Below are 57,671 nucleotides of genomic sequence, written 5' to 3' on the forward strand. Positions count from 1 at the left end.
GACGCGCGATCCGGTGCCGCCAGTGGTGCTGCTGGCGGGGCCGGGCGCGCGGGTGCAGGATCTGACCACCGCGCTCGACCGGCTGCGGGCGGCGGGGCTGACCGAGGTCCGGCTCGGCCTTGGCGGGGAGGGCTGAGCCTATGCGGGGAAGGACGATCCTGCCGGTGCGGCGACGCCGGAGCGGGCCCGATACGGCGATTGCCATCGTCAATCTGGTGCTGCTGCTGATCCTGTTCTTTCTGGTCAGCGGCGGGCTCTGGAACCGCGATGCGCCGACCGGGGTGCGGCTGGCCGAGACCCGCGCCTTCGACCCGGCGCGGCTGCCCCGGCCGCTGCTGGAGCTGACGCCCGATGGCCGGCTGGCGCTGGACGGGCAGGCGGTGACGCTGGCCGGGCTGCCCGGGGCGCTGGCGGGGGCCTCGCGGGTGCATCTGCTGATCGATCGCAGCGCTCCGGCGCGGCAATTGCTGCATCTGCTGGGTTCGGCCGGGCTTGAGGGGCGCGACGTGGTGCTGGTGACGGTGCGCGCGGGCGGGGCGGGGCAATGAGCTATCTGCCCTATGGACCCGAGCCCCGGCGGGGCTGGGCTCTGGCCGGGCTTGCCGCGCTGGCCGCGCATGGCGTTCTGGGGGCGGCGCTTGCGGTCTGGCTGGGGCGCGAGCCGGTGGCGCCGGTCCGGCCCGCGCCGCGGTTTCAGGTGACGCTGGAGCGGCTGGACAGCGACACGCTGGCCGGGTTGCGGCTGAGCAAGGGCCGCGCCAATGCCGCCGATCCGGCGCTGGGGCCGGGCGAGGAGAACCCTGAAAGCGGGGAAGGCCCGAGCCCCGCGACCGGACCCGACGACCGTCCCGAGCCCCGCGCCGCGCGCAGGCCGCCCGCTTCCTCGCAGGCCGACCCGCCGCCTGCCGCATCCTCAGCGGAGGCCCCGCTTGCGGGCCGCCTGCCGCAACCGGTGGCGTCGAATCGTCTCTCGCCGGTGATGGCGCGCGCGGGAGCGGCGGCGGTCACGGTCGCGCCCGAGCGACTCACCCCGGTCGGGACCGGCGATGGCACCGGTGGCGGTGTCGAGACGGGCGCCGGATCCGCGACGGGGATCGCGCAGCGTCCGGCCGCCGGTCCGTCCGAGCCGCGCGCCCGCGATCTGGCGGCGGCGGCGCTGATTCGCCGTATCCGTGAGACCCCGGCCCCGGACTGCCTGCTGGCCTTGCCCCGGCGCGATGCCGAGGGCGGGGCCGGGGTCGATCTGATCGCGGCCTCCGAGGCGGGCATGGCCGACTATGTCGGGCGGCTTCTGACGGGCGATCTGGCCGGAACCGCCGAACGGCGGCGCCTGATCGATCCGCGGCAATGCCCGGTTCTGGAGCTGCTGCGCGACAGTCCCGATTATCCCGCGACGCGGCTGGGGCTGGGGCTCGACCGGGCCGAGATCGTGTCGGGCGGGCGGCTGACCGGCAGCCTGCGCGGGGTCGGCGGGCGCTATGTCTTGTTGCTTCTGATCGACAATAACGGCGTTGTGCAGGACCTGCAGCGCTTCCTGTCCTTTGCCGGGAACCGGGCGAAATTCGAGGTGCCGGTGACGCTGGCCGGGCCCGCGCGCGACACCTCGCAATTGCTGCTGGCGGTGGCGAGCGACGGGCCGGTGCCGGGGCTGCGCGCCCAGATCGGGCGGCGCGCCGATCAGGTCTTTCCGCCGGGGCGCCGGGCCGCGCTGGGGGCTGCCGCGCTGGCGCTGGTGGGATTCGACCTGCGTTGAAAGCCCGGGCCGAGGGGCCGGGAGAGGGGGGATTAACTGCGTTGAGTTTGACGCAGTTGGCTCGCGCAAAAGTATATTGTAGGCAAATAAGGTCATAAAAAAGATGAAATTCGGGCGATGGGTTGTCCCCGCCGCCTTAACGATTAAGACCAGACCGGAGCAAAATGTCGCGGTGGTCCACAGGGTCCAGGGATTTGTAATTCGGTCGGTTCACCAAGGGGTTGTTATGGTATTTGTAACGAAGGCCGGCTTGAGCCGGGTCGAGGGCGATAGTCAGCCGTTTCAGCCGCAATTTCGGCGTTTTCTGAGGCAGGCCCTGCGCAGCACCACCGCATTGGCGGCCGTGCTGTCGCTGGGGGCGGCGGCGGCCGGGGCTGGCACGCTTTACTGGAGCGGCCAGGGCGACGAGGGGATCTGGGCCGATCCCGAGAACTGGGCCGATGCGGAGGACAACCCGATCGAGGGCGATGCGCCGGGCCTTGACGGCGTGCCGGTCGGGGTCGTCCTGAAGGAGGCCGCGACGGGGCCGCTCGATCTCGAGACCGGGCGCGCCACGCTGAGCGCGCTTGAGCTGACCGGGAATTCCGATGCGGTTCTGACCAATGGCACGCTGGCCTTTGCCCTGCCCGACGGTGCGTCCGAGACGGCGGCGCGCCTGACCGTCGCGGGCAGCGGCGGTTTCATGGACGAGACGCTGGCCTTCGTTCTGGAGGACGATCTGCTGGTCGAGGCCGATGTCGATACCGGGCTGGCGGGCGATATCTCGGGCGCCGGGGCGCTGCGGCTGCGGGCGGCCGGGGACAGCGAGATCACGCTGTCGGGCACCAACAGCCAGACCGGCGGTACCGTGATCGAGGCGGGAACGGTGGTCGCGACCGGCGGCGCGGCGCTGTCGGATGGCGGCAGCGTGACCCTTGCCGGCGGGATCGACGGCCGCGCGGCCTCGGTGCTGCGGATCGAGCAGGACGAGACCGTGGGCGGGCTGGCTTCGGCCGAGGGCGCGCGCGGCGGGCTCGAGCTTGCGGGCGGCAGCCTGACGGTGTCGGGCGGCCCGGCCTTTAGCTTCGGGCTTGCGATCTCGGGCTCGGGCGGGCTGACGGTCGGGGACGGCGCCGATCTGACGCTGGGCGTGGCGAACAGCTATGCGGGCGGCACGCGCGTCTCGGGCGGGGCGCTTACGGTGGCGGCGGGCGGCAGCCTCGGTTTTGGCGATGTCTCGGTTGACCGGGGCAGCCTCATGACCAGTGGCGCGGCGCTGAGCGCGGGACAGAACGTGACCCTGGGCAGCGGCGGGCTCTGGACGCTGGCGGGCGACGAGACCGTGGGCGGGCTTGGCGGCACGGGCACGGCCGATCTGGGCGGAAACAGGCTCGATATCGCCCTGCCCGAGGCCGAGACCCTGGCTTTCGGGGGCAGCCTTCAGGGAAGCTCCGACAGCCTGCTGGCCCTGACCGGCGGCGGCGACTTCACGCTGTCGGGGCCGCTTTCGGATTATCGGGGCGGGTTCCGGATCGAGGCCGGACGGCTGGGCCTGTCCGATGCCGGGGGGGCGCTGAACGACAATGCGCTCACGCTGGCGGGCGGCACGCTGGTCGCCGATCTGTCCCATGGCTTCGGCGGCAGTGTCACGACCGAGGCGGGCAGCGAAAGCGCGATCAGTGCGGCTGCGGGCTCGACCCTCAGCCTGACCGGTGCGATGGCGCTGGCGGGCGATCTGAGCTTCTCGGCCGAGGGCGAGGATGCCGTGATCGGGCTCGACATGGCCTCGGTAACGCTGGAAGAGGGCGTCTCGCTCGGCTTCGATCTGGCCCGGTTCGAGATCGGCTCGGAGGCCGCGGCGGGGATGTTCGCCGCAGCGCAGGGCACCCGGCTCGGCGCCGGGGCGGCACTGGATCTCGCCGGGTACGATGTCGGGATCCGGGCCTTGACCGGGTCGGGCAGGATCGTGACCGACAGCGGCGATGCGCTCCTCTCCCTGGGCGAGGGCACCGATTTCGGCGGCGTGCTGGCCGATGGCGCGGCGGGCCGCCTGTCGCTCGAGACCGATGGCACGGTGCGGCTGACCGGCGACAACAGCCTGACCGGCGGCACCTCGGTCACCGGCGGCAGCCTGACCCTGGCCGGAGGCGGCAGGCTGGGTGATATCGAGATCGCCTCGGCCGGGCGCTTCGTGCTGGAGGAGGGCGAGGCCGGGGCGGTGGTCAATTCGGGGACCGGCAGCTCGAATGCGGGCACTATCGCCGCGCTGACCCAGAAAGAGGGCAGCTTCGGCAACAGCGGGACCATTGGCGGTGCGGTTTCCGTCGAGGGCGGGTCGCTTTCGAACGAGGGGCGGCTTTCGGGGGATGTCTCGGTCGGGGGCGGTCGGCTCGACAATACGGGCAGCATCGGCGGCGCGCTCGACGTCACCGGGGGCACGGCGACCAACAGCGGCTCGGTCGAGGGCAAGAGCCGGGTCGGCAGCGGCGGGGTGCTGGTCTCGGAGGGCGGGCGCTTCGGCGACGATCTGACCATCGAGGGCGACACGGGCCGCGGCGCGGGGACCTTGCGGCTGTCGGGCACGACCACGGTTGCGGGGGATGTGACCAATGATGGCAGCATCGAGACCCGGGGCGGATCGGAGACCGCGCTGACCCTGACCGAAGGCGGCGGCTTCACCAATAATGGCCGGATCGCGGCCGAGGACGGGGCGCTGACGGTGACGGCCGGGACCATCACGATCAGCGACGGGGCCTCGATGTCGGGCGATATCGACTTCGTCGGGACGGTGGTGAACAAGGGCGAGCTCGACCTTCAGAACGATCTGAACGACACGCTCCGGACCGACACTGGCGGGCGGACGCGGATCGTGGCCTCGCTCGACGGGGCGGGCCATGATGTCGAGAATGCCGGCAGCCTGGAGCTTGGCGAAGGCCTGTCCTTCACCGGGATCGGCGAGGTGTCGAACAGCGGCACGGTCGAGATCGGCGCGGGCGGCCGGCTCGAGGCCGGGCGGATCGGGAATGCCGGCACGCTGAGGCTGGGCGCGGGGGCGGCGCTGGAAGGCACCGGCAACACGCTCGACAACAGCGGGACGATCACCGTGGGCGATGGCGCCAGCGTGACCGATGCCGGCGCGATCGAGAACCGCGAGGGCGGGCTGATCGAGTTCACCGGCAGCGGCTCGATTGCCGCGGACAGCGACCAGAGCGGCGACGAGCCGATCCGGAATGCCGGTCGGATCGTCACCGATGATGGCGGCGATGATGTGATCACGCTGGGCGGCGCGACCCCGAACGTGCTGGAGAATACCGCGACCGGCAGCCTCGGGATCGGCGCGAGCGACAGCATGATCGGCGCCGCGACCACGCTCGAGAATGCCGGATCGGTGACGATCGGCGTGGGCTCGACGCTGAAGCTGGCCGCGCTCGACAATTCGGCCAGCGGCAGCGTGACCAATGACGGCCGGCTGGAGGCCGATACCGTGACCTCGGCGGGCCGCCTGACCAACAATGCGGGCGCCGAGATCGCGGCCGATGTCAGCAGCTCGGGTACGCTCGAGAATGCCGGGACGATCTCGGGCGATCTGAGCGTGAGCGGCGGGACGGCGCGCAGCAGCGGCAGCCTGCAGGATGTGACGGTGTCGGACGGGACGCTGACGGTGACGGCGGGCAGCCTGACCGGCCTGACGGTCTCGGGCGGCAGTGCCAGCCTGGAAGGCGGGGCGCTTTCGGGCGATCTCGCGGTCTCTGGCGGCGCGGCGGATGTCGATGTCGCGGTCGGCGGCAGCGCGGATGTGACCGGCGGCCGGCTCGGGATCGGGGCGGATGGCTCGGTCGCGGGGCAGACCACGGTCGGCAGCGCGGGGCGGCTCGAGACGGCGGGGCGGCTGGCCTCGCTGAGCAGCGCGGGCCAGGCCGACAACAGCGGCACGATCACCGGCGATGTGACGGTGACGGGCGGCCGGACCGACAACAGCGGCACGATCGGCGGCTCGGTGGCGGCCTCGGGCGGGAGCTTCCTGTCCTCGGGCACGGTCTCGGGCGATGTGGCGGCGACGGGCGGGGCGCTGGCCTCGGTCTCGGGCCGGATCGACGGGGCGCTGACCGCGGGCAGCGGCTCGGAGGCGCGGGTGACGGGCGATCTGGCGCTCGGCGGCGGTCTCGGGATCGCGGATGGCGGCAGGTTCGACCTGCAATCGGGCCGGCTGACGCTGGCCGATGGCACCGCGGCGGTGAATGACGGCAGCGCCACCATCGGCGCCGGCACGCTTCAGGGCGGAACCTTCCGGAACCGCGACGGCGGCCAGCTGAACGTGAGCGCGGAGGGTCGTCTGGAAGCGGATCTGGTCAATGCCGAAGGCGCGCAGGCCGATATCGACGGCACCGTCACCGGAGCGGTGGATGTCACGGGCGGGCGGCTCGAGGCGGGAGAGGGCAGCACGCTTTCGGGCGGGCTTGCGGTCTCCGGCGGCAGCGCCGGGACGGCCGGGACGGTCTCGGGCGGGGTCTCGGTCACCGGCGGGCGCTATGACAACAGCGGCAGCGTCAGCGGCGGGTTGCAGCTTGCCGATGGCGCGGTCGGCAATAGCGGGACCATTGGCGGCGCTGTTTCTGTCGAGGGCGGGTCGCTCTCGAATGAGGGGCGGCTTTCGGGGAATGTCTCGGTCGGGGGCGGTCGGCTCGACAATACGGGCAGCATCGGCGGTTCGCTCGATGTCAGCGGGGGCACGGCGAGCAACAGCGGCTCGGTCGAGGGCAAGAGCACCGTCGGCAGCGGCGGGGTCCTGGTCTCGGAGGGCGGGCAGTTCGGCGACGATCTGACCATCGAGGGCGATACGGGCAGCGGCGAGGGGACCTTGCGGCTGTCGGGCACGACCACGGTTGCGGGGGATGTGACCAATGATGGCCGCATCGAGACCCGGGGCGGGTCGGAGACCGCGCTGACCCTGACCGATGGCGGCGGCTTCACCAATAATGGCCGGATCGCGGCCGAGGACGGGGCGCTGACGGTGACGGCCGGGACCATCACGATCAGCGACGGGGCCTCGATGTCGGGCGATATCGACTTCGTCGGGACGGTGGTGAACAAGGGCGAACTCGACCTTCAGAACGATCTGAACGACACGCTCCGGACCGACACTGGCGGGCGGACGCGGATCGTGGCCTCGCTCGACGGGGCGGGCCATGATGTCGAGAATGCCGGCAGCCTGGAGCTTGGCGCGGGCCTGTCCTTCACCGGGATCGGTGAGGTGTCGAACAGCGGCACGGTCGAGATCGGTGCGGGCGGCCGGCTCGAGGCCGGGCGGATCGGGAATGCCGGCACGCTGAGGCTGGGCGCGGGGGCGGCGCTGGAAGGCACCGGCAACACGCTCGACAATAGCGGGACGATCACCGTGGGCGATGGCGCCAGCGTGACCGATGCCGGCGCGATCGAGAACCGCGAGGGCGGGCTGATCGAGTTCACCGGCAGCGGCTCGATTGCCGCGGACAGCGATCAGAGCGGCGACGAGCCGATCCGGAATGCCGGTCGGATCGTCACCGATGATGGCGGCGATGATGTGATCACGCTGGGCGGCGCGACCCCGAACGTGCTGGAGAATACCGCGACCGGCAGCCTCGGGATCGGCGCGAGCGACAGCATGATCGGCGCCGCGACCACGCTCGAGAATGCCGGATCGGTGACGATCGGTGTGGGCTCGACGCTGAAGCTGGCCGCGCTCGACAATTCGGCCAGCGGCAGCGTGACCAATGACGGCCGGCTCGAGGCCGATACCGTGACCTCGGCGGGCCGCCTGACCAACAATGCGGGCGCCGAGATCGCGGCCGATGTCAGCAGCTCGGGTACGCTCGAGAATGCCGGGACGATCTCGGGCGATCTGAGCGTGAGCGGCGGGACGGCGCGCAGCAGCGGCAGCCTGCAGGATGTGACGGTGTCGGACGGGACGCTGACGGTGACGGCGGGCAGCCTGACCGGCCTAACGGTCTCGGGCGGCAGTGCCAGCCTGGAAGGCGGGGCGCTTTCGGGCGATCTCGCGGTCTCTGGCGGCGCGGCGGATGTCGATGTCGCGGTCGGCGGCCGGGCGGATGTGACCGGCGGCCGGCTCGGGATCGGGGCGGATGGCTCGGTCGCGGGGCAGACCACGGTCGGCAGCGCGGGGCGGCTCGAGACGGCGGGGCGGCTGGCCTCGCTGAGCAGCGCGGGCCAGGCCGACAACCGCGGCACGATCACCGGCGATGTGACGGTGACGGGCGGCCGGACCGACAACAGCGGCACGATCGGCGGCTCGGTGGCGGCCTCGGGCGGGAGCTTCCTGTCCTCGGGCACGGTCTCGGGCGATGTGGCGGCGACGGGCGGGGCGCTGGCCTCGGTTTCGGGCCGGATCGACGGGGCGCTGACCGCGGGCAGCGGCTCGGAGGCGCGGGTGACGGGCGATCTGGCGCTCGGCGGCGGTCTCGGGATCGCGGATGGCGGCAGGTTCGACCTGCAATCGGGCCGGCTGACGCTGGCCGATGGCACCGCGGCGGTGAATGACGGCAGCGCCACCATCGGCGCCGGCACGCTTCAGGGCGGAACCTTCCGGAACCGCGACGGCGGCCAGCTGAACGTGAGCGCGGAGGGCCGTCTGGAAGCGGATCTGGTCAATGCCGAAGGCGCGCAGGCCGATATCGACGGCACCGTCACCGGAGCGGTGGACAATGACGGCGAGATCGCGCTTGGCGGCACCATCGACGGCACGCTCGCAAATGACGGCACCCTCACGGTGGCGGCAGACGATACCGCCGCGATCACCGGCGCCATCTCGGGGCTCGGGTCCTATCTGGTGGCGGGCAGTCTCGATTTCGGCGGCAGCTTCGATTTGGGCAGCCCGGGCCGCGCGAGCGCGACCGGCGCCCAGCTGAGCCTTGGCGAGAATGCCACCGTCACCGGCGATCTGCTGACGAGCTATGGCAGCGTCACGCTGGCCGATGGCAGCCGGCTGGCAAGCGATCTGGTCTCGTATGGCCAGCTGCGGGCCTCGGGCAGCGCGACCATCGACGGCGATCTGACCCTGTCGGATGGCGCGGTGCTGAGCCTTGCCGACGGCACGACCGGCGACCGTCTCGACGTGACGGGCGACGCCGAGCTGAACGGCACCATCGCGATGGATATCGACCTGACCGATGGTGCCCAGAGCGCCGATGCGATCTATATCGCCGGGGTCGCAAGCGGCAGCGTGGTGCTGGCCTTCAACGACCTGACCGCGGGCGATTACGGTCAGATCCGGGACCGGCTCGACCTGCTGTCTTACGGCTCGGATGGCGGGCTGTCGGTCCGCTCCACCGGGTTGCCCGGCAGCGGCAGCATCCTCTACCGGCTCGACCGCAATGACGCGGGCGACGGCTGGGGGCTGATCTCGGGGGCGAACCCGGCACTTGGCGGCCTGTCCAGCGGGCTGGCCCTGACCCAGTCGCTGATCGGCTCGGTGGTGAACCGGCCGACCAGCCCCTATGTCTCGGGGCTGGCCTCGACCGAAGGCTCGCCCTGCGGCTGGGGCAGCTGGGGCCGGGCGATGGGCGGGAAGGCCACCGCCAGCGGCAATTCGCATACCGCTCTGGGCAGTTTCTCGACCGAGATCGATGCCAGCTATGGCGGGGTGCAGGCCGGGCTCGACTACAGCTGTTTCGACGGCGGCGAGGATGGCTGGAACCTCAGCTTCGGCACCATTTTCGGGCTCAATGACGGGTCGATCAAGCAGCCGGTCTATCTGTTCGATCCCGATACCGGCACCGTCAACCAGGGCATCCAGACCAGCCGCAACCATACCGACTTCCAGCAGCTCTATGGCGGGGCCTATGTCGGGGCCTCGAAGGGCCGGTTCTTCGCCGATCTGCAGGTCACCGTGAACCAGACCGATTTCGATCTGGAGAACCGGGTGGCCTCGGGCGCCTATGGCGAGCGGCTGGGGGTCGACGACCAGAGCTATGAAAGCACCGGGCACACGGTTTCGGGCACGATGGGCTATGCCTTCCCGCTGGGCGAGGACAGCGGCTTCAGCCTGATCCCGTCGCTTGGCTTCTCGATCAGCCGCACCCGGTCGGACGATCTCTATTTCAGCAACGACCCGGCCGATGACAGCGATGACGGGGTGCTGAAATTCGACCCGATCACCAACGAGATCGGCTTCGCCTCGCTGACGCTGTCGCGCAGCCGGGTTCTGCCCTCGGGGGTGGCGGTGCTGAACGGGTTCGCCACCGCCACCGCCTATCACGACTTTTCCGACCGCTCGGTGGCGAAGTATTACGAGCTCGATGCAAGCGGCGCGCCGCTCGGGGCTCCGCTCTTGTCTGAGAATGACGGGCTCGGTAACTATGGCGAGCTCAGCGCGGGCTTCAACTATACCCGCGTCTTCGGCAAGGGTCAGGCCGGGGCGGCCCGGCAGATGGACGCCTCGGTGCGGGTCGACAGCCGGTTCGGCGATGATCTGGAAGGCTGGGGCGTGACCGCGCAGATGCGGTTCCAGTTCTAGCACGCGCGCCCGCGCCCCGGGCCGGGGCGCGGGCCTTCGCGGGCGCCTGCCCGAGACACACGACAAAGAGATAGGAAGCTTTTCGAGCCATGTCCCGTTTCAGCAAGGTCGCCTGGAAAGAGGGTCTGTTCCTGCAGCCGCATCACCTGCAGCAGGCCGACCGTCATCTCGAACATCTGATCCGCGCGCAGGTGGCCGCGCTGTCGCCCTATCCTTGGGGCCTGGCCGAGCTGCGCTTCGACCGCGACATGTTGCAGCAGGGCCGGATCGGGCTGTTGGCGGCGGTGGGGACGATGCCCGACGGCACCGCCTTCGAGGCGCCCGGCGCCTCGCCCCTTCCGGTCGCGGTCGATGTGCCCGAGGACGGGGCCGGGCTCGATCTCTGGCTGACCCTGCCCGATGCGCCGGTCGACGGCCAGGAGGTCGCGCCCGCGGCCGCCGATGCCGCCACGCGCTATGTGCTGGGCCGCGAGACGGTGGCCGACAATGCCGCTGCCGCGCGCTCGGAACAGGTGCTGGAAGTGGCCCATCCGCGGCTCGAGCTGGCGCTGCGCAAGACCCCCCGCCCGGGCTATCAGTGCCTCAGGCTCGGCCGGGTGCTCGATCTGCGCGACGGCATCGTCACGCTCGACGACCGGGTGCCGCCGACCGCGCTGCGGCTTGCGGTGCATCCGGCCTATGACGGCTATCTGGGCCGGGTGATCGGCTGGATCGAATCGAAGCTCGACACGCTGGCGCGCTATGCGGCCGATCCGTCCTCGGGTGGCGGCATGCAGGCGGGCGACTATCTGATGCTGATGCTTCTGAACCGCGAGCTGCCGGTGCTCCGGCACCTGAAATCCATGGCCAGCGTCCATCCCGAACGGCTGTATGAAAAGCTGGTCTCGCTGGCGGGCGAGCTTGCGACCTTCGATCAGGGCGAGCGCCGCGCCCCGGCCTACGAGGCCTATCGCCACGACGATCCCAAGGCGAGCTTTCCGCCGGTGGTGGCCGATATCCAGCGGCTGCTGGCGCGCGACGTGGGCCGGGCGGTGCGGCTGCCCCTGCAGGAGGTGCGCGCCAATTCCTATGCCGCGCTGATCAACGACCGGAACCTCTTCGCCCAGGCGACCTTCGTGCTGGAGGTCAGCTCGGGCCTGCCTCTGGCCGAGGTCCAGCAGCAGTTCCCGCAGCTCTGCAAGGTCGGGCCCTCGACCCAGATGAAGACCATCATCAACAACAACCTTCCCGGCATCGGGCTGGTGCATCTGCCCAACCCGCCGCGGCAGATCCGGGTGGTCTCGACCAATGTCTATTTCCTGCTCGACCGCTCGACGCCACTCTGGAGCGAGTTTTCCAGCGCGCCCGCGATCGGGATGCATTTCGCGGGCAACTGGCCCGATCTCAAGCTTGAACTCTGGGCGGTGCCTGAGGGGGCGTGATGGCAGACAGCGACGACGATGACGACAAGACCGTGTTCGGGCAGCCGCTGCCGCCGCCGCCGCTGCCGCCCCATCCACTGACCTATCCGCCGGGCTCGGGCTGGAATGTCTATCCGCAGACCCCGCCCGGGGCCGAGCGCACCGCCTTCGGTTCGCCGCCCGGGACCGGTGTGCCGCCCGCCTCGGGGGGGCCGGGGCCGCATCCCTTCTACCAGCCGGGCACCGGCCAGCGCAGCGCGGCGGCCGGGATCTTCCCCGAGATCCGCCGCCCCGAGGCCGCGCCGCGCCCGGTCCAGGCGCGGATCGCGCTCGACGATGCGCTGCGGGCGGCCGATGCCGGCCGCGGGGCCGCCTCGAACCCGCTTCTGGCCGAGGCGACCCAGCTTCTGATCCTGCTGGGACGGCTCCGGACCGGGCTGGTCGAGATGCAGGCCGAACCGCTGATCGACCATGTCACCCGCGAGATCGACGATATCGAGCGGCGCTGCCTGGCCGCGGGGCTGGCCGCCTCGGAGGTGCGGGACGCCAAATATGCGCTCTCGGCCACCGCCGACGACATCGTGCAGAACCTGCCCGGCGCTGACCGGGCGATGTGGCTGCAATATTCGATGGTGGCGCGGTTCTTCGGCGAGCGCTCGTCGGGGATCGGCTTCTTCCGCAAGATGGACGAGGCGATGAAGGCGCCCGGGCAGCGCTATCACCTGCTCGAACTGATGCTGGTCTGCCTGTCGCTGGGCTTCGAGGGCCAGTACCGGGCGATGCCCTCGGGCGCGGCCGAGCTGGCGCGCATCCGCAGCGCCATCTACGAGACCCTGCGCCGGATCTCGCCGCGGCCCGATGACGATGTCTCGCCGCACTGGACGCCGGTGCCGCTGGATGCGCGCAGGCGCGGCGGGCAGACCCCGCTCTGGGTGATCGCGGCCATTGCCGTGGCGATGCTGGTGGCGCTGTTCGCGACGCTTTCGACGCTTCTGACCCGGCAGGGGGCGACGGTGCGCGACGACATCCTGGCGCTGCATGCCGGACAGCCCGAGATCGCGATCGAGCGGACCGAGCCGGTGATCGCGCCCTATCGGGCGCCCGAGACGACGCAGATGGACCGGATCCGCACCGCGCTGGCCGAACCGCTCGAGGCGGGCCGGGTCGAGGTCGATCAGGTCAATGACTGGGTGCTGGTGCGGCTGCGCGAGGCGCTGCGCTTCGCCACCGGCTCGGCCGAGCTCGAGGACGGGTCCGGGCCGCTGCTGGCCGAGATCGCGGCGATGCTCGATGGCGAGGACGGCCCGGTGCGGGTGGTCGGTCATACCGACAGCGTGCCGATGTCGGGCCGCGGCCGGTTCCGCAGCAACCAGGATCTGTCGCTGGCCCGGGCCGAGACGGTGGCCGAACGGCTGGGCGGTCTGGTCGCCGATCCGGCACGGCTGAGTGCCGAGGGCAAGGGCGCGACCGATCCGGTTGCCGGAAACGACACGCCTGGCGGCCGGGCGATGAACCGGCGCGTCGAGATCATGATACCGCGGGAGGACTGAGCGGGATGCGAAGAGCTCTTCGGGCGGTGGGCGCCGCCTTCGCCGCCATGTGGCGGGCGCGCTGGATGCGCGTCCTTCTGATCGTTCTGGGGCTGGTGGCGCTTGGCGCCGCGATCTGGTTCGGGCTGCCGATGACCGGATCGGCGCTCCTGGCCTCGGTCTGGTTCCGCGCCGGGCTGATCGCGCTGATCGCGGGCACGCTGGGGCTGGTCTATGGGCTGGGCTGGCTGCGCCGCCGCCGACGCGCCGAGGCGCTGGAGGACAGCCTGATGGCCGAGCCCGCGGGCGATGGCCGGGTGCTGGCCGAGCGGATGCAGGAGGCGCTGGCCAAGCTGCGCCGCTCGGGCGGCAAGAGCGCGCTCTACGATCTGCCCTGGTATGTGATCATCGGCCCGCCGGGCGCGGGCAAGACCACCGCGCTTGCGAATTCGGGCATCGGCTTTCCGGGCCGGGACGGGCCCAGTTCGGGCGTCGAGGGCTTCGGCGGCACCCGCAACTGCGACTGGTGGTTCGCCGAGGAGGCGGTGCTGATCGACACCGCCGGGCGCTATACCACCCAGGACAGCGATGCCGAGGCCGACCGCGCGAGCTGGACCTCGTTCCTGCAGCTTCTCAAGAAGGGCCGTCCCGACCAGCCCGTGAATGGCGTGATCCTGGCCTTCTCGGTGGCCGACATGATGGCCGCCTCCGAGGCCGATCTGGCGCGCCATGCCGAGACCGTGCGCAGCCGGCTGGCCGAGCTGCACGAGACGCTCAAGATCGACGTGCCGGTCTATGTGCTGTTCACCAAGGCCGACCTGATCTCGGGCTTCAGGGAATATTTCGGCTCTTTCAGCCAGTCGCGGCGGCGGCTGGTCTGGGGCACCACCTTCCAGACCCGCGATCGCGGCGCGCGCACCTGCGAGCTGGTGCCGGCCGAATTCGACGCGCTGGTGGCGCGGCTTTCGGACGAGGTCAGCGACCGCATGACCGAAGAGCCCGACGGTGCGGCCCGGATCGCGATCTTCGGGCTGCCCGGGCAGATGGCGATGCTGCGCGACACCGTCTCGGACTTCCTGCGCCGGGTCTTCGCGCCGACGCGCTACCAGTCGAACGCGATCCTGAGGGGCTTTTATTTCACCTCGGGCACCCAGGAGGGCACGCCCATCGACCAGGTGCTGGGGGCGATGGCAAAGGGCGGCGACGAGGCCGCCTTCCAGCCCGCCTTCCTGTCGGGCAAGGGGCGCAGCTATTTCCTGCATGACCTGCTCAAGAAGGTGATCTTCGAGGAGCGCGACTGGGTCGGCTTCGACCGCCGCGCGGTGCGCCGCCGCCAGATCCTGCGCAGTGCCGCGATGGGCCTGATCGCGGCGGTCACGCTGGGCGGCATGGCGGGGTTCGGCTACAGCTTCTGGCAGAATGCCAGCCTTCTGGCCGCCGCCGATGCCGATGCCGCCGCCTATCGCGACGCGGCGCGCAACGAACTGGCGCGCACCGTCATCGACGATCCCGATGCCTCGGTGGTGCTGCCCGAGCTGCAACGGCTTCGGCAGATGACCGCGGGCTATGTCGATCCGCGCCGTCCGGGCCTGTTTGAGGGGCTGGGCCTGTCGCGCCATGACGAGCTTCACGCCGCCGCCGACCGCGCCTATTCCGACGGGCTCGAGCGGATGCTGCGGCCGCGGCTGATCCTGGCGCTGGAAAACAGCCTGCCGCAGCTGATTGCAAAGGACGATACCGCCGCGATCTACCGGGCGCTCAAGGTCTATCTGCTCCTGGGCGGGCAGGGCGGAGCGCGCGGCGCCGAGGACGATGCCGTCGTCGCGGCCTATTTCGACGAGATCTGGCGGGCGCGCTTCTCGGCTCCGGGCGAGTATCGGCTGCGCGAGGAGCTGAGCCAGCATCTCGAGGCCATGCTCGATCTGGACGGCGACCGCCGGATCACCATCGGCATCGACCCCGAGATCGTGCGCAAGGCCCGCGACGCCATCGTCACCCTGCCGTTGGCCGATCAGGCCTATGCCTCGATCAGCGACCGGGCGCTGACCTCGGGCCTGCCGGCCTTTGCCCCGGCCGAGGCCATCGGCGGGCAGGTCGGGCGGGTGCTGGCCACCACCGACGGAACGCCGCTCGAGGATCTGTCGCTGCCCGGGCTCTATACCTTCGAGGGCTATTGGGGCTTCTTCCTCGACGAGCTTGCCAATGCCCGGTCGCGGCTGAAGGATGACCGCTGGGTGCTGGGCGAGGCCGCCGACCGGGTCGATTACGACCGCCAGCTGGGCAGCCTCGAACGCGACCTGCACCGCCGTTACCGGCAGGAATTCGATGCCGCCTGGACCGGACTGCTGTCGCGGCTGACGATGGCGCCGATGTCGGCCGATCCGCCGCGCTATGACGCGCTCGCCGCCGCTGCCTCGCCGGTCGATTCGCCGCTGGCCCGGCTGGTCGAGGAAGTCGGCCGCCAGACCCGGCTGAGCCGCCTTTACGACCAGATCGACGCGATGTCGCCCGAGGATGCGGCCAGGGCCGCGGCGGGCGGCGATCTGGCGGGGAACATGGGCGACGCGGTCTTCTCGCGGATCTATTCGCGCTCGGGCGTGTTCCAGCGCGTGGTTCTGGATGCGGTTCAGGTCCGGGGCAAGAGCCAGGCCCGGGCGGGTGCGGTGTCCGAGGACTCGCAGCGGGCCCAGGTGCAGCGGATCTCGGATGATTTCGCCGACTGGCACCGGCTTCTGACCGGCAAGCGCGGCGCCCGGCCCATCGATGCGGTGCTGGCCAATCTCGCCGCGCTGCGCGAGAACCGGCGCAATGCCGCGCTGGCCCCCAGCCCCGCCGACGAGACCCTGCTGCGCCAGACGCTGTCGGCGCTGACCATGAACAACAGCGCCCTGCCGCCCGATCTCGGCCGGATGCTGAACGCGGTCGAGGCCGAGTTCCGCTCGGAGGCGCAGGATGCCAGCCTCGGCCAGATCGAGCGGGCGATGAATGACGAGGTGGGCGCCTTCTGCCGCGAGTTCATCGAGCCCTATTTCCCCTTCACCGAGGGCGGACGCCATGTCTCGCCCGCCATTTTCGGACAGTTCTTCGCGCCGGGGGGACGGGCCGACCGCTTCTTCACCACCTATCTGCAGCCGCATGTGACGCGCGGCCCCGACGGGCTGGAACCGATCCCGGGCAGCGCCATCGGCGAACGCCTCTCGCCCGATCTGCTGAAGGCCTTCGACCGGATCGAGGCGATCCGGATGGCCTTCTTCGCCTCGGGCGCCTCCGAGCCGCGGGTCGACATGGCGGTGACCCATATCTCGTCCTCGCCCTCGGTCAATCTGGCGGTGCTGGGGATCAATGGCTCTGAGCTGCGGACCCAGCCCGGCTCGACCCCGGGCGAACTCAGCTGGCCGGGCCCCGGATCGGGGGTGTCGCTGGCGCTGTTCCCGCAGCAATCGGGGCGGCCCAACGGCATCCGCTTCGATGCCGGCCGCTGGGACATCGTGACCTTCCTGCGCACGGGCCGGAGCCGGGTGAACGGCACCTCGGTCGAGGTCACCCAGGATGTCGGCGGGCGCTCGATCACCTATCGCTTCTCCTTCGATTCGACGACGGTGCCCTTCCTGATGCCCGAGCTGTCGCAATTCAGCTGTCCGGTCTCGGTCGAGGCGCGGCAATGACCGGGGCGGGACGGGCAAGCATCGGGCTTCTGGGCAAGCATCCGGGCTATGGCGATTTCCTGCGCGCGGGGCTGTCGGACCGCGTGGCCGACGGGCTGACCGGCTGGATCGATGCCACGCTGGCCGAGCTGCGCGACGAGCTTGGCCGGGACTGGGAGCCGTTCTGGGACGCGGCGCAGGAGCTGCGCTTCCGGGTCGGGCGTGCGGTTCTGGGCCGGACGCTGGCGGGGGTGCTGCGGCCCTCGCGCGACCGGGTCGGGCGGCGCTATCCGCTGCTTCTGCTGACCGAGGGTGCCGAGGTGGCGCCGCCGACCGCCGGCGAGGGCGGGCAGGATCTCTGGGAGGCGCTGTCGGCGCATCTGGACCGGGCAGAGCCGGGGCACGGGGCGCGCGCGCTTCTGCGCGGGCTCGAGCTTGCCATCGAGGCCGAGCCGGCCGAGCGCGCATCCGAAGGCCCCGTGGTCTGGGCGCATCGGCCCGATGGCGATCTCGGCGCGCTGTTGCGTGCGGCGCGCCCGGTCGAGGCCGAGCGGGCCGCCCTTGTGCGGGCGCAGTTCTGGACCCCGGGCAATGAGCGCTCTGCCGCGCAATGGCTGGCCGGAACCGGGCTGCCCGAGGCCCGGGCGCTGGCCTGGATGCTGGCGGGGGTGGCCGCCGATGGCTGCGACACGGGAGAACGGCAATGAGGCCCGAGGCGCATTGGAACGGCTGGTTCCTGCTCGAGACCGGGATGGCGACCGATGTCGGCTGCCGCCGCGAGATCAACGAGGATGACATGATCGCCCGGCCCGATCTGGGGCTCTGGGCGGTGGCGGACGGCATGGGCGGGCATGCGGCGGGCGAGTTCGCCAGCCAGGCCATCGTCGCCGAACTGTCCGGGGCCGGGCTGCCCGTCTCGGCGGTCGATCTGCAGGCCCGCTTCATGGAGCGGCTGATCCGCGCCAATGAGCGCATCCGCGCCTATTCGGCCGAGCTGGCGGCGGGGCCGATCGGCTCGACCGTGGCGGCGCTGCTGGTCCATGAGGACGGCTATGCCGTGGTCTGGTGCGGCGACAGCCGGGGCTATCTGCTGCGCGATGGCCATCTGGTGCAGCAAAGCCGCGACCATACCGAGCTGCGCGCGGCGCTGGAGGCGGGGCGGATCACGCCGGAAGAGGCGAAGACCTGGCCCCGGCGCAATGTCATCACCCGGGCGATCGGGGTCGGGGCGGAACCCGAATGCGACATCGTCTCGGGCAAGATCGCGCCGGGCGATCAGTTCCTGCTTTGCTCGGACGGGCTGACCGAGCATCTGGACGATGCCGAGATCGCCGATATCCTGCTGGATCTGCCGCCGCAGGCCGCCTGCGACGCGCTGATCGCCGAGACCGTGGCGCGCGGCGCGCGCGACAATGTCACCGCCGTGGTGCTGGCCTGCCGCAGCGGCGATGACGATGACGAGAAGACGGCACCGCCGCTATGAGCGACCCCGAGGCGCCGCGGAAGGAGGGGCAGGACGATGCCGGCCCCGGGCCAGACCTCACGCGGGTCTCTTGCCCGCCTGCGGCGGCCGGGGAGGATGCGCCCGAGCGGACGCGCCTGTCCGTCCCGCCGGACGCGGCCGGAGACGCAGGCGCGGACGACGAGCGCACCGCCTTCGTGGCGCCGGGCGGGGGCGGCGCGCATGGCGGGGAGGATGTGACCCGCATCTCGGCCTCCCCTGCGCCGTCCGAAGCAGGTGCAGGCGCCGCGCAAGCCGCGCCCCGCGTGCCGATGCTCTCGGCCGGAACCGTCATCAACAACAATTACCGGATCGTGGGGGTGCTCAGCTCGGGCGGCATGGGCTCGGTCTATCGCGGGGTCGAGATCGGCACCGGCGATCCGGTCGCGATCAAGGCGATCCTGCCGGATCTGGCCGCCGATCCGCGCGCGGGCGCGCTGTTCCGCAGCGAGGCGCGGATGCTGCGCCAGCTCGCCGACGATGCCATCGTGCGCTATTACAACTACGTCCACGACCATGCGCTCGACCGCTATTTCCTGGTGATGGAATTCATCGAGGGCATCACGCTTTCGGATCATATGGCGCGCTCGGGGCCGCTGCCGCCGGCCGCAGCCGAGGCGCTGATCCGCCGGCTTGCCGGGGCGCTGGCCCGGGCCCATGCCTATGGCGTGATCCATCGCGACCTGTCGCCCGACAACGTGATGCTGCCCGGCGGCGCGGTGGCCGAGGCCCGGCTGATCGATTTCGGCATCGCCCGCTCGGCACGGCTGTCCGAGGACGAGGCGCCCGGCACCTTCGCGGGCAAGCTGAAATATGTCGCGCCCGAGCAGCTTGGCCATTTCGGCGGCCATGTCGGCCCCGAGACCGATATCTACGGGCTGGCGCTGTTGCTGGGGGCGGCGCTGTCCGGCCGTGCGCTGCCGATGGGCAACAGCATCGAGGAGGCGGCCGAGCGCCGCCAGAGGGTGCCCGACCTGTCCGGCGTCTCGCCCGCGCTCCGGCCGCTCCTGACCCATATGCTCGAGCCCGACCCGGCCGCGCGCCCGGCCTCGATGGACGAGGTGCTGCGGCTGATCGAGCATCCGCATCTGCTGCCGCCGCGCTATGGCGGCCCCAGCGCGGCGGTGCCCGGCGGGCTGACCCTGCCGCCGGGGCTGGGCCGGCCGGGGGCCGCGCGCGCGACCCGGGCGGAGCCGGAACCGGAGCCGGCGCCCGAGCCGCCCCGCGACCGGGCCGCGCTGCGGCTGATCGGCGGGCTCGGGGCGGTGTTCCTGGCGCTTCTGGGCGCGGCTGGCTGGTATGGCTGGAGCGCCGGGCTGATCGGACCCGGCCAGGGCCCCGAGGCCGGGATCGAGGCCCGGCTGCCGCCGCGCCAGGAGGCCGGCCGGACCGGGTTCCTGGCCGCCTGGGACGGCGGGCCCTGCAGCTATCTGACCAGGGTCGAGACCGGGCCGCGCGCCGGTGTGGTCGAGCGCTACGGGCGCGGCGGGGCGGCCGAAGGCAAGGGAAAAGACAATGCAGCGCTGGCCGCGGCCTATGAGGCCCGTTTCGGCAGCCGCCCGGCGGTGCTCGAGCGGCCGGTGAGCGAGGCGCAATGCGCCGTGCTCGATTTCGCCCGCAGCCTTCAGGCCCGGCCCGGCCCGCTGCCGGTCCTGTCGGCCACGCCCGAGCAGGTGGCGAGCGGCGCGGAGGTGCGTGCCGCGGTCGCGGCGCCGGGTCCGGCGCGGGTCTGGGTGGCGCTGGTCGCGCCCGACGGGGCGGTCTACGACCTGACCGACCGGATCGGGCCGGATGGCAGCCTGCGCTTCGGCCTGAGCCTGCCCGAGGGCGCCCCCGCCGCGCCGCAGCTCTTGCTGGCGGTGGCCGCGACCCGGCCGCTGGCGGCGGCCGCGACCGCCGCCGACGGCACCCCCGCCGCGCAGCTTCTGCCGGCCCTGCTGGAGGAAATCGCCGGGCGGGGCGGCGGCGCCGGGGCCGCGCTGGCGCATCTGCAACTGCTGCCGCCGGGTTCGGCGGAAGACGGGTAGTTTCCGGATCGCACCGGCAGGATCTCGCCGAGAATCCGGGCCGTGGCGATTGCTGCTGCTTGGAATGCCTCTATGTTGCCGTTGCGCCGTACTGGCCCGACTGTAACGAGTGAGAACCATGCTGTTCGTTTCAAACGAAAACCGGCGGTCCGATGCTGCGGTCTGCCGGTCGGGGGTGGAGCTGTGACACGTCTGTCCGCCCCGCTTCTGCTGGCCCGCTATACCGCCCGCGACCGGCTTGCCGCCGAGGTCGGCGGACAGGTCGCGATGCGCGCGCCGGACCATCCCGAATTCAGGGCGCATGTCGCCGAGGCGCTGCTGGGGCAGGGCTACCGGATGACAAGTTTCGAGCCGCTCGATCCGCAGAGCCTTCCGCTCGATCCGGCCCTGAGCCTCCGGCTCGGGCGCGGGCGTCCGGTCTTTCTCGACAGCCCGGCCCCGAGCCGCGAGCGGCCGCAGGCGGTCGGGCTGAGGGCGCTCGATCTCGCGGAATGCGGCTGGCCTGCGCTGTTCGAGGGGCCGAGCCCGGCCTGGGCGCTGATCGACCCGGTCTGCTGGCCCGATGCGCTGGAACTTGTGCGCGACAGCTCGCAGGGCGCGCTTTGCCTTTATGCCACGCCCGATGCCGAGCGGCAGGCCGCCGCGCCCTGGCTGGTGCCGCTGTCGGGCCGCGATCCGGTCAGCCGCGCGCTGATGGCGCTGGCGCCCGACAGCCATGCCGGGATCTGCTTCCAGAGCCAGGCCGGGGCGATGGCGCTGCGGGCGCATTTCCGGCGCTACACCATGGCCTGGCTGCCCGGGCGCGAGGCGGCGCCGCTGTATTTCCGCTTTCACGACCCGCGGGTGATGTCGGACATGGCCCAGGCGCTGGAGCCCGCGCGTTTCGCGGGCTTCGCGGCGCCTGTGCAGCGCTTCTTCCTGCCGCTCTCGGCCGAGCTGTCGCTGGCCGCGCATCTGCCGGGCGCCAGGGTCGGGCCGCTCGACGACCCGGCGACGCTGCAGGGACGGCTGTTGCGGCTGGCGCCGCGCGGGCGGGCGGTGGCGCCGGGCAATCTGCATGTGACCGAGGCCGAATTCGCCCGCTTCGACCGGCTCAAGCGGCAGCGCACCGCGCAGTCGGTGGCGCGCGGGCTTTACCGCTCGCTCGGGCAGGACAAGGGCCCAGAGGCCTGCCTCGAAGCCGCCAGCCAGGCAATGCGGCTGGGCGAACTCCACGACATGCCGTCGCGGGCGCAGGTCGGCGCGCTGGCCCGTGCGGTGCTGTTCTTCGGCGTCGATTTCGCCGAGAGGGACCGCCGGGCCGCAGAGATCCTCGAAGATCGCCGCGCGCTGCCGTTCCAGCGCAAGGACCGGCTGCTGCGCTGGCTGGCGCTGGCGCTTGGCGAACGCGGGGGCGCGGGCCTGGCCGCGCCGGCACTCAGGACAGGACAGGGATGATGGCGGGAACGACGATGAATGCCGAAGAGGCGCTGCTTTGGGCTTTGGGCTCCGACATGCCGCAGCCGCCCTTTATGCTGAACACGCTGACCATGAACCCGCCGATGATCGCGGCCGAGACCTCGCCCGGGCATCGCCAGATGCTGCAGGAGCAGCTCGACCAGGCGGTTGAACAGGCCAACGCGCTGCGCGCGCAGGAAGAGGCCGAGGCCTTCGATCTGGCCAATGGCGGCGCGGCCTGCGACTGCGCCCCGGGCGAGCCCTGCTGTCTCAAGGAATTCGTGATCGAGGATGCCGCGGATGCCAGCCGCAAGGTGACCTGGCCGGTGCAGAAGGACGGCCCGCGCACGCTGTTCCTGACCTGCAAGGACCCTTATGGCGGCCAGCCCTCGGCCAAGGCCAAGCTCAAGATCACCCGGAAGGAAGAGTGCAAGCAGGGCAAGGCGGGCGTGCCCTCGCTGCGGCCCTCGAACTTCGCCGACGACAATTCCGTCATTCCCGACAGCGACGAGCGGATCGTCACCACGCCGTTCCAGATGCCCGCGCTGTCGGGCAAGATCCTGCCGCCAGAGGTGATCACGGCGGTCTATATCATGGGGCTCGCGATCCAGAGCTCGACCTACCGGTCGCAGCGCAACCCGGTGGCCGCGGCCAATCAATGCGTCGGGGCGGGCTTCGGCGGGCTGACGGTCTGCCCGCTGCCCCATGCCAAGCTCGAGGCCGAGATCGAGGGCAGCGTCGGCATCAAGATCTTCACGAGCCGCCTGCCGACGCTGTCGGCCAAGCTGACCGGGAAGATCACCGGCGAGGTCGGCAACCAGACCCTGGAATTCGAGAAGACCGGTCAGGCCGAGGAGAAGCAGGCGCCCCCGACCCGGGCGCAGGAGCGGCAGCAGCAGGGCGAAAGCACTCCGCTGATCTCCTTCATCGAGGACATTCAGGACGCGATGAACGGTCTGGCCGGCGAATCGGGTTCGCCGGATGCGCTGCGGGCGCCGCAATCGGATGCCTTCGGCTCGTCGATCGGGATCGAGCTCAGGCTGGGGCTGAAGATCGGCAATCTCGAGCTGAAGGGCAAGGAGGCCTCGCCCGATCTGGCGCTGGCCCTGTCGGGCTGCGAGGTGACCTACGGGCTGTCGGTGACCGGCAGGATGGACCTGTTGGATCTGTTCCTGTCGCGCTTCCCCAGGGGCCCCGAGATCCGGCGGCGTCTGGCCAATCCGGGCAATGCGGTTTCGGCCAGCGCCGAGTGCTTCATAAAGGTCGCCGGCGAAGGCGATTTGATCTATGGCATGGGCGATATCGCCAGCCTCACCATCGGCAATGCCGATGACTGGGAGGCCCGCCTGGAAGAGATCGAGCATACCTTCACCGCGAAGGCCAAGATCACCGGCAAGATCAAGGCTGCCGCCCGTCTCGACGCGGATCTGTGGTTTTTCAAGGCCGAGGCCTCCGCCGGAGCAGAAGTCAGCACCGGCTGGCATTTCGGCGGCCGCGTCATTCGCAGCGCCGATGGCGGCCGCAAGACCGAGCGGCTCTACTATTTCGAGGGGGTCATACTCAGGGCCTATGCCAAGTTCGAAATGTCGGTGACGGAGGAATCCGAGGACAGCCTTGATCATTTCGGGCAAAGCACCGTCTCTTCGACATCGACCAAGGACAGTGTGACGGCGACGACGAATGCTGCCGAACCAGATGTCGTCGTGGAGCTTATGGAGCCGGAGGGAGAGGAAGATGGATGGAAATGACACCGGGCCGAACCGGCGACGCTTTCTGGCATCCGCTCTGGGTGCCGCCGCAACGTCTGGCACTCCCGTAATCCTGATGGCGAAGGACAACATGACTTCTGCACCGCAAAACAATTACACGCTTTCCTGTTTCGCCCGGAACGCGACGGTCGAGCTTTACGTAAACGGCGCTCCGACGGCGCTTCACACCTCGCTCAAGGACATGGCCTGGACGTTCTTCGTGCCGGATTTCCTGCGCGATGGCGCGAACCGGATCGACATCGCCTATGAGCCGCTCAATCCCGAGGAGCGCAACTACACCCCCAACCCGGATGTCGCGATCCAGGCCGAACTGGCGCAGGGACGGCAGGAGCCTGCCATCCTTTTCAATGCCAGCTACGATATGGACGAGGGCCGGCTCGCGCCGCGCGAGACGGAGATCTTCAGCGGGATTCCGGTGCGCCGCGATGCGGGCACCATTTCTCGGATCCGTGCCGGGGCCGAAGAGCCCTTCGTGATCCGGTCCGGCAAGGGCAACGCCACGCGTCCCGAATACACGCGGATCCTCGCCATCGAGTTTCAGGTCGACGATCCGTCGCTGGGCGATGTCGCCTGGGCCGGAACCGAGCCGCTGACCGATACGCCCGGGATGCGCGATGCGCTCTGGCAGGCTATGGCGCGGCTGCATCGGGCAGTGGAACGAAAGGATCGCGTGGCCTTGGTAGAGATCGCCCGGCCGTATCTTTCGCGGTTGGCCTACATGCTTGGTAAGGCCGATGCGGACGCGGCGGCGGCAATGATCCTCGACTCCGCGCCATGGGCGTCGGATAAGGTTGCCAGCCTGCGTCCGCTCCTGTCGCGAGAAGAGGCCAGGGGCGCGGCGCTGCTTTTCGGATCGGACCGGCGGCTTGCCTGTTTTGCCGATCACCGGGTCACGGCGCTGGATGCCGAGGGCGATTTCCTTGCGGCGCTTCCGCTTTATTTCGCCCGTCAACCAGGCGGCCCGTTCCTCGTCAGTTTCTCGCGGCACATGAAGTGAAGCCTGCCGCTCCGGCCTTTGCCGCCCCGCCTGGGCCGACCGCACCGGGACGCGGCCCGTCAGAGGCCGGACGTCGCCATTTCCTCGCCACTGCGATTGGCCTCGCGGCGTTTCCGGGGAGCGCGTCGCGGCTTCTTGCGGGCCCCGCGCCCGCGGAGAATGCCTATTCCCTGATCTGCATGGGGCATCATGCGGTTCTGGAGGTCTATCTGAACGGCGCGCCGACGATCCTGCATGCCAGCCCCGGGGATCTGGTCTTTTCCTTCCCGGCGACCGAGCTGCTGCGCGACGGGGCGAACCGGCTGGATGTGGTCTATGAACCCCTCGATGTCGAGAAGCGCAGCTATACGCCCACGCCCGAGGTCTCGGTGCAGATCCAGCTGTCGCAGGGGCGCCTGGGCGAGGCCACGCTCCTGAACGCGCGCTACGGCATGGAGGAGGAACGGCTGGTATCCGAGCCCCTGACCGTGTTCAGCGGGCGGCCGGTGCAGCCCGATCTGGGCAATATCTCGCGGCCCAGACCCGAGGCCGAGCGGCCCTTCACGATCTGGTTCGGCGACGGCAAGCCCTCGCGGGAGTTCACGCGGATCGTTCCGGTCGAGTTCCGGATCGACGATGCGCCGCTGGGCGACGTGGCCTGGGCCGGGACCGAGCCGCTCGAGGATGACGGCGAAACCCGCGACGCGCTGTGGCAGGCGATGGCGCGGTTGCATCAGGCCGTCGAGCGGCGCGACCGCGAGGGCTTCGTCGAGATCGCGGGGCCCTATCTGGCGCGGATGGCGCATATCTGGGGCAAACCCGATGCGGGGGCGGCGGCCGACACGATCCTGGCCCGGGCGCCCTGGGCGTCGGAGCGTGCCGCGGGAATGGTGCCGCTCTTGTCGCGCCAGGAAGCGCGGAGCGCCACGCTGGCCTTCGGCTCGGACCGGCGGCTCGTGGAATTCTCGGACCGCCGGGTTGCCGCGACCGATGCGGGCGGCGAGGTGCTGTCGGCCCTGCCGCTCTATTTCGCGCGCCGTCCCGGCAGCCCGTTCCTGGCCTGCTTCTCGCGGGACATGAATATCGATCTCTAGCTGTGAAATCCGGAAGGCGCGTTCCTTCCTGTGAGGCTCGGGTTCGAGCCCGGCGATTGGGTCCGGTCCCGAACAGGGAGCAACCTTCCAAGATCTCAAACCGGGATGAGCTGGAAGGACAGGTTTTCCGGTCCCAGCCCATCCGGGGGCAGATCCTTCGGGCGCGACCCCGGGGGGCTCTGCCTATCGGCGCCGGGAAGGGGACGGGCACGCCTGCGCCGATCAGGTCTCGCCCCGGAGGATCGACCGCTCCGGGATGGCCGCCGGCGCCATGAAGGCCGGGCTGGAACAGAAGCCCGGGATATCGAGCCGCCAGCCCGGCAATGCGTGGCAGGCCAGTCGCGCCGATGACGGCCCCTGCCGGAAACCCTGCCCCGGCTGCCGATGTGGAAGGCCCTGCGCAAGGCCCCGCACGCGCCCGGGCCGGGAGGCTTGAATTTCCCCGTCCGGGGCTCCATTGTCTGCCCCGATATCCAGCCACAAGCCCGCCCGTCAGGCTTTCAGCCAGCACAAGCAGATCGACGGCAAGGCAGGCATATGGCGATGGATGGACAGGCCCTCGGGGCGCGGCAGGACAGGTTCCGGCACGAGATTTCCCCACAGGACGCGCCGCCCGCAAGGCGCAGGCGGGTCTCCCCATGGGCTATCCTGAAACCGGTGCGCTTCCGGATCTGGCTGGCGATGGCGATCTCGGCCGGCTCGGCGCTGTTCACGCTGGCGGTGATGGTCCTTCTGATGACGGCGGTCGGGCAATTGGTCGCGGCGCCGGGCAGCGTGCCCTGGGGGACCTTCGCGGGCGTCGCGATCTGCACCATCGGGGCCTATGTGGCGCGGCTCGGGGCCTTCAACCAGGCCCATTACGCCGCCTTCCGGCTCGAGCGCCTGTTGCGCAACGGGCTGGCCGCGCGGCTGGCGCGGGTGCCTCTGGGCTATGTCGAGGCCCAGGGCGCGGGCGCGCTGGCCAAGGTGATCCATGACGACGTCAAGGCCTTGCATGTCTTCGTGGCCGACAGCACGCCGCTTTATGCCCGCGCCTATGTGACGCCTGCGGTGACGCTGGCTCTGCTGCTCTGGCTCGACTGGCGGCTGGCGCTGGTCGCGCTGGCGGTGCTGGGACTGGGCTATGGCATTCTCACGCGGGCGCAGCGCCGGCGGCGCGACATGGTCCGGGCCTATAACGCGGCCCGCGAGAAGGTCAGCGCGGCGGTGGTCGAATATGTCCAGGCAATGCCGGTGGTGCGCAATTTCGACAGCGGACAGCAAAGCTTCGGACGCTATCAGGCGGCGCTCGACGGCTATCTGAAGGTGATGCTCGACTGGTATCGCGCGGCGGGCTTCCCGGCGCGGTTCTCCTGGCTGGTTCTCAGCCCGATGCCGACCCTGACGCTGGTGCTGGGCGCGGGGCTGATCCTGACCGCCATGGGCGATCTCGGGATGTCGCGCTGGCTGGGGGTGCTTCTCATCTGCACCGGCATGGCCGAGGCGATGATGCCGATGATGATGCTGCGCCACATGATCGAGAAGGTCGGGCTCAGCATCGCCCGGATCCAGGAGGTGATGCAGGCCCCCGAGCTGGAGCGGCGCGCCGATCTGGCCGCCGCCAGCCCCAGGGACGCCGCCGAAGGCCCTTCGGCGCTGAGCTTCGAGGGTGTGAGCTTCGCCTATGGCCCGGATCTGGCGCCCGCCTTGCAGGATGTCAGCTTCGCGGTGGCGCAGGGCAGCGTAACCGCGCTGGTCGGGCCGTCAGGGGCGGGCAAGACCACGGTGGCGCGGCTGATCCCGCGCTTCTGGGATGTCACGGCGGGGCGGATCTGCCTTGACGGCACCGATATCCGGGCGCTTGCCCCCGACGATCTTCTGGAAAAGGTGGCCTTCGTCTTCCAGGAGAGCTTCCTTTTCGCCGACACCATCGCGGGCAATATCCGGATCGGTCGCCCCGATGCCAGCGACGAGCAGGTGATCGCGGCGGCGCGGGCGGCCCAGGCAGACGGGTTCATCCGCGCGTTGCCGCAGGGCTATGACACGCCGGTGGGCGAACGTGGCGTGTTCCTGTCGGGCGGCCAGCGCCAGCGCATCGCCATCGCCCGCGCGTTGTTGCAGGACCGGCCGCTACTGGTGCTGGACGAGGCCACGGCCTTTGCCGATCCCGAAAACGAGGCCGAGCTGATCGCGGCGCTGTCGGAACTCATGCGCGGGCGCACGGTCATCATGGTGGCGCACCGGCTGGCGACGATCCGCGATGCCGATCAGATCCTTGTCTTCGCGCGGGGCCGGATCGCCGAAAGGGGCAGCCATGACGCGCTGCTGGAGGCCGGGGGAACCTATGCAAGGCTCTGGCAGAATTACGAAAAGGCACAGACCTGGTCGCTGGGCGCGGCCCGGGCTCCGGTGACCGAGGAGGTGGCCCGATGAACGCGACAGCAAAAGCCGGGGCAGCCCCCCGCAAGTCCGGAAAGACCGGCGCCACCTCCTTTGCAACCACCTTCCGCCAGCTGGCCGACAGCGTCGGGCCCGAGGACGCACCGGGGCTGCGCCGGGCTCTGGCAGGCCTGATCGCGGCGGCCGCGCTTCAGGGTTTCGGACTGGCGGCCATCGCGCCTTTGTTCACGGCAGCGGCCACCGGGCCGGGGCTGGGCGAGGCGCTGTTCTGGTTCGGGGTGATGGTCGTCCTGATGGGCACGGCCTCGGCGCTGCGCTGGGTCGCGCAGGGCTTCGACTTCGACGGGCGCATGGTGCGCGCGACCTGGCGGCTGCGCAGCCGTCTGGGCGCCAAGCTGCGCGAGATCCCGCTGGAACAGCTGCAGGACCGGCGCGCGGGCGAGCTGAATTCGATGGTGCTGGGCAATGTCGACGAGAACCTGCTTTATGCGCTGACGGTGCTGAACCTCGTCTTCACCGCGGTGGTGACGCCCTTCTGCGCGGCGCTGGGGATATTGCTGTTCGACTGGCGGCTGGGGCTCTTGCTGCTGCTGGTCTTCCCGGCCATCGTGCCGCTTTACCGCTGGCGGCGCCCGGCACTGGGGCGGGGCAAGCGCATCCTCGGACAGGCCCATCAGGAGGCCAGCGCCGATGTTCTGGAATATACCCAGGGGTTGCCGATCCTGCGCGCCGTGGGCCGGGCGGGCGAGAAGGCCGAGCGGCTCTCGGCCACCTTCCGCAAGCTCGAGGACATCCAGATCTTCGGCCATCGCAAGGGCGCCAAGCCCAATATCATCGTGGCCAGCGTGGTCGAGCTGGGGCTGGTAGCGGTGCTTGGCGTGGGGCTCTGGCTGGTGGTGGCGGGCAGCCTGCATCCGGCGGCCCTGGGCGCGGTCTTCGTGATCGTGGTGCGCCTGTCGGAACCCCTTTCGACCTTCATCCTCTATACCGCCATGCTCGAGGTGATGGAGGCCGCGCTGGAACGGATCGCGGCGCTGATGGCGATCCGGCCCGCGCCGCAGATGGATCCGCCCGCCATGCCAGAGAGCCACGAGATCCGGTTCGAGGGCGTAAGCTTCACCTATGCCAATGCCGAAAGCCCCACGATCCGCGATTTCGACGCGGTGCTGCCCGAACGCTCGCTGACCGCGCTGGTCGGGCCCTCGGGCTGCGGCAAGACCACGCTGACGCGGCTGCTGCTGCGCCATTTCGATCCGCAAAAGGGGCGCGTCACCATCGGCGGCGTCGATCTGCGGCAGATCCCGGCGGACCGGATCGACGGGCTGGTCTCGGTCGTGTTCCAGGACGTCTACCTGTTCAACGACACGGTCCTGGCCAATATCCGCATGGGCCGCCCCGAGGCCAGCGATGACGAGGTCCGCGCCGCCGCCGCCGCCGCGCAATGCCTGGATTTCATCGAGCGGCTGCCGCAGGGCTGGCACACGCCCCTGGGCGAGATCGGCGGGCGGCTGTCGGGGGGCGAGCGTCAGCGCATTTCGATCGCGCGAGCGCTTCTGAAGGACGCGCCCATCGTGGTGCTGGACGAGCCGACGGCGGCGCTCGATACCGAAAGCGAGCTGGCGGTGCAGAGCGCGCTGGATGCGCTGGTGGCTGAGAAGACGGTGATCGTGATCGCGCACCGGCTGTCGACCATCGTCGGGGCCGATCAGATCCTGGTCATCGAGGACGGGCGGCTGGCCCAGGCGGGCCGCCACGGGGCGCTGATCGGGCAGGGCGGGCGCTATGCCCGGATGTGGGCCGCGCAGGGTGCGCGCAAGCGCTGGTCGGTGGCGAGCTGATCAGCGCGCCACGATCAGCGGCGTGTGGCTGACCGGATCGTCGAGGATCAGCGCATCGAGTCCGAAGACCCGGCGCAGCAGCTCGGGCGTCATCAGATCGCGCGGCGTGCCCTCGGCCACCAGCGCGCCCTCGGCCATGACGATCAGGTGGTCGGCATGGCGGCAGGCCTGGTTCAGGTCATGCAGCACCGCGACGATGGTGCGCCCGCGCTCGCGGTTGAGCCGCTGCAGCAGGCGCAACAGGTCAAGCTGATGGGCGATGTCGAGATAGGTCGTGGGCTCGTCCAGCAGCAGGATCGGGGTTTCCTGCGCCAGCACCAGCGCGATCCAGACCCGCTGGCGCTGCCCGCCCGACAGCGCGTCGACATCGCGCCCGGCCAGATCGGCGATGCCGGTGGCGGCCATGGCCTCGGCGACGATCCGTTCGTCCCTTGCGCTCCATTGCCGGAACGGGCCCTGATGGGGATAGCGGCCGCGCGCCACCAGATCGCCCACGGTAATGCCGGCGGGCGCCTGCGCGCTTTGCGGCAGCAGCCCCACCCGGCAGGCCAGCGCGCGCGCGGGCATCCGGGCGATGTCCCTGCCATCGAGCAGCACCCGCCCGCTCTGTGGCGGCAGCAGGTTGCAGAGCCCGCGCAAGAGGGTCGATTTCCCGCAGCCATTCGGCCCCAGGATGACCGAGACGCGGCCCTCGGGCACCTTCAGCGTGATGTCCCGGCAGACCGGCTTGCCGGCATAGCTGAGGCCGAGGGCATGGGCGGTCAGCCGGGGCGCGGTCGCGGGGGTGTCGGCAAGGAAGGGGCGGGGATCGGGTCGGGTCATGGGAACCTCGGGCTGGCTTGGCGCGGGCGCGGTTGGGGTCAGGACAGAAGGGCGTCGAGCGGCCGGTCGGCGGCCCCCTCGCCGGCGAAGGCGGTGCAGGTGCGGGTGACGGCGGCCACCAGCCCGGCCACGTCATCGGCGCTGTAATGGGCGTGGCGATAACTCATCATCATGCGCAGGCCCCGCTCGCCGCCGATCACGTCCTCGACCACCTCGAATTGCAGCCCCAGCACCGAGTCGGTCTTGTCCGGGTCCACCTGGCGGAAGCGGACCGGGCCGTCGGGGCCCTCCAGCACGCCGTTCAGGGCGTTCCGGGCATGGATCTGGATGAAGACCTCGAACATATGCGCGCCGGGGGCGGATGTGCCGTCGGACAGCCTTTCCTCGACCAGGTCGATGGGGATCTCGCAATGGGGCAGCGAGCCGTTGATCATGTCGCGCACGCGGCCGATCAGGGCGCGTGGGGTCAACCGGCCCGGCGCGCCGAGGCAATGCGCAGTGACGGTGGTGAAATAGCCGATCGTGTCGAAATAACCGGGATCGGTCCGGCCCGAGGCCGAGGTGCCGACGGTCAGCGCGTCGAGCCCCGCCAGCCGTTGCAGCGCCACGGAAATCGCCGCGTAGACGGTGTTGAACAGCGAGGCCGAGCAGGCCCTGGACAGGGCATAGAGCCCGTCCGAGACATGGGGCTCCAGCGCGATCTCGCACCAGGCGCCGCCCGCGTCATTGGCGGCATCCGGGCCTTGGGGCGCGGGCAGGGGCGGGGCATCGGGACGGCGGATCGGACAGGGCGGCGGGGCGTCGCGCAGCGCATTCAGCCAGTGATCCAGGGCGCGCGGATCGGGCCCCCGGGCGGCCTGATTGCGGGCGAAGGCATGGAAGGGCGCGGCGGGCGCGGCCCAGAGCGGCGGTCGTCCCGCGGCGCGGGCGGCATAGGCGCGGGCGAGCTCGTCCATCATCAGGTTGACCGACCACTCGTCCAGCACGATGTGGTGGAAGAGAAAGGACAAGAGCTGTCCCTCGCCGGTCCGGATGAAGCGGAGCCGGACAGGCAGCTCGCGGGCCAGGTCGAAATCATGGGCGGCCTCGCTGGTCAGGACCGGGGCCGGATCCTCGACATCGCCCGAGGGCCTGAACCAGCCCATGCGGTCGACCGTCTCCATCGGAACGGCCTCCTGGAAGACCCCGCCCGGGCCGTCGGCGAACCGGCTGCGCAGCGCCGGGTGACGTTCCATCACGTCGCGAAAGGCGGTGGCGAAGACGGCCTCGTCGACCGGGTCGAGGAAGCGCAGGACGAAGGGGATGTTGAAGATCGGACCGAAGCCGAGTGCGGCGTAGATCTTCCACAGTGAGGCCTGGGCAAGGGAAAGCGGCGCCCGCCCTGCGGGGTCGGCGCAGCGGTCGGGCGCCGTTTCGGTGCCGGGCCCGGTTCGGCGCGCGAACGAGGCCAGCGCCGCGGCCGTCGGGTGGAGGAAGAGATCGTTCAGGCGCAGCTCGATCCCGTGGGTCGCGGCCAGCCGGCCGATGACCCGGGTGGCGGTCAGCGAATGCCCGCCCATGTCGAAGAAATCGCAATCGGCCGTCATCTGCGGCGCCTCCAGCGCACTGCGGAATTCGGCGAGGATGAGCCGGGCGATGGCGTCCCCGGTCCCGGTTTCGGATGCGGGCTGCGCCCCGGGGACCAGCTCGGCCAAAAGCGCGGCGCTGTCGGGCAGATCGTCGGCCACCGGATGGCGGATCAGGGCCAGCCGCGTGGCGCCGGGGGCCAGCACCAGCACGACGCGCAGGGGCGGCTCGTGCGACAGATCCCAGGGCGCGCCAGCGCAGCTGTCGATAACCGGGCCGATCCCGTCGGCGCTTGCGGCCCAGCGGAGGCGCAGGTCGGGACGGCCCCGGCCGGGCGTCACCAGCAGCCCGCACGCCTCGTCGAAGCGGTAGAGCCGCGTCAGCTCGGCCCGCCCGGCCAGCCGCCCGGCCAGGGCGACGGCCACCGCGCCCGGCTCGGCGTGATCGGGCAGTGCAACCTGGGTGATCCGGGGGGCGAGCCCCTCGTCGGATTGCTGATGCGCCAGCCAGGCCCGTCCCTCGGCGGGCCGGGACGGACGGGTGTGCAGGGCATGGTCGGGGCCGTGGGCGGTCATGGTCTGTCCTTCCTGATGGGCGGGGTGCATCGCTTATCCCCGCCGTCTTTTGCGGGTCAGCAGCCAGATCAGGTAAAGCCCGCCGATGACGCCGGTGACCTGGCCGATCGGCAGGATAGCGCCCCAAGGGGCGAGGCGGCTGAGAAGGTCCGCGCCCAGCATCAGCGCAGCCCCCATCAGCGCGGCGCCGATCAGGGGCTGGTCGGGCATGCGGGCGAGCCTCCGGACCAGTTGCGGCGCGGCCAGCGCCACGAAGGCGATGGGGCCCGCCGCCGCCGTGGCCAGCGCGGCCAGCGTCACCGCGCCCGCCAGCATCCACCGCCGCACCCGCTCGACCGGCACGCCCAGGGGGCCGGCCAGATCGTCGCCCATGGTCATCAGCCCCAGCGGCCGCATTCCCAGCAGAAGCGGCGGCATCAAAAGCCCCAGCCCCAGCCAGAGCGGCCAGACATGGCCCCAGCTCCGGCCCTCGACCGAGCCCGCGAGCCAGAGATTGCCGGAAATCGCGGCGTCGAGGTCTCCGCGCACCAGCAGAAGCGCGTTGAGGGCGCTGAGGACGGCGCCGACGCCGATGCCGGTCAGGACCAGCCGGTAGGCGCCGACCCGCCCGTCCTTGCGCGCCAGCAGGTAGACGCAGATCCCGGTCAGCATCGCGCCCGCCAGCGCGGCGGGCACCACGCCCGCTCCGCTGCCGCCCAAGCCGATGATCCAGACCAGCGCGCCGCTGGCCGCGCCCGCCGTGAAGCCGATCACGTCGGGCGAGCCCAGCGGGTTCCGCGACACCGTCTGGAAGATCGCGCCCGAGGCCCCCAGCGCGGCTCCCGCGCCCAGCGTCACTAGGAGGCGCGGCAGGCGGATATCCATCACCACATGGGCCAGCATCCGCGACGGCGCCTCGCCCGCCAGCACCTGCCAGATCTCGGCCGGGCCGATGGCGATCCGCCCCAGTCGCAGCGAGACCAGCGCCCCGGCCGCGAGCAGGAGCATCAGCGCGAGATTGACCCAAAGGGCCCGCCGCCCGCTCCGGAGCGACAGGCCGCGCCAGCGCCAGACGATATGCGCGGCCCCGCTCACAGCGCGTTCATCCGCATCCGGCGGGCCAGCGCCACGAAGACCGGCCCGCCGATCAGCGCGGCCATGATGCCGACATCGATCTGGCTCGGTCCGCCGATCACCCGTCCGGCCAGATCGGCGATGCCGACCAGCGCGCCGCCGAGGATCATCGAGGCCAGCAGAAGCCCGCGATGGGCGGGGCCGACGATATGGCGTGCGAGATGCGGGGCCGAGAGGCCGACAAAGGCGATGGGGCCCGCGGCCGCCGTCGCCACGCCGCCCAGCACCACGATGACGCCGGCGGCAGCGAGCCAGATCCGGCGCGGATCGGCGCCGAGGCTCTGGCCGAAATCCTGCCCCAGCGCCAGTGCGTCGAGCGGACGGGCAAGCGCCAGCGCGGCCAGCGCGCCAAGGCTGACAAGGGTCGCGGCAGGCCCCAGCACCTGCCAGTCGCGCCCCTGCAGCGAGCCGACCGCCCAGTGGCGGAACTGGTCGAAGACATGGGCCTCGACATTGACGGTGACAAGCCGGGTCAGGGTCAGCAGCACGATCGAGAGCGCCGCCCCCGCCAGCACCAGCCGGACCGGATCGCGGGTCTGTGCCATGCCGCCAAGCGCGAAGACCGCCGCGCCGCCAAGCCCGGCGCCAAAGATCCCGGCCCAGAGCGAGCCCGCGATATCGATCCGCCCGGTCAGCGCGATCAGGCAGACGATGGCCAGCGTCGCCCCGGCCGAGACCCCCAGAAGCCCCGGATCGGCCAGCGGGTTGCGGGTGAGCGTCTGCATCATCGCCCCCGCCGCCCCGAGCGCGGCCCCCACCACCAGCGCCAGCAGGGCGCGCGGCAGGCGCTGGTCGCGCACCAGCAGATGCGCGCCCTCGGCCGGGTCGAAGCGCAGCAGGGCCTCGAGCGTGACATCGGGCGCGATCTGGCGCGGGCCGAAAAACAGGCTGGCCAGCGTCACCGCCGCCAGCAGGCCGAGGGTCAGCCAGATCCGGGAGCCGCGGACCATGGGCTCAGGCCCCGCCAAAGCGGCGGGCGATGCCGTCGACGATCTCGCGGGTGCTGTAATAGTCGATGCGGAAAGAGTTCTTGCCCAGCCCGTAGACCTGACCGCGCCCGACCGAGGGCAGGTTGGCAAGGATCGGGTCGGCCATGAAGCGCGCGGCATCGGCGTCGGTGCCCGCCAGCAGGAAGGTGGTCTCGGCGCTCAGCTGGGTGAGATGCTCATAGGAGGCGCGCACCACATCGGCCGAGGCGGGCATCGAGGCGCTTTGCCAGCTGGTCGGCGGGTCTTCGAGATCGAAGCCCAGCCCTGTCAGCAGGCGGCCATGGGCGCCCCCGGCCCGGGCCACGGGATTGGGCGCGCCGGGGCCGTTATAGCTGACGATATTGGCGCGGCCCCCGGGCAGGGTCAGGGTGGCGCGGGTGGTGGCGAGGCTCTCGGCAAAGCCCGCCAGCAGGGCCTCGGCCTCGGCCTCGCGGCCGGTGGCACGGGCGAGGCGTGCGGTCAGTTCCTCCCAGGCCATCGCGCCGTAATCGAGGACCAGCACCGGGGCCACCTCGGCCAGGGCCGCGCGCTGCGCCAGCGCGGAATCGGCGCCGCCTGCCGAGACCACGATCAGGTCGGGCTCCAGCGCCCAGGCGGCCTCGAGATCGATCGAGCCCGCGCGCCAGAGCTTCTCGACGCCGCGGGCCCGGGCCTCGGCCTGCCATTGCTCGAAGAAGGCGCCGCGCACGGTGGTGGCGCTGGCGATCACCGGCGCGCCGATGGCCAGGAGGCTGCCGGTGAGCGTGACCGAGCTCGACAGCACCCGGGCGGGCGGAGCGGGCAGGACGGTTTCGCTGCCATCGGCATTGGCCAGGCGGCGCGGCCAGCCGGGGGCGGCGCCCGTGTAACTGGCCCGGGCAGAGCTGCCAAGTGCGGCGGCGCAGGTGGCGAGGGTCAGGAAGGAACGGCGGTTCATGTCTTCTCCTGTCGGCTGGCGATGGGGCGGGCGGTACGGGCGGGATGGCATGGCGCGGGCCCGGCGGAGCGCTCTGCAAGCAGCTCTGCGAGCGGACGGTCCCGCGCATCCGGGGCGCAGGCGCGCGCAAGGAAGGGGACAAGCGCGCGGGCCGCGGCGGCAACCTCGCCGGCCGAGGCGGGATCGGCGTCGATCGACAGGGCCAGTTCCGAGCCGTCGCTGCGCGCGCTCCAGGTCAGGTTGAAGCCGTCGCCGGGACCGGCGGCCAGCACCTCGCTTTGGGCGGTGCAACCGGGGAATTCGGGCGGATCGAAGGGCAGCACATTGACCAGCGGCGAGAAGAAGAACCGCTCGCCCGCGCGCAGGCCACGATCTGCGGCCATCTGCTCGACCCGGTAGCGGCCGTGGCGGCGCAACCCGCGCAGCGCCTGCCCGGAGCGGTCGAGACAGGCGCCGAGGGTTTCGCCGGGCCGGTGCGAGACGATCAGGGGCAGGATGTTCACCACCAGTGCCGGGATGGCGGCGGCGACGCTGCCCAGACGGCTCTGATAGGGCAGCCAGACCGGCAGGCCCGGCGCCCCGGCGGGGTGGTCGCGCGCGATCCAGGCGGCGCTGAGCAGGGTCAGGAGATCGGGCCAGCCCATCCCCGCCGCGCGGGCCGCCTGCTGCAACTGGCCCTCCAGCCCGGCGGGCAGGTCGGGGGCGGCGGCCAGCGGCGGGGGGGCGTAGTCCTCGCCCCCCTTGGGCAGGACGCCGAGATCGGGGATGTCGCGCAGGACCCCGGCCCAATGGGCCAGATCGCGGTCATGGCGGGGCCCCGCGCGATAGGCGGTTTCCTCCTCAAGGTAGCGGGCGAAGGGCAGGAACGGTCCGGGACCGGCGCGGTGGCCAAGGGCTTCGGCATAAAGCGCGGCCGCGCGCCGCTCGATCAGCGACATGCCGTAGCCGTCCAGCAGGATATGATGGCCGCGCAGATACCACAGCCAGCGCTGCGGCCCCACCCGCAAGAGCCAGAGCGCGCAAAGCGGGTCGCGCTCCAGATCGATGGGCCGGGCGATGTCCTCTGCCATCATCCGGCGGGCGCGGGCCTCGGGGGCGGGGGTCCGTTGCAGGTCCTGCACGCGCACCGCCGGGATGCGCCCGGGATCGACCCGCTGGCGCGGCCCGCCCGGCCCGTCGCGAAAGCGCAGCGCCAGCACCTCGGCCTCGCGCGCAAGCCGGGACAGGGCGGCGACAAGCGCGATCTCGTCCGCCGCGCCCTCGATCACGATGCAATGGGCGACGGTGGACAGCGGCCGGTCCGGGTGAAAGCGGAACTCCTCCCAGAAATCGAGCTGGGCGAGGGTCAGCTCCAGCCAGGCGGCGTCCCGGAATTCCGCGGTCATCGGAGCCCCTCCGGTTCGGGAGGGGCCGGGATCAGCTGCGCGGCCTGCCGGGCGGTGCGCGCCGGGATCAGCCGGGAGGGGCGCAGCGCGGTGCCGAAGCGGGCATTCAGCGCCGCGGCCACGCCGATCAGGTGCTCGGGCAGAAGGCCCAGATCGATCAGCGGGCTGTCGATGGTGGCCTCGGGGGCCGGGCCGGTCTGCCGCAGGTAGATGTCGAGCACCGCGCGTCCCAGCCTGTCGGAGCATGGCGCGGTGTGGGGAGGCAGGGCAAGCGCCCGCGCAGCAGTGCGGTCGGGCTTGCCGTTGGGCGAGAGCGGCAGCGCGGTTACGGCGATGAAGCGGTCGGGCAGGTGCGATTGCGGCAGCCTGCTGCGCAGCCAGGCGCGCAGCTCGGCGGGGCCGGGGGGCTGGCCCTCGCGCGCGGCGTAAAGCGCGGCCAGCGTGGTTTCGCGTCCGTCGCCGGGGGCGAGATCGACGACCATGGTCCGGGACAAGGCGGGGTGATCCGCCAGCGCGGCCTCGATCTCGCCAAGGCTCACGCGGACACCCCGTACCTTGACATAGCCGCCCACCCGTCCGGCAAACAGGATCTGTCCCGGCCTATCGGGCGACCATTGGCCCAGATCGCCGGTCCGGAAGGCGCGCTGGGGCGTGCCGTCGGCGCCCGGCAGGGTGACGAAGCCGTCCTGGCTCAGGCCGCCCGGCTCCAGATAGCCCAGCGACAGGCAGTCGCCCAGGGTGTGGATGCGGCCGGTGACGCCGGGCGGGCAGGGCTCTCCCAGCGGGTTGCAGATCCGGTACCCGGCGCCGTCGAGGGGACGGCCATAGGGGACGGGGGCAGTCCCGGGGGCAGGTCCGTCGTCGGGCTCGAAGCCGGGACCGATCTCGTGCCAGATGCTCCAGATCGTGGTTTCGGTCGGGCCGCCCAGCGAGATCAGTCGCGCGGCGGGGCAGAGCCTGCGCAGCTCCGCCAGCGTGGCGGGCTTGATATAGTCGCCGCCCTGGGCGATCAGGCGCAGGCTTTCGATCTGTCCGGGACGGGCGCAGGCCAGCAGCATGTCCAGGATCGCCGGCACCGATACCCAGAGCGTCACCCGGTGCCGCGCGACCAGCCGCGCCCATTCCACCGCGTCCTTCTCGTGCCCGGCGGCGGGCAGCACCACAGAGGCCCCGGCGGCAAGCCCGCCGAAAAGATCGAAAAGCGACATGTCGTGATGCAGCGGCGTGACCGAGATCAGCACGTCTTCCGGGCCTACCTGCCAGGCGGAAAAGGTCTGATCCAGCACATTGGCGGTGGCGCGGTTCGACAGCACCACGCATTTGGGTGCGCCGGTGGTGCCCGAGGTGAAGAGGTAATAGCCCGGCCCGGTATCGAGGCTGCGCGCGCGCAGGCTGGCCGCGTCCGGCAGCGCGCCGCCGGGCCGGGGCAGATCGCCGGGGCGCAGGCAGCGCCGCCCCGGAAGTTCCTCCTCCGAGACGATCAGCGCGGGTGCCGCGCGGTCGAGCAGATAATCCCGGCGGGCAGGCGGTGCGGCGGCATCGACCGGCACCCAGACGATCCCGGCCATCGCCGCGGTCAGTTGCAGGACCACGTGATCGATCCCGCGCGGCAGATGGAGGGCCAGCACGTCCCCCGGGCCCATCCCCTCTGCGGCAAGCCCCGCAAGGGCGGCGGCGACCCGGTCGCGAAGCGCAGGGTAGTCGAGCCTTTCCTCGCCGCAGATCAGCGCGGGGCCCTGCGCGTGGTTCAGGGCCTCTGCGATCCGGAGCAGATGGGGGGCGGGATCGGCCACATGGGGGCGGTCGGGCGGCAGATCCACGGCGACCAGCGGGTCGGGCAGGCTCAGCGCGCCGGTCTCGGCCATGCTTTCCAGCGCGCGCAGGGCGGCCTCCAGCATGGCGGTCACGGTCGCGGGGGCAAGGACGTCCTCGGCATGATCGGCGGCGATCTCGATCCCGCCGCCGGGCGCGCGCATCAGGCGGATGTCGAGCGCGACCTGGGGCGTCTGGGTCAGCCCGTCCACCTGCCGCATGGCCGCGCCCCTGGGCGGTGTCTCCCAGTCGAGTCCGTTGGTCAGCACCACCGGCAGGGCCAGCGGCCCGCCGGTCCGGGCCAGCAGCTGGCGCGCAAGATCGACCCCGGAAAAACCCATATGCCCGAGCCCCGCCATGGTCCGGGCCTGAAGCGCGGCGGCCCTCGCGCGCGGCGTGCCCGAGCCGGCGTCATGCTCGAGCGCGATGAAGGAGGCGCGGTTGCCCAGATCCTCGCGGTCGAGCGCCGGGGCGGTGGGCAGGCCCGCGCAGATCCGCAGATCGGGGGTGAAGCGGGCCAGCACCTCGAGGATCGCAAAGCCGAGAAGCGTGTTCAGGAACAGCCCCTCGCGGGCGGCCGTGCGGCGCAGGGGACGGATCAGTTCGGGCGCAAGGATCCGAGAGCTGCGCCGGTAACGCGCCGGTCCCGGCCGGTCGGGCGGTCTTCGCCAGGGCAGGCGCGGCGCGCTTTCGACGCGGGCCAGGGCCTCGGCCCAGTAGGCGGCATCGGCGGCCCGCTCCTCGGCCGGAACCGGCGGCGGAACGGGCAGGCGCGCGGCGGCGGGTGTGCTGGCAGACGGCGGGTCGGTGGCGAAAAGCTCGGCGCAGATCTGGGCGATGGCGGGCCCGTCCAGCCCGAGGCCGTCGAACTTGACGGCCAGCGCGTCCTCCTGCCCCTCGGGCATGGGCAGGGCGCAGACCTGCCAGAGCGGGCCATCCAGCGGGCCATCCAGCGGACAGGGGCTGCGGGCGAAGTCCTGCCAGACCGCCTGCAGCCGGGCCTCGGCATCGGGCGCGGCGCGCAGGTCGTGGGTCACGAGCGGCAGCTTGGGGTGCCGGGCCAGATATTGCCGCCCGGCATCGGCATCGATGCGCAGCCGCAGTGCCGGATGCGCGTCGCAGAGCGCCTGAAGCCGCGCGCCGAGGGCCGCCTCGTCCAGCCTGCCGCGAAAGAGCCGCGCCTCGTGCATGGCGATGCCCCCCAGCGGCAGCACCTCCTCGCGCCCGGCCAGATAGGCACGCTGCAAGGGACTGAGAGGCCAGCTTTCCGGTGCGGACGGGGCATCTGCCAGCGCATGAAGGCGATCCATGAAGATCTTGAAAAGGCGGGTAATCCAGTCCTGCTTGATCAGATCCAGCCGGATGTCCCAGTTGACGAGCAGCCCCTCCCCCAGCCGTGCGATCTGCGCGTCGAGCGCCACGCCCGGCCCCTGCGAGACCGACCAGACCAGATCGCCAAGGCAGCGCCGCGCGCGGTCGGACAGGATCGAGCCGCGCGGGTGATCGAACCCGGCGGTGAAGACCACGGGGGCCTCGGGGACATGGCCCAGATGGCGGGCCAGATCGCGCATCTGGCCGGGGCCGGGATGCGCGATCTGGCCGATTGCGCCTGCCAGATCGGCCTGCACCCGGCGGGCAAGGGCGGCCAGATCGGGCTCTGCGCCCGCGACCCCGAGAAGCGCGAAATCGGAAAAATCGCCGATGATCGGGGTCTCGCCCTCTGGGCGGTGGAACATCGGCACGGTCAGGCGCAAGGCGGGCTGGCCGCAGGCGCGGGCCAGCTCCTGTGCGAAAAGCGCCAGCGTCAGCGCGGTGGGCGTGACCCGCATCTCGCGGGCGCGGCGCATCAGGCCCCGGGTCCGGGCTGGGTCCAGCCGCTCGGCCAGGCGGGCGGTGCGGGGGGCGTCTTCCCGCTGTCCGGGCGGGCGCGGCAGCTCCGGGGCCGCGGGCAGGGCGGCGATGCGCTCCTGCCACCAGGCGCGGGCGGCGGCCGCGCGGGCGGGGCCGTCCGGGTCGCTGCGCCGCGCCTCGAGATGGGCGGCGAAATCGCCTGCTTCCGGCAGGGCAGAACCGGGGCCGTCCTCGTAGAGCCGGGCCAGGTCTTCCATCAGGTCGGGAAAGCAGGAAGGATCGGCCGCGATCATGTCCAGATCGACATGCAACCGGCTGCCGCCTCCGGGCAGCAGGCTGAGGGAAAACGCCACGGCCTCGCCCCGCTCCAGCGCCAGCCGCTGATGGCTTTGGTCCGCGCGGATGCGTTCGAGGGCCAGCTGGCAATCGAGCGCGCCAAGCCGGCTGAGATCGTGCCGGTCGAGGAAAGGCCCCGGGCGCGGCGGCAGGATCCGGGCCGTGCCATCCGCCGCGACGGCCAGCCGCAGATTGGCATGGCGGGCGATCAGGGCGGCAATCGCGCGCTCCAGCCGGTCGGGATCGAGGGCACCATCCCTGCGGTCGAGCTCGACATAAAGATGCGCCGAGGGACCCTGCGCCCCCTGGCCCCCGGCATGTCCGTTGACCCAGCTGGCCGCTTGCATCGGCGTCAGATCATACATCGGCAACGACCCTGTTGACAGTTCCTGACATAAATACTCAACTATCAGCGCCCGTCAACCGGAGCAAATCGGCGCAAGCCAACTGGCGCCCTCATGGCTGCGGCGCGCGCAATCGGCGGCGGGCAGGGTATTGATTTCCGGCCGATTTCGGCCGCTGCACAGGGACCGGATCTTGATGGACGATTTCACCCCCTGGCCCGAGGATCTGGCGCGTCGCTATCGCGAACGGGGCTATTGGCTGGGCCTGCCCCTGAGCGAAGGCGTGCGCCAGCAGGCGGCCACCCGGCCCGATGCCACTGCCATCCTCTGCGGCAATCGGTCCTTCAGTTATGGGGCGCTCGAGCGGATGTCCTCGGTCCTGGCCGGGCGGCTGATCGCGGCCGGGCTGCGCCCGGGCGATCACGCGGTTGTGCAACTGCCGAACCGGGCCGAGTTCTACATCACCTTCCTTGCCCTGCTGAAGGCGGGCATACGCCCGGTGAACGCGCTTTACAGCCACCGCGCCCATGAGATGCGGGCCTATGTCGAGCAACTGGAACCGGCGCTGCTGGTCGGCTCGCGCGCCCATCCTCTGTTCGCTGATGACGGCTTTCCCGATGCGCTGCGGCGGGACGGGCTGGCACCACGCCTCGGCCTGTGGCTGGACGAGACCGGACCCGATCATGACCTTGCGCGCTGGATGGACCCCGAGGCCGATCTGCCCGAGGCGCCGCTGCCCGCGCCCGATCCTGCGGGCGTCGCCTTCTTCCAGCTGTCCGGGGGCAGTACCGGCACGCCCAAGCTGATCCCGCGGACCCATGACGATTACGACTACTCCGTCCGCGCCAGCGTCGAGATCTGCGGCGTCGATGAAGGAACCCGCCTTCTGGTCGCGCTGCCCGCGCCGCATAATTATCTGCTGAGTTCGCCCGGCGCGCTGGGGGTGTTCCGGGCCGGCGGCACCGTGGTGATGGCCGAAAGCCCCGAGCCGCATCTGTGCTTCGGGCTCATGCGCCGTCACCGGGTGACGATGGCCGCTCTGGTTCCTTCTGCGGTGGCGCTCTGGCTCGAGGCCGCGCGCGACGGCCTGCCGGTGCCCGACAGCCTGCGGCTGGTGCAGGTCGGCGGGGCGAGCTTTGCCGAGGCGCAGGCGCGACAGGTGCCCGAGCTGCTGGGCTGCGCGCTGCAACAGGTCTTCGGCATGGCCGAGGGGCTGGTCAATTATACCAGGCTCGACGATCCGCCCGGGCGGGTTTTTGCCACCCAGGGCCGCCCGATCAGTCCCGATGACGAGGTCCGGGTGCTGGATGCCGATGGCCGCCCCTGCGCGCCCGGCCGGACCGGGCGGCTCTGGGTGCGCGGGCCCTATACCTTCCGGGGTTATTTCCGCAGCCCCGCGCAGAATGCCGCGGTGTTCGATGCCGAGGGCTTCTATCACAGCGGCGATCTGGTGCGGCGCGATGCCCAGGGCTATCTCAGCGTCGTCGGCCGGGTGAAGGACCAGATCAACCGGGGCGGAGAGAAGATCGCGGCCGAAGAGGTCGAGGGCCTTCTGCTGCGCCATCCCGACATCCTGCAGGCCGCGCTGGTGGCCCAGCCCGATGCCCGGCTGGGCGAGCGCGGCTGCGCGGTCTTGGTGGCGCGCAAGCCGCTCCGTGCGGTCGAGCTGCGCCGCCATCTGATCGCGCTGGGGGTGGCCGAGTACAAGCTGCCCGACCGCTTCGCCTTTGCCGAGACGATCCCGCTGACGCCCGTGGGCAAGCCTGACAAGACGGCCCTGCGCGCCGCCCTGCTGCACCCCCAATGATAGCCCCCATGGTGCCTCCGATGACGCCCACTGAAACGCCCGAGAGGAGAGGATGACATGACCCGGACCACCACAAGCCCGGCCCCCGACCGCGACTGGCTGAGCGCGCGGCTGAACAGCCTGCTCGAGGACGAGGGCCCGATCGATCCGGCCGAGAGCCTGATCTATTACGGGCTCGATTCGCTGCGCGTGATGAAGCTGGCGGCCGAGCTGAAGGCTCATGGCATCCATGTCGGCTTCGAGGATCTGGCGCGGGAGCCGACGCTGGATGCCTGGGCCGCGCTGATCGACGCCCGGCGCGATGGCTGACGGCCTGCCCGTCCGGGCGGGGATCGATCTCGCGCTGGCCCGGCTGGGTGCGGCGCTGCCCGATTGCCGGGCGGTGGCGGTTCCGGTTGCCCGGGCCGAGGGGCCGGGGGCGCGCCGGTCGGCCGAGTTCCGGGCCGGGCGGCTGGCGGCGGCGGCGGCCAGCGCGTCCCTGACGGGCATGCCCTGCCTGGCCGGGCGGGGCGCGGATGGCGCGCCGCACTGGCCTGCGGGGCTGACCGGCTCGATCAGCCATGCGGCCGGGCAGGCACTGGCGCTGGTCGGGTCGTCGGCGCAGCGGGTCGGGTTGGGAGTGGATATCGAGGGCCCGCTGTCGCCGCAGGTCGCGGCCGAGATCGCGCCGGTGGCGCTCACCCCGGGCGAGCGTGCCTGTTTCGGGACCGATCCGGTCTGGGTGGGGCTGATCTTTTCGGCCAAGGAAAGCCTGTTCAAGGCGTTGAGCCCGAGGATCGGGCGGCGGTTCGATTTCGACGCGGCGCGGATGATGCCCGGCGGCGCGCGGCGGCCGCCGCTGCTGTGCCTGACCTGCGATCTGGCGCCGGGCTGGGAGGCCGGGCGCCGGATCGAGCCGGTGCTGATCACCCATGAGCAGGGGGTGATGACGGCGGTCGCGCTCTAGCCCCGCAGGGTTGCGCCGCCATCGACGTAGAGATCGGCCATGGTGACATGGCCCGCCTCCTCGGACAGGAGGAACATCGCCGCCCGTGCGATGTCCTCGGGCGTAGCGAGCTTGCCCAGCGGGATGCCCGCACGATAGCTTTGCGGATCGCCCGCGATGACCCGCCCGGCGCCGTCCTCGTCCTGCCACATGCCCGTCTGCATCGGCGTCAGGGTCGAGCCCGGCGCGATCACGTTGCAGCGCACCCCGTGGCGGGCAAGTTCCAGCCCGAGGCAGCGGGTCAGCATGGTCAGCGCCGCCTTCGAGGCGCAATAGGCGCCCATGTCGAGCCGCGGAATGCCCCCGCCATTCGAGCTGACCACCACCAGCGCCGAACCCGGCTGGCGGACGAGCCGCCGCCCCAGCGCCTGCAGCAGATGAAAGCTGCCATCGAGATTGATGCCCTGTACCCGCCGCCAGTCCTCGGGCGACATCTCCAGAAGCGGCCCCGTCGCCAGCACTCCGGCGGCATGAACGCCAAGGCTCAGCGGCCCGGCGCGGGTCTCGGCCTCGGTCACCATCGCCCCGACCGCTTCCGAATCGCGCAGATCGCAGGGCAGCCAGGCAGCGGCCCTCGGGCGCTCGCCAAGGGCCTCGATCGCGGCGGCGGTATCGGTCGCCACGACCCGGGTCCCCGCTTGGCTCAGCAGCTCGACGCAGGCCCGGCCGATCCCGCCAGCCGCCCCCGTCACCAGGGCCGTGCGCCCCTCGAACCCGGTCAGGCGCATGCGGCCTCCGCGGGCAGGGCGGCCAGCGCGTCGCGGGTGGCGATCACGCCGCCGCAGCACCCGGCGACCCAGCGCATCGCCATGTCATGGCGTGCGGCGTCGAAATCGGCCTGGGCATCGGCGATGGCGAAGGGCTGGATGTCGCGCTGGAACGCCTCGGCGGCGGTGGCGAGGCAGCCGATATGGGCATAGATGCCCGCAATCAGCAGCTGGTCGCGGCCGCGCGCCCGCAGCAGGTGCTCGAGATTCGAGCGCTGGAAGGCGCTGTAGCGGTGCTTGACGAGGACGATGTCGCCCTCTGCCGGGGCAAGCTCGGGCAGGATGTCCTGATCCTCGGGGCGGCGCGACATGCCGGGCCCCCAGAGATCGGCCTGCAGGCCGCGGTCGGCGCGCAGCTGATCGCCCTGTTGCGCGGTGTAGAAGACCGGCATTCCCGCCGCCCGCGCGGCCCGCGCCAGCGCCGCGATATTGGCGATGACGCCGGGCAGGGGCGCCGCGCCTTGCGGGAAGGGGGCACAGAAATAACGCTGCATGTCATGGATCAGAAGGGCGGCGCGGCCGGGCTCGGGCCGCCAGGGGGCGCGGGAGGCCGGCAGGGCGCCGGGCGCGGGCAATGGGTAGGAGGCAATCTTTGGAAGGGTCATGGATCATCCGTTCGGCTGGCTGGGGAGGGAGGGCTCGGACAGCGCCGCGTCGGGGGGCAGCCCCAGCGCGCTGAGGAAGGCGCCGAACTTGGCGCCGGTCTCGGAGGCTTCGGCATGGGGGTCCGAGCCCAGCACGATCCCCGCGCCCGCGAACAGCCGCGCGCGCGCGCCGCAAAGCTCGGCGCAGCGGATCGCCACGTACCAGTCGCCGTCGCCGCGCCGGTCGCACCAGCCCACCGTGCCGGCGTAGAAATCGCGCGCCACCGGTTCGAGCTCGCGGATCAGCCGGGCGGCGCGCGCGCAGGGCAGGCCGCAGACGGCAGGTGTTGGATGCAGCGCGGCGGCCAGCAGGATGGCGGGCGTTCCGGGTGCCTTCAGCCGTCCCTCGATCCGGGTTCCGATATGCCACATCGAGCGGGTGGCGGCGAGAGCCATGCCTCCGGGCGTGCCCAGGCTCTTGCACCAGGGGGCCAGCGTGTCGAGGATGTATTCGACCACCAGCCCGTGTTCGCGGCGGTCCTTTTCCGAGCGGGCCAGGGCATTGGCGGCGCGTGCGTCCTCTTCGGGATCGTCGCACCGGCGCGCAGAGCCCGCCAGCGGGTGCGAGACGACGCTGTCCCCGCGTTTGCGCAGCAGAAGCTCGGGCGTGGCCCCGACGAGATGGCGGGGGGCGCCGGTCCGGGCGTCAGGCGGCAGGGCGACCTGGAAGACGGTCACGGCGGGATCCTCGGCCAGCCGCGCCATCAGTCCGGGCAGCGCGAAGGCCATCCGGTCCTCGACCAGCAGGCTGCGGGCCAGCACGACCTTGGTCAGGGCATCGGGCAGGCCGCGTTCGGCCCGCATGATCTCGAGCGCGCGGGCGACGCTGTCCATGTAGCCACGGGCCGGGGGCTGGGGGCGGGGTTGGCGTTCGAGCCGTGCGGCGCCCGTCGCCGGAACCGGCCGGGGCCGGGCCAGGGCGGTCTCGCCGGGCCATGCCCCGTGGCCGCCCGCGACCTGCCAGAGGCAGTCGGACCCGGCCTTGTCGAAGGGCAGCGCGCCGCCGATCAGCGCCGCGTCGTCAATGTCAGCCTCCCGGCCAGCATCGAAGAATGGGGTGATTCTGTTTTTCAGGGTCGTGGCGCTGCCCGGCTGGAGGGGGCGGACGGGGCCTGTCGCGCAGATCCGGCCACCGGTCTTGTCATGGGCATTGCGAAAGGTGAAGGGCTGGTCGGGCGGCAGCGAGGGCGCCTCTGTCTGGGCGGGATCGGGGAAGGGCAGGGTCACGCATCAACCTCCGCGTTCTGCTTGTCATGCGGGTTTCGCATCGGGATCGGGCCTTCCGGACCCGGGGCGTTTCCGCCCGCAGGGGACATGGAGGGACCGGGGAAACGGGGTAAGGAGGTCGCGCGATGCGTGCCGCGGGCGTCTCGGCCGGGCGGGGGCCGCTGCGCATCGGCCCCGACGGGCCTGGCTGCCTGGGCAGAGCATGACAGAGCCGCGGGGACCGCTCAACAGGAAAGATTAGTTTTTCGGTCAGGTATGGCGGGGCAGGCTGCGGCAGACTGACCCAATCCTGACTGTTTCGATATACTATATTGCGTTCGGCGGGCCATGCGCTAGAAATTGCGCAGGTCAACGCATGATTCAGCGCCCCCACGCGGGCAGATCTCCACCCTCTCGTCGCCAGCCATATCGCAAGCACGAAACATCAAGGCTTTGAAATGGTACAGCGACGAGTCGCCCGCCTGGTCGGCGGCGCCAGCATTTCCGCGCTTTGCGCAGTCACCCCCACCCTCACCATGGCGCAGGAGCTGTCCGAGGACGCCTATTCCCTCGGCACGCTCTTCATCATCGGCGACACCCTGACCCGCAGCTTCCAGAAGACGGCGGCCTCGGTGACGGCGGTGGAGCAGGCCGATATCGACGCGGCCGAGGGCAAGGACAGCGTCAGGGATCTTGTCGCCGACATGGCCAACGTGACCTATGCCGCCTCGGGCGGTCAGGGCGGCGCGCCGACGATCCGCGGCCAGGACGGCGAGGGGCCGAATTCGGGCGCGCCGGCCTTCTTCGGCGGCTCGGTGCCCCGGGTCGCGGTCAACCTCGATGGCCATTACCTGAGCTATAACGAGCTGGTCTATTCCTCGACCTCGATCTGGGATGTCGACCATATCGAGCTGTTCCGCGGTCCGCAGACCATCAGCCAGGGTGCCAACAGCATCGCGGGCGCGCTGGTGGTGAAGACCAGGGATCCGACCTTCGAGCGCGAGGGGGCGGCGCGGCTGGAATACGGCTCGGGCGGCAAGCGCCGCGCCTCGCTGATGGCCTCGGGCGCGGTGGCGCCGGATCTGGCCGCGCGGATCGCGCTGGATTACACCGCGCGGGACAATGTCATCGACTATGTCAACCCGGCCTTCTCGCTGGGCGGGACCGATCAGGACCACCTCTCGCAGACCGCGCGGTTCAAGCTTCTGTGGACGCCCGCCGCGATGCCGGGCTTCGAGGCGATGCTGACCTTCTCGCATACCGATGGCAACCGCCCGACCTGGGAGGCGGCGACCGTGCCGTTTTCCGACTATGACAGCACCGTCACCCAGAACCCCAGCTGGAAGCAGTTCACCAATACCACGATCCTCGACCTGAGGCAGGAATTCGACAATGGTGCGATCCTGACCAACCAGTCGCAATTCTCGTCGCTCTATACCCGGCGCACCACCTCGCCCGAGACGTCGGGCTCTGCGGTGATCGACCAGGACAGCTATTCCAACGAGACCCGGCTGACCTTCGGCAATGACGGTTCTGCGCTGAGCGGCGTCGCCGGGCTCTATCTCTCGCATACCGACAGCGACGAGACGCTGAACCTGCGCGGCATGACCGCCTTCGACGACACCAAGGACAGCCTCGGCCTGTTCGCGGGCCTCGATTACGATTTCGCCGATCGCTGGACGCTCAGCGGCTCGCTGCGCTACCAGCGCGACCGGGTGCAGCGCGAGGGGTCGAGCCCGTTTGCGACCGAGGATCTGGATTATGACGAGACCTTCGACGACTGGCTGCCCAAGCTGTCGCTGTCCTATGACGTGAACGAGGCGACCACCATCGGCGCGATGGTGTCGAGGGGCTACAATCCGGGCGGCGTGACGCTGGGGCTGACCTCGGGCGAATGGGTCGCCTTCGATCCCGAGACCTCGACCGATTACGAGCTCTTCGCCCGCACCCGGGTGCTGGATGGCCGCCTGGGGCTGAGTGCCAACCTGTTCTACACCGATTTCAAGGACATGCAGCGCTATGTCACCTCGGAGGCCGTGGCGGGCTATTACGAGGCGGTGACGGTGAATGCCGAGAAGGCCAATGCCTACGGGCTGGAGCTGGGCTTCGATTACGAGGCCAGCCCGGCGCTGCGCCTGTATGGCAGCCTCGGCCTGCTCTCGACCGAGATCGAGAAATTCTCGGGCGCGGATGCCGATTACAGCGGCAACGAGTTCGGCCGCGCCCCCGGCCAGAACATCAGCCTCGGCGCGGACTGGAAGATCCGCCCCGATCTGACGCTGTCGGGCAATGTGCGCTACAGCGGGTCCTATTTCTCGGATGACGACAACCTGTCGGCAAGCTTCGTCGAGTCCTACACGGTGGCGAATACCCGCATCGCCTATGACCTGCGGGACAACCTGCAGCTCTACGGCTATGTCAACAACCTCTTCGACGAGGATGCGGTCACCTATATGCGCGCCAGCCGGGCGGTTGTCGGCGGCTATGAGGCGACGCTGGTCGAGCCGCGCATGATCGGGATCGGGGTGAAGATGACGTTCTGAGCCCCAGGCGCCGGTTGCCGGAAGGGCCCGCCGCCGCGGGCCCTTGCCGTTTCCGGGCCGCATATCCGGACCGCGGGATCTGCGGGCCCGCACGGACGCGGCGCCGCCGCCTTGACCGGCCGGTCGTCCCGTAAAGCTCCGGCCCCGCCCCGACGCGCCCAATGGCCGCCCTCCCACATGCCGCCGCCCTGTCGTCGCCCCGCCCCGCGGGGGATGCGGCGGCAGCTTCGGCATCCGCTCGGGCAGGGCTCGGCCCGGTTCCGGAGCGATCATCCGGCCCGCGCCCGGCGATCTCCGGGAACACCGGCCCCGGTACGGTACTGCCGCTGCGACCGATCGCGTGCGGAGCGGAGGCCGCGGCGCCGGAGCGTTTCCGGGGCGATCCTCGGGACCCGCCCGCCGCGCCCTCGACCGGATCGAGAACGGCCGGCACCGCGGGCGTGGTCCGGATAGCGCAGGCGGCTGACATGCCCCCGGTCCCCGGTCCCCGGGGCAGGGGGCGCCGGCGCGACGTGACGGAGCTCGAACGGTGTGGTGTGGGGGCTGCCGTCTTGAGACGTACCTGACGACTACCGGAGCTGGAGGTGGATATGGTCGTCATGCCGCGCCGCCCGGCAGCCCTGGAAGCGGATGACCGGATGCGACACGCCCAGATCGCGGAGGAGGTGCGGCTCGATGAAGATCGCGCCGACCCGGTGGTCTTCCGACAGGAGCCTCAGGAACGCGGCGGTGCGCGCCCGGTCCAGGTCATGGTCGCGCCACAGGGGTTGCAGAGGCCCGAGATCCCATCTGAGCGAGGGCCAGGTCTCCGGGCAGTCGCTCGGGCCCTCTTCGAAGGCGAAATAGCCTGTCGGCGAACGGGTCGCGCCCGGCAGGTAGCCTGTCTCGTCCCGGTAAAACAGCGCGATATCGGCCTTCTTGCCATCGTCATGAGACAGGTGGGGCGGCAGGGGAAAGCCGTTCAGGAAGGGGAAATTCGCGTCCAGGACAAGCGTCCTGGTACCGGGGAGGCGGCGCTCCAGCTCTGCGGCGGTCTCGACGAGCAGGTCGCGGAGCTCGGGGCGGACATAGTTGCGATTGAGTGCGCAGTAGATCCAGCTTTGGACTTCGACGGGCCCGTCAGCGAAACAGTTCAGGGCGACGCGGCCAAACCGGGGTGCGAGCGCGACGGAGGCCGCGGTCAGGGTGGCATAGGCAAGGGTGAATGCGAGCAGCCGTCGTCGAAACGGGATCGAGATCAGCCAGGCCAGCCCGCCGATCTGGGTGAGCAGGGTCAGGGCCGTCATGACGGCAAGATGGCCGATCGGGCGCAGCATGGCGGCACCATGACATCTGTCCTGCCGCCTCGCAATCGCCGGTGCGGCGCGGGGCTTGCCCCCCGGACGGTGCGAATTCGCCGATGTGGCGCAAGGTCGCGAACGGGCCTTGTCCTCGCGCGGGCGGCCTGTCAGAAGGTCGCGGATTTTTGGCTATATCCCTGACGTGACGAGGAAAACATGAAGAAAACGATGATGACTGCTGCAGGTCTTGCCGCCGCTCTTGCCGCCCTGGCGCTGCCGGCGCTGGCCGATGGGGTGCAGACCGGGGTCTTCGTCAATTCGCAGGAGGACGGGCTGATGAAGGAGCTGCATGTCTGCTCGCAGTCCAGCCTGCTGGTCGAAGGCTTCGTGCGGCGCGATATCGACCTGCAGGAGGTGGATGGCACGACCCGGCTGGTGCTGAACTCGAACGGCGTCTTCACCTTCGACGTGGTGGATGAGGGCGCGGCCCTGAAGCCGGCCGATGATTTCACCCGTGAATGGGGCACCACCGGCGAATACCGCCTCGACCCCGCGCGCAGCAGCGACTGCTGATGGCAGGGTGGGGCGTGAGCTGCGCCCCCCGTCCGCCTGATCGTGCCTGCCCGATGGGCAGGGGCAGGTGGGCCAATGACGTCCCCGCTGCCCGGAAGGGCGGCGACGGGACCGGGAGACGAGACCGGGAAAGGTCCTCGGCTCTGCCATCTCGCGGCGCCAGCGGGCTGTCCCGGCCGCGCCGGTGCAGATCCGGCCGGGTCGGCATGGAGTGCCGCTGCCAGCGGCCCGTTCCGCCTCGTCGCCGGGAGGTCGCGAAACAGGCATGACGGCTTCGGTAAAGGGCGGGGTCTTGGTCCGGGGGAGGGGAATCCCAGGTCATGTTGCCAAATGGCGCAGCCATGGGCGGATTGATGTGATATCGACGAAAGCCACGAAGCGCTCTGCGGTCCTGTCGCAACGGGTGGCGGCCCGACGGGCGTTCTTCGATTTGTTGAAGCAGCGTTCAACCGGGTTGCGTCGCCGGTCGGGGGAGCGGTCGATCCCGACGCGCATCCTGCGTGATCGCCGCATCGGGATCACCGGAAGCACAGCGCGCCTTCTATTGCTTTTCCGAATGATGTCAGCATCTTGGCCGCGGTCAGCCAGCAAGACGCTTGGGGCGGGCAGGGTCTCGGCGATGACCGGATCGAAGCCTGGGTAATCGGAGCCTTGCCCGGCGGGGATCTCGGTTCTCATGGGCAGCCCGGCGGCATTGACGAGGAGGTGGATCCTGGTCGCGAAGCCACTGGGTGAGCGGCCAAGACCCTGTCTCGGAGACCCCCTTCAGCGCCCGCTGCCTGATGATGGGCGCCACCCTCGGTGCCGTCGATCATCTGAAGCGCATGGAGCACCGCGCCGCTTTCGTTCAGGGCGTGCATGATCTGCTCCCAAGGCCCCGCCACTGTCCAGCGCCGGATGTGCCGGCAGAGGCTCGACCATTCTCCAAACGCTTCGGGCAGGTCGCGCCATGGCGCGCCGGGGCAGACGATTCGGAAAATTCCATCCGGAACAAGGCGGTGGTTGGTCGGTTTGCGTCCGTTCGGCGCGCTGACAGTCAGGATGAACCGCTGAAAGAACGCCCATTCTCCGTCCGACATAAGGGCGCGGGCCAAGCTGGTCTCCATCGCCGATACCAGCTTGGATCACACTTGCCGCGCGAGTCGGACCCCTTTTGTCAACACCGCCTAGTGCCCGGCGAAGCGGGTGCGGGTGCGGTTGGCGAAAGCGACCAGCGACAGCATCACCGGCACCTCGACCAGCACGCCGACCACGGTTGCCAGCGCCGCGCCCGAATTCAGGCCGAACAGGCTGATCGCCACGGCCACCGCCAGTTCGAAGAAGTTCGAGGTGCCGATCATGGCGCAGGGCGCGGCGATCCGGTGCGGCACGCGCAGGGCGAAGGCCGCGCCATAGGCGAGGGCGAAGATGGCATAGCTCTGGATCAGGATCGGCACCGCGATCAGCAGGATGACGCCCGGCCGGGCGAGGATGGTGCCGCCCTGCAGCCCGAACAGGATCGCGACGGTGGCGATCAGCCCGGCCATCGACAACGGCTTGATCCGGGCGGTGAAGGCCCCGATGGCCTCGGCCGATCCCAGCAGCCGCCGCGTGAGGAGCCCCGCGATCAGCGGCAGGACGACATAGAGCACGGTCGCCAGGACCAGCGTGTCCCAGGGCACCACGATCTGCGTGACACCCAGCAGCAGCGCCACGATGGGGGCGAAGGCCACGACCATGATCAGGTCGTTCACCGAGACCTGCACCAGCGTATAGGTGGCATCGCCCCGGGTCAGCTGGCTCCAGACGAAGACCATGGCGGTGCAGGGCGCCGCGCCCAGCAGAATCAGGCCCGCGACATACTGGGCCGCGTCCGCGGGCGCGATCCAGGGCGCGAAGATGTGCTCGAAGAACAGCACCGCCAGCAGAGCCATCGTGAAGGGCTTGATCAGCCAGTTCACCGCCAGCGTGATCAGAAGCCCCTTCGGCTGGCGCGCGACACCGGCGACGGCCCGGAAATCGACGCTGACCATCATCGGATAGACCATGGCCCAGATCAGCACCGCCACCACGAGGTTGATCGACGCGATCTCGGCCGCGGTGATGGCGCCCACCAGCCCCGGTGCCACCGCTCCGATGGCGATCCCCGCCACCATGGCCAGCGCCACCCAAAGCGTCAGCAATCGTTCGAAGGGGCCCATCGGGGCTGCGGTATCGGCCATGTCTGTCTCCGGGGAACGGTTCACGATATAAATCCGTTATTTCGGGTAATAACGAATTGAGATCATTGCTGACGCCTTGCCGTGGCCTTGTCAAGACGTCTCATTTCGCGTAATGGCGAAATATGGAACAGAGCCACGCCATCGACGCCTTCGGCGCCCTTGCCCATGACGCGCGGCTGGCGATCTTCCGTCTGCTCGTGCAGCGCGGGCCGGGCGGCACGCCGGCGATGGAGATCGGCCGCCTGCTGGAGCTCAGGCCCTCCACCCTGTCGGGGCATCTCGCCACGCTGAAGCGGGCAGGGCTGGTGACGACCGAGCGGCGCCACCGCGAGATCCTTTATGCGCCCTGTTTCGAGGCGGTGAACGGGCTGGTGCATTTCCTGCTTCAGGATTGCTGCGGTGGAGACAGCGCGGCCTGTGCCGGGGCTCCGGCAGACATCCTGGCTCCGAAGGCAACACCCGTTCCGGACTGACCGGGCCCCGCCCGGAAGCTGCGCAGAGGATGGCCGGTCGGTCGCGAAACCGGAAGCACTCGACCTTCGCGCCCGTCGGGCCGAGTGGGCCGGGCTGCCTCTGCGGGGGGACGGATAGGGCTGGATTAGAGGCAGGCATTGTTTCGGGAGGGGCGCGCCTGCGGTCCGACGGGGTGGCCGCGGACCTTCCCCATGAAAAAGGCTGCACCTTGTGGGGCGGTGCCTCTTAGCGGCGCGACTTGCCGCGATCGCGGCTTCGTCATGGGGCCAGTTTTGCGGGCCAGTTATGGGGACCGGTGTTGGGGACCGGGTTGTCCCTGCCTTTGCAGCACAATCCGAGTTCTGCTCGAAGAGGTGATCCGGACACCCTTGCCCGGACCCTGCCCGGAGCGTGGGGGGCACGCAGGTGGCCGGCTGGCTGCATTGGACAGCGACCTGCGGCTAGTCCTCCGATGTGACCAGCCGGAACGCGATCAGCTCTTGCCGGTCGAGCAGGTAGATCTCGCCGGGAGGGGTGCGCATCGCAGGTTCCAGGAGGGCGGGATCGATCCCCATTTCCCGCAGATGGGCCATGACCTCGGCCTGCCCGCGCTGGATGTCCTTGACGGCCATGAAGGCGGGCAGGAAGGTGTTCTCGCCGAAATAGTGCTGGTGAACGCCAAGGCGGCCATCCGGGGCCACGCTCCGTTCGACCCCGCCGGCAAACATGTAGGGACAGGCCGAGAAGCAGATGGCGCCATCGCCGACCGCGGTGTCGATCCCGCGCTCGCGCAGCGTGCGGCCGATGGCCAGCGCGTCCCGCACCGAGCCGCCGGTGCTGTCGAGTTCCAGCAGGCGGATCGCGTCGCCGTTCCGGGCGCGCCGGGACAGTTCCCCGAGCAGGCGATCGGCATCGCCCGGCGCGATCCGGCCCGAGACCTGCAGCCGGTCGCCGGTTCCCTCGAAGGTCAGCCGCTCTGCCATCGGACGCCCGCGCGGCGTGTCGGGACCGGCGGGATGGCGGTCGGGGATATAGGGGCGCACCGACCGGTCCGCAGGCCCCGCCCCCGGCGCGCCGCCCGGCCGCGGAAGGGCCGCCAGCAGATCCATCGCGACAAGAACTGCCGCGATGCCCGCCTGCACCGCGAGGACGGCGAGGATGGCCCGGCGCAGGCTGCGCGCGGAAGGGGGCCGGATCTCGTCCATCGCCTAATCCGCCCCGCCGAACGGCACGGCTTTCGGCCGGGCAGGGGGGCTGGCGCCGGTCGCCGGGGCCGCGCGCTCCTCGAGGCCGAGCGCGCGGGCGGCCTCGAGCGCGGCGCGCAGTTCGGCCACCGTCATCGTGTCCTGCAGGGGGCTGACGCCGCGGCTCGACCGGATCGCCTGCTGCGTCACCATGAGGATGAAGACCAGCACGCCGGGCAACAGGTCGATGGCGATGGCGCCTGCCCAGGAGGGCACGAAATTCCCCGCGTAGCGGATGACCGCATCGGCGGCCGAGAGGGGGGTGTATTCGACCTCGGCCGGTTCGGGCCGGGTGGCGACCTCGGTGGCGGCGGCCTTCAGGGTATCGGCCCGGTCGCGAAGCGCCTGCAGCACCGAGGCGATGGTCGCCTCCTGCGACCGGCGTCCGAGGGCCGAGCCCGCATCGAGCTCGGGCAGCACGACCGAGTCGCGCAGATCGCCCGCCGCCCGCACCACGAGGGGGGCCGCATTGAGCTGGCGCAGGCGCGCCACGATCCCCGAAAGCCGCACCGCTTCTTCCGAGAACATCACTGACCGGTTCTCGACCGCGCCCGCCTGGACGGTCAGTGCCCGCATCCGGCTGAGAATGGCATTGCCCTCGGCGAAGGCCTCCTCGACGGCACGGCCCTGGTCGGCGATCTGCTCCTCGAGTGCGGCCAGTTCCGCCGCCTTCTGGGTCAGGATGCGAAACACCGCGCCACGCCCGGCAAGGCCTGAAAGATTGCCGACCTCTTCCTGATCGGACAGGCTTTCGAAACTGGCCCGCACCCGCGCGACATCCCGCGACAGGCTCTGGCCCGCGATGGTGTTGGCATGGGTCCGCTCCAGCGCGGCCTGATAGTCCTGCACGGTCTGGGCCAGGTGCTGTTCCACCGCAGCCGCCCCCGCAAGCGCCGCCGCATTCAGCCAGGAGGACATGGCGATGATCGCGACGCTGCCCAGGGCCATCGACAGCAGCAGCCCGGTCCGTGACGCGGCGGTCCGCATCGCCGGCAGCAGCCGCATCATGTAGGTCCAGAACACGAAGATCGCGACCGAGACCGCCAGCGAATAGGCGAGTGCTGCAAAGGTCGTCCAGGCGCCGCTGTCATCGAGCAGCGAGCGCACGCCGATATAGGTGTAGATCCCAGAGGCCGCCGCCAGCACCCCGAGCGCAACCCCGGTGAAGCTGTCGAGCCAGGCAAGATGTCCGGTCAGCTCGCGGGCATGCTGGGCCGGGTCGCGGGGCAGCGCCTGGCGGCCCGGATCGGTGTCGGGATCGGTATCGGGCGAAGCTGTCAAAATGCTCTCCTTTCAGCGGGCGGCGTCATAATGATAGCGCATGTTGGCGCGGGGACACGGGCCCTTCCCGGGCGCCAGGGCCACGCCAGGGCCGGGGTCGCGACGTTTCCACGGATCGGGTGTCGTCTCGGAGACATCGCCGTTTAGCATGCCGCGGGCAAATGACCCTGCCCAGAGTTGTCCGCGTTGAACTGTCTGAAATGCGGCGCGCAGATTGACGGCGATCTACGCGCGATCGGGCTTATCAGCCGTGATTTCTGCCAGACTACGCTGGTCTGCGAGGATGACCGCGCGAGTGCTCGAAGAGATCGGCGCGGCCCGGTTCCGCTTCGAGAACGTTCTCGGCGCCGATTACCTTGGGGCTCTGGTGGCCTCGCTGGCCTTTCCGCTGCTGGTGGTGCCGCAGCTGGGGCTGATGTCGGCAAGCCTCGTCTTCGGGGTGCTCAATCTCGGCGTGGCGGGGCTGTCGCTCCGGGTGTTCAGGGGCCGCGCGCCGCGGGCCACCCTCCTCGTCTGGACGCTGGCCACGGGGCTGGCGCTGGTCGGGCTCTGGCAGTCGGAACGGCTTTTCGCCTTCACCGAGGCGCAGCTGTTCGCGGATGAGGTGATCCTGTCGGAAGACACCCCCTGCCAGCATATCACAGCGACCCGTTTCAGGGACCGCACCCGGCTGCTTCTCGGTCATTCCATCCAGTTCGACAGCTATGACGAAGACCGCTATCACGCGCCGCCGGTCCATCCGGCCATGGCCATGGCGCCGCGGCGCGCATCGGTCCTGATCCTCGGCGGCGGCATGGCCGCCCGCGAGGTGCTGAAATACCCGGAGGTCCGGCAGGTGACGCCGGTCGATCTCGATCCGCGCGTGACAGAGATCTTCCGCGGCCGTCCCGATCTGGCGGCGCTCAACCACGGCGCACTCAACGACCCGCGCCTGACGGTCCTGAACACCGATGCCTGGCGCTTTGCCGAAACCGCTCCGGACAGTTTCGACGTGATCATCGTCGATCTGCCCGCCCCGAAGAACATCGCTCTGTCAAAGCTTTATACGCGACAGTTCTACCGTCTTCTCAGCGAAAGGCTGAGCGCGGGCGGCGTGCTTGTCATCCAGCCCGGATCGCCGCTCTTCGCGCGCCAGGCCTTCTG

General features: G+C 70.7%; 38 protein-coding genes (2 of these 38 running past the window's edge). 23 read left to right on the forward strand and 15 right to left on the reverse strand.

Annotated features, from left to right (window positions below):
- From ACK8CO_RS11380 to ACK8CO_RS11455, 16 genes are all read left to right on the forward strand, one after another.
- Positions 1-136: the 3' portion of an ExbD/TolR family protein gene (locus tag ACK8CO_RS11380; RefSeq protein WP_080618233.1), read on the forward strand. 323 nt of this gene lie to the left of the window's left edge; only the last 136 of its 459 coding nucleotides appear in the window; its start codon lies off the left edge, out of view; its stop codon occupies positions 134-136.
- Positions 137-140: 4 nt separating this feature from the next.
- A complete protein-coding gene (locus ACK8CO_RS11385) occupies positions 141-548 on the forward strand; it encodes an ExbD/TolR family protein (protein WP_414896696.1) in 408 nt (135 codons plus the stop codon).
- Positions 545-1,753: a hypothetical protein gene (locus ACK8CO_RS11390; RefSeq protein ID WP_414896697.1), complete on the forward strand. Its 1,209-nt coding sequence runs from the start codon at positions 545-547 to the stop codon at positions 1,751-1,753. The genes ACK8CO_RS11385 and ACK8CO_RS11390 overlap by 4 nt, the downstream gene beginning before the upstream one ends.
- Positions 1,754-2,003: 250 nt before the next feature.
- Entirely contained in the window at positions 2,004-10,241 is an 8,238-nt protein-coding gene (locus ACK8CO_RS11395; RefSeq protein WP_414896698.1) for a hypothetical protein, read from the forward strand.
- 89 nt (positions 10,242-10,330) lie between these two features.
- Positions 10,331-11,662 (forward strand): type VI secretion system baseplate subunit TssK, encoded by a 1,332-nt coding sequence (tssK, locus tag ACK8CO_RS11400; RefSeq protein WP_080618237.1) that lies wholly within the window; start codon positions 10,331-10,333, stop codon positions 11,660-11,662.
- The gene (icmH, locus tag ACK8CO_RS11405; protein ID WP_414896699.1) at positions 11,662-13,191 is read left to right on the forward strand and encodes a type IVB secretion system protein IcmH/DotU; all 1,530 of its coding nucleotides are present in this window, start codon (positions 11,662-11,664) and stop codon (positions 13,189-13,191) included. The genes tssK and icmH overlap by 1 nt, the downstream gene beginning before the upstream one ends.
- A gap of 5 nt (positions 13,192-13,196) precedes the next feature.
- The gene (tssM, locus tag ACK8CO_RS11410) at positions 13,197-16,835 is read left to right on the forward strand and encodes a type VI secretion system membrane subunit TssM (RefSeq protein ID WP_414896700.1); all 3,639 of its coding nucleotides are present in this window, start codon (positions 13,197-13,199) and stop codon (positions 16,833-16,835) included.
- Positions 16,832-17,521, forward strand: a complete 690-nt coding sequence (tagF, locus tag ACK8CO_RS11415; protein WP_414896701.1) for a type VI secretion system-associated protein TagF — start codon at positions 16,832-16,834, stop codon at positions 17,519-17,521. The genes tssM and tagF overlap by 4 nt, the downstream gene beginning before the upstream one ends.
- Positions 17,518-18,297 (forward strand): PP2C family protein-serine/threonine phosphatase, encoded by a 780-nt coding sequence (locus ACK8CO_RS11420; RefSeq protein WP_080618241.1) that lies wholly within the window; start codon positions 17,518-17,520, stop codon positions 18,295-18,297. The genes tagF and ACK8CO_RS11420 overlap by 4 nt, the downstream gene beginning before the upstream one ends.
- The gene (locus ACK8CO_RS11425; RefSeq protein ID WP_414896702.1) at positions 18,294-20,342 is read left to right on the forward strand and encodes a protein kinase domain-containing protein; all 2,049 of its coding nucleotides are present in this window, start codon (positions 18,294-18,296) and stop codon (positions 20,340-20,342) included. Before ACK8CO_RS11420 ends, ACK8CO_RS11425 begins: the two co-directional genes overlap by 4 nt.
- A gap of 183 nt (positions 20,343-20,525) precedes the next feature.
- Positions 20,526-21,779, forward strand: coding sequence for a DUF4123 domain-containing protein (locus ACK8CO_RS11430; RefSeq protein WP_414896703.1), 1,254 nt, complete (start codon positions 20,526-20,528; stop codon positions 21,777-21,779).
- Positions 21,779-23,527, forward strand: a complete 1,749-nt coding sequence (locus tag ACK8CO_RS11435) for a hypothetical protein (protein WP_414896704.1) — start codon at positions 21,779-21,781, stop codon at positions 23,525-23,527. Before ACK8CO_RS11430 ends, ACK8CO_RS11435 begins: the two co-directional genes overlap by 1 nt.
- Positions 23,460-24,545: a hypothetical protein gene (locus tag ACK8CO_RS11440; RefSeq protein WP_414896705.1), complete on the forward strand. Its 1,086-nt coding sequence runs from the start codon at positions 23,460-23,462 to the stop codon at positions 24,543-24,545. The genes ACK8CO_RS11435 and ACK8CO_RS11440 overlap by 68 nt, the downstream gene beginning before the upstream one ends.
- Positions 24,546-24,724: 179 nt before the next feature.
- Positions 24,725-25,618, forward strand: a complete 894-nt coding sequence (locus tag ACK8CO_RS11445) for a hypothetical protein (protein WP_414896706.1) — start codon at positions 24,725-24,727, stop codon at positions 25,616-25,618.
- A gap of 537 nt (positions 25,619-26,155) precedes the next feature.
- A complete protein-coding gene (locus ACK8CO_RS11450) occupies positions 26,156-28,030 on the forward strand; it encodes an ABC transporter ATP-binding protein (RefSeq protein WP_414896707.1) in 1,875 nt (624 codons plus the stop codon).
- A complete protein-coding gene (locus tag ACK8CO_RS11455) occupies positions 28,027-29,835 on the forward strand; it encodes an ABC transporter ATP-binding protein (RefSeq protein WP_414896708.1) in 1,809 nt (602 codons plus the stop codon). Before ACK8CO_RS11450 ends, ACK8CO_RS11455 begins: the two co-directional genes overlap by 4 nt.
- On the opposite strand, the gene ACK8CO_RS11460 is transcribed toward ACK8CO_RS11455, so the two are convergent.
- Genes ACK8CO_RS11460 through ACK8CO_RS11490 form a run of 7 tightly spaced genes read right to left on the reverse strand, consistent with a single transcriptional unit; the run spans position 29,836 to position 41,565 of the window.
- On the reverse strand, positions 29,836-30,657 hold the full coding sequence (locus ACK8CO_RS11460; RefSeq protein ID WP_414896709.1) for an ABC transporter ATP-binding protein: 822 nt from the start codon (positions 30,655-30,657) through the stop codon (positions 29,836-29,838).
- A gap of 38 nt (positions 30,658-30,695) precedes the next feature.
- A complete protein-coding gene (locus ACK8CO_RS11465) occupies positions 30,696-32,798 on the reverse strand; it encodes a condensation domain-containing protein (protein WP_414896710.1) in 2,103 nt (700 codons plus the stop codon).
- Between the two features lie 33 nt (positions 32,799-32,831).
- Positions 32,832-33,872 carry a FecCD family ABC transporter permease gene (locus tag ACK8CO_RS11470; protein WP_155774207.1) on the reverse strand — a complete coding sequence of 347 codons (1,041 nt, stop codon included), beginning with the start codon at positions 33,870-33,872 and terminating at the stop codon, positions 32,832-32,834.
- The gene (locus ACK8CO_RS11475) at positions 33,869-34,861 is read right to left on the reverse strand and encodes a FecCD family ABC transporter permease (protein ID WP_414896711.1); all 993 of its coding nucleotides are present in this window, start codon (positions 34,859-34,861) and stop codon (positions 33,869-33,871) included. The genes ACK8CO_RS11470 and ACK8CO_RS11475 overlap by 4 nt, the downstream gene beginning before the upstream one ends.
- A 4-nt stretch (positions 34,862-34,865) precedes the next feature.
- Positions 34,866-35,816, reverse strand: a complete 951-nt coding sequence (gene fepB / locus ACK8CO_RS11480) for a Fe2+-enterobactin ABC transporter substrate-binding protein (protein ID WP_414896712.1) — start codon at positions 35,814-35,816, stop codon at positions 34,866-34,868.
- On the reverse strand, positions 35,813-37,201 hold the full coding sequence (locus tag ACK8CO_RS11485; protein ID WP_414896713.1) for a condensation domain-containing protein: 1,389 nt from the start codon (positions 37,199-37,201) through the stop codon (positions 35,813-35,815). The genes fepB and ACK8CO_RS11485 overlap by 4 nt, the downstream gene beginning before the upstream one ends.
- A complete protein-coding gene (locus tag ACK8CO_RS11490; protein WP_414896714.1) occupies positions 37,198-41,565 on the reverse strand; it encodes an AMP-binding protein in 4,368 nt (1,455 codons plus the stop codon). Before ACK8CO_RS11490 ends, ACK8CO_RS11485 begins: the two co-directional genes overlap by 4 nt.
- 175 nt (positions 41,566-41,740) lie before the next feature.
- Between ACK8CO_RS11490 and ACK8CO_RS11495 the strand changes: the two genes are divergently transcribed.
- Genes ACK8CO_RS11495 through ACK8CO_RS11505 form a run of 3 tightly spaced genes read left to right on the forward strand, consistent with a single transcriptional unit; the run spans position 41,741 to position 44,297 of the window.
- Complete coding sequence (locus ACK8CO_RS11495; RefSeq protein WP_414896715.1) at positions 41,741-43,351, forward strand: (2,3-dihydroxybenzoyl)adenylate synthase; 1,611 nt, start codon at positions 41,741-41,743, stop codon at positions 43,349-43,351.
- Positions 43,352-43,408: 57 nt separating this feature from the next.
- On the forward strand, positions 43,409-43,660 hold the full coding sequence (locus ACK8CO_RS11500) for a phosphopantetheine-binding protein (RefSeq protein WP_080618257.1): 252 nt from the start codon (positions 43,409-43,411) through the stop codon (positions 43,658-43,660).
- Positions 43,653-44,297 (forward strand): 4'-phosphopantetheinyl transferase family protein, encoded by a 645-nt coding sequence (locus tag ACK8CO_RS11505; RefSeq protein WP_414896716.1) that lies wholly within the window; start codon positions 43,653-43,655, stop codon positions 44,295-44,297. Before ACK8CO_RS11500 ends, ACK8CO_RS11505 begins: the two co-directional genes overlap by 8 nt.
- Here ACK8CO_RS11505 and ACK8CO_RS11510 read toward each other — a convergent pair.
- Genes ACK8CO_RS11510 through ACK8CO_RS11520 form a run of 3 tightly spaced genes read right to left on the reverse strand, consistent with a single transcriptional unit; the run spans position 44,294 to position 46,974 of the window.
- On the reverse strand, positions 44,294-45,064 hold the full coding sequence (locus tag ACK8CO_RS11510) for an SDR family oxidoreductase (RefSeq protein WP_414896717.1): 771 nt from the start codon (positions 45,062-45,064) through the stop codon (positions 44,294-44,296). The genes ACK8CO_RS11505 and ACK8CO_RS11510 overlap by 4 nt on opposite strands.
- Positions 45,055-45,708 (reverse strand): isochorismatase family protein, encoded by a 654-nt coding sequence (locus ACK8CO_RS11515; RefSeq protein WP_414896718.1) that lies wholly within the window; start codon positions 45,706-45,708, stop codon positions 45,055-45,057. Before ACK8CO_RS11515 ends, ACK8CO_RS11510 begins: the two co-directional genes overlap by 10 nt.
- Before the next feature lie 3 nt (positions 45,709-45,711).
- Entirely contained in the window at positions 45,712-46,974 is a 1,263-nt protein-coding gene (locus tag ACK8CO_RS11520) for an isochorismate synthase (RefSeq protein WP_414896719.1), read from the reverse strand.
- A gap of 437 nt (positions 46,975-47,411) precedes the next feature.
- Between ACK8CO_RS11520 and ACK8CO_RS11525 the strand changes: the two genes are divergently transcribed.
- Entirely contained in the window at positions 47,412-49,496 is a 2,085-nt protein-coding gene (locus tag ACK8CO_RS11525) for a TonB-dependent receptor (RefSeq protein ID WP_414896720.1), read from the forward strand.
- A gap of 569 nt (positions 49,497-50,065) precedes the next feature.
- On the opposite strand, the gene ACK8CO_RS11530 is transcribed toward ACK8CO_RS11525, so the two are convergent.
- Entirely contained in the window at positions 50,066-50,812 is a 747-nt protein-coding gene (locus ACK8CO_RS11530; RefSeq protein WP_414896721.1) for a hypothetical protein, read from the reverse strand.
- A 180-nt stretch (positions 50,813-50,992) separates the two neighbouring features.
- Here ACK8CO_RS11530 and ACK8CO_RS11535 point away from each other — a divergent pair, with 180 nt between their 5' ends.
- Positions 50,993-51,349 carry a hypothetical protein gene (locus tag ACK8CO_RS11535; RefSeq protein ID WP_080618263.1) on the forward strand — a complete coding sequence of 119 codons (357 nt, stop codon included), beginning with the start codon at positions 50,993-50,995 and terminating at the stop codon, positions 51,347-51,349.
- 318 nt (positions 51,350-51,667) lie between these two features.
- On the opposite strand, the gene ACK8CO_RS11540 is transcribed toward ACK8CO_RS11535, so the two are convergent.
- Positions 51,668-52,455, reverse strand: a protein-coding gene (locus ACK8CO_RS11540) for an IS5 family transposase (RefSeq protein ID WP_414896722.1) whose coding sequence is annotated in 2 segments (ribosomal slippage) — positions 51,668-52,116 and positions 52,116-52,455 — 789 coding nt in all. Because the reading frame shifts where the segments join, the coding sequence is not laid out codon by codon here.
- A 60-nt stretch (positions 52,456-52,515) separates the two neighbouring features.
- Positions 52,516-53,550 (reverse strand): ACR3 family arsenite efflux transporter, encoded by a 1,035-nt coding sequence (gene arsB, locus ACK8CO_RS11545; protein ID WP_414896723.1) that lies wholly within the window; start codon positions 53,548-53,550, stop codon positions 52,516-52,518.
- Positions 53,551-53,672: 122 nt separating this feature from the next.
- Here arsB and ACK8CO_RS11550 point away from each other — a divergent pair, with 122 nt between their 5' ends.
- Positions 53,673-54,023 (forward strand): ArsR/SmtB family transcription factor, encoded by a 351-nt coding sequence (locus tag ACK8CO_RS11550; protein WP_080618265.1) that lies wholly within the window; start codon positions 53,673-53,675, stop codon positions 54,021-54,023.
- A 441-nt stretch (positions 54,024-54,464) separates the two neighbouring features.
- Here the strand turns inward: ACK8CO_RS11550 and ACK8CO_RS11555 are convergent, their stop codons facing one another.
- Both ACK8CO_RS11555 and ACK8CO_RS11560 read right to left on the reverse strand, forming a co-directional pair.
- On the reverse strand, positions 54,465-55,208 hold the full coding sequence (locus ACK8CO_RS11555; RefSeq protein ID WP_414896724.1) for a hypothetical protein: 744 nt from the start codon (positions 55,206-55,208) through the stop codon (positions 54,465-54,467).
- A gap of 3 nt (positions 55,209-55,211) precedes the next feature.
- Positions 55,212-56,528: a hypothetical protein gene (locus ACK8CO_RS11560; protein WP_369822854.1), complete on the reverse strand. Its 1,317-nt coding sequence runs from the start codon at positions 56,526-56,528 to the stop codon at positions 55,212-55,214.
- A gap of 283 nt (positions 56,529-56,811) precedes the next feature.
- On the opposite strand from ACK8CO_RS11560, the gene ACK8CO_RS11565 reads away from it, so the two are divergent.
- A protein-coding gene (locus tag ACK8CO_RS11565) for a spermidine synthase (RefSeq protein WP_414896725.1) crosses the window boundary here: on the forward strand, positions 56,812-57,671 show its 5' portion. The gene runs 307 nt beyond the window's last position; only the first 860 of its 1,167 coding nucleotides appear in the window; its start codon is at positions 56,812-56,814; its stop codon lies off the right edge, out of view.

The organism is Rhodovulum sp. HP10 (assembly GCF_047553435.1).
Lineage (GTDB): Bacteria > Pseudomonadota > Alphaproteobacteria > Rhodobacterales > Rhodobacteraceae > Rhodovulum.

Excerpts from the sequence above, each read along its gene's own strand:
- ACK8CO_RS11385 (WP_414896696.1), top strand. The coding sequence starts at position 141 with ATGCGGGGAAGGACGATCCTGCCGGTGCGGCGACGCCGGAGCGGGCCC.
- ACK8CO_RS11390 (WP_414896697.1), top strand. The coding sequence starts at position 545 with ATGAGCTATCTGCCCTATGGACCCGAGCCCCGGCGGGGCTGGGCTCTG.
- tssK (WP_080618237.1), top strand. The coding sequence starts at position 10,331 with ATGTCCCGTTTCAGCAAGGTCGCCTGGAAAGAGGGTCTGTTCCTGCAG.
- icmH (WP_414896699.1), top strand. The coding sequence starts at position 11,662 with ATGGCAGACAGCGACGACGATGACGACAAGACCGTGTTCGGGCAGCCG.
- tssM (WP_414896700.1), top strand. The coding sequence starts at position 13,197 with ATGCGAAGAGCTCTTCGGGCGGTGGGCGCCGCCTTCGCCGCCATGTGG.
- tagF (WP_414896701.1), top strand. The coding sequence starts at position 16,832 with ATGACCGGGGCGGGACGGGCAAGCATCGGGCTTCTGGGCAAGCATCCG.
- ACK8CO_RS11420 (WP_080618241.1), top strand. The coding sequence starts at position 17,518 with ATGAGGCCCGAGGCGCATTGGAACGGCTGGTTCCTGCTCGAGACCGGG.
- ACK8CO_RS11425 (WP_414896702.1), top strand. The coding sequence starts at position 18,294 with ATGAGCGACCCCGAGGCGCCGCGGAAGGAGGGGCAGGACGATGCCGGC.
- ACK8CO_RS11435 (WP_414896704.1), top strand. The coding sequence starts at position 21,779 with ATGGCGGGAACGACGATGAATGCCGAAGAGGCGCTGCTTTGGGCTTTG.
- ACK8CO_RS11440 (WP_414896705.1), top strand. The coding sequence starts at position 23,460 with ATGCTGCCGAACCAGATGTCGTCGTGGAGCTTATGGAGCCGGAGGGAG.
- ACK8CO_RS11445 (WP_414896706.1), top strand. The coding sequence starts at position 24,725 with ATGGGGCATCATGCGGTTCTGGAGGTCTATCTGAACGGCGCGCCGACG.
- ACK8CO_RS11450 (WP_414896707.1), top strand. The coding sequence starts at position 26,156 with ATGGCGATGGATGGACAGGCCCTCGGGGCGCGGCAGGACAGGTTCCGG.
- ACK8CO_RS11455 (WP_414896708.1), top strand. The coding sequence starts at position 28,027 with ATGAACGCGACAGCAAAAGCCGGGGCAGCCCCCCGCAAGTCCGGAAAG.
- ACK8CO_RS11460 (WP_414896709.1), bottom strand. The coding sequence starts at position 30,657 with ATGACCCGACCCGATCCCCGCCCCTTCCTTGCCGACACCCCCGCGACC.
- ACK8CO_RS11465 (WP_414896710.1), bottom strand. The coding sequence starts at position 32,798 with ATGACCGCCCACGGCCCCGACCATGCCCTGCACACCCGTCCGTCCCGG.
- ACK8CO_RS11475 (WP_414896711.1), bottom strand. The coding sequence starts at position 34,861 with ATGGTCCGCGGCTCCCGGATCTGGCTGACCCTCGGCCTGCTGGCGGCG.
- fepB (WP_414896712.1), bottom strand. The coding sequence starts at position 35,816 with ATGAACCGCCGTTCCTTCCTGACCCTCGCCACCTGCGCCGCCGCACTT.
- ACK8CO_RS11485 (WP_414896713.1), bottom strand. The coding sequence starts at position 37,201 with ATGACCGCGGAATTCCGGGACGCCGCCTGGCTGGAGCTGACCCTCGCC.
- ACK8CO_RS11490 (WP_414896714.1), bottom strand. The coding sequence starts at position 41,565 with ATGTATGATCTGACGCCGATGCAAGCGGCCAGCTGGGTCAACGGACAT.
- ACK8CO_RS11495 (WP_414896715.1), top strand. The coding sequence starts at position 41,741 with ATGGACGATTTCACCCCCTGGCCCGAGGATCTGGCGCGTCGCTATCGC.
- ACK8CO_RS11500 (WP_080618257.1), top strand. The coding sequence starts at position 43,409 with ATGACCCGGACCACCACAAGCCCGGCCCCCGACCGCGACTGGCTGAGC.
- ACK8CO_RS11505 (WP_414896716.1), top strand. The coding sequence starts at position 43,653 with ATGGCTGACGGCCTGCCCGTCCGGGCGGGGATCGATCTCGCGCTGGCC.
- ACK8CO_RS11510 (WP_414896717.1), bottom strand. The coding sequence starts at position 45,064 with ATGCGCCTGACCGGGTTCGAGGGGCGCACGGCCCTGGTGACGGGGGCG.
- ACK8CO_RS11515 (WP_414896718.1), bottom strand. The coding sequence starts at position 45,708 with ATGACCCTTCCAAAGATTGCCTCCTACCCATTGCCCGCGCCCGGCGCC.
- ACK8CO_RS11525 (WP_414896720.1), top strand. The coding sequence starts at position 47,412 with ATGGTACAGCGACGAGTCGCCCGCCTGGTCGGCGGCGCCAGCATTTCC.
- ACK8CO_RS11530 (WP_414896721.1), bottom strand. The coding sequence starts at position 50,812 with ATGCTGCGCCCGATCGGCCATCTTGCCGTCATGACGGCCCTGACCCTG.
- ACK8CO_RS11535 (WP_080618263.1), top strand. The coding sequence starts at position 50,993 with ATGAAGAAAACGATGATGACTGCTGCAGGTCTTGCCGCCGCTCTTGCC.
- arsB (WP_414896723.1), bottom strand. The coding sequence starts at position 53,550 with ATGGCCGATACCGCAGCCCCGATGGGCCCCTTCGAACGATTGCTGACG.
- ACK8CO_RS11550 (WP_080618265.1), top strand. The coding sequence starts at position 53,673 with ATGGAACAGAGCCACGCCATCGACGCCTTCGGCGCCCTTGCCCATGAC.
- ACK8CO_RS11555 (WP_414896724.1), bottom strand. The coding sequence starts at position 55,208 with ATGGACGAGATCCGGCCCCCTTCCGCGCGCAGCCTGCGCCGGGCCATC.